At 70.2% G+C, this 54,809-nt stretch carries 57 protein-coding genes (1 of these 57 cut by a window edge); 36 read left to right on the forward strand and 21 right to left on the reverse strand.

The genetic code is table 11. The annotated features are described in order from the left end of the window. A protein-coding gene (locus ACIGXX_RS23350) for an alpha/beta hydrolase family protein (protein ID WP_399978333.1) crosses the window boundary here: on the forward strand, nucleotides 1–311 show its 3' portion. Its footprint begins 487 nt before the window's first position; only the last 311 of its 798 coding nucleotides appear in the window; the start codon falls outside the window, past its left edge; its stop codon occupies nucleotides 309–311. A gap of 51 nt (nucleotides 312–362) precedes the next feature. Here the strand turns inward: ACIGXX_RS23350 and ACIGXX_RS23355 are convergent, their stop codons facing one another. Continuing rightward, entirely contained in the window at nucleotides 363–1,022 is a 660-nt protein-coding gene (locus ACIGXX_RS23355; protein WP_399978336.1) for a DUF1707 domain-containing protein, read from the reverse strand. Between the two features lie 747 nt (nucleotides 1,023–1,769). Here ACIGXX_RS23355 and ACIGXX_RS23360 point away from each other — a divergent pair. The 4 genes from ACIGXX_RS23360 (at nucleotide 1,770) to ACIGXX_RS23375 (ending at nucleotide 5,325) form a co-directional block, all read left to right on the forward strand. Next, nucleotides 1,770–2,471 (forward strand): VOC family protein, encoded by a 702-nt coding sequence (locus ACIGXX_RS23360; RefSeq protein WP_399978966.1) that lies wholly within the window; start codon nucleotides 1,770–1,772, stop codon nucleotides 2,469–2,471. Between the two features lie 64 nt (nucleotides 2,472–2,535). Continuing rightward, entirely contained in the window at nucleotides 2,536–3,423 is an 888-nt protein-coding gene (locus tag ACIGXX_RS23365; RefSeq protein ID WP_351168035.1) for a SigB/SigF/SigG family RNA polymerase sigma factor, read from the forward strand. 186 nt (nucleotides 3,424–3,609) lie between these two features. Then, complete coding sequence (locus ACIGXX_RS23370; protein WP_351168037.1) at nucleotides 3,610–4,440, forward strand: alpha/beta hydrolase; 831 nt, start codon at nucleotides 3,610–3,612, stop codon at nucleotides 4,438–4,440. A 9-nt stretch (nucleotides 4,441–4,449) separates the two neighbouring features. After that, nucleotides 4,450–5,325, forward strand: a complete 876-nt coding sequence (locus ACIGXX_RS23375) for a helix-turn-helix domain-containing protein (protein WP_366463242.1) — start codon at nucleotides 4,450–4,452, stop codon at nucleotides 5,323–5,325. A gap of 208 nt (nucleotides 5,326–5,533) precedes the next feature. Here ACIGXX_RS23375 and ACIGXX_RS23380 read toward each other — a convergent pair whose 3' ends face one another. Continuing rightward, nucleotides 5,534–5,992: a hypothetical protein gene (locus tag ACIGXX_RS23380; RefSeq protein ID WP_351168041.1), complete on the reverse strand. Its 459-nt coding sequence runs from the start codon at nucleotides 5,990–5,992 to the stop codon at nucleotides 5,534–5,536. Between the two features lie 266 nt (nucleotides 5,993–6,258). Here ACIGXX_RS23380 and ACIGXX_RS23385 point away from each other — a divergent pair, with 266 nt between their 5' ends. Beyond that, nucleotides 6,259–6,765: a hypothetical protein gene (locus ACIGXX_RS23385; protein ID WP_361471126.1), complete on the forward strand. Its 507-nt coding sequence runs from the start codon at nucleotides 6,259–6,261 to the stop codon at nucleotides 6,763–6,765. Between the two features lie 87 nt (nucleotides 6,766–6,852). Here ACIGXX_RS23385 and ACIGXX_RS23390 read toward each other — a convergent pair whose 3' ends face one another. Next, nucleotides 6,853–7,842 carry a hypothetical protein gene (locus ACIGXX_RS23390; RefSeq protein ID WP_361471128.1) on the reverse strand — a complete coding sequence of 330 codons (990 nt, stop codon included), beginning with the start codon at nucleotides 7,840–7,842 and terminating at the stop codon, nucleotides 6,853–6,855. Nucleotides 7,843–8,188: 346 nt separating this feature from the next. Further along, on the reverse strand, nucleotides 8,189–9,013 hold the full coding sequence (locus ACIGXX_RS23395; RefSeq protein ID WP_383822174.1) for an inositol monophosphatase family protein: 825 nt from the start codon (nucleotides 9,011–9,013) through the stop codon (nucleotides 8,189–8,191). A 422-nt stretch (nucleotides 9,014–9,435) separates the two neighbouring features. Here ACIGXX_RS23395 and ACIGXX_RS23400 point away from each other — a divergent pair, with 422 nt between their 5' ends. From ACIGXX_RS23400 to ACIGXX_RS23420, 5 genes are all read left to right on the forward strand, one after another. Further along, entirely contained in the window at nucleotides 9,436–10,389 is a 954-nt protein-coding gene (locus ACIGXX_RS23400) for a hypothetical protein (protein WP_399978344.1), read from the forward strand. A 2-nt stretch (nucleotides 10,390–10,391) separates the two neighbouring features. Further along, nucleotides 10,392–11,501 (forward strand): hypothetical protein, encoded by a 1,110-nt coding sequence (locus ACIGXX_RS23405; protein WP_399978347.1) that lies wholly within the window; start codon nucleotides 10,392–10,394, stop codon nucleotides 11,499–11,501. A 187-nt stretch (nucleotides 11,502–11,688) separates the two neighbouring features. After that, complete coding sequence (locus tag ACIGXX_RS23410) at nucleotides 11,689–12,102, forward strand: DUF4190 domain-containing protein (RefSeq protein WP_361471136.1); 414 nt, start codon at nucleotides 11,689–11,691, stop codon at nucleotides 12,100–12,102. Nucleotides 12,103–12,212: 110 nt separating this feature from the next. Further along, nucleotides 12,213–12,836 carry a TetR/AcrR family transcriptional regulator gene (locus ACIGXX_RS23415; protein WP_399978350.1) on the forward strand — a complete coding sequence of 208 codons (624 nt, stop codon included), beginning with the start codon at nucleotides 12,213–12,215 and terminating at the stop codon, nucleotides 12,834–12,836. Beyond that, nucleotides 12,833–13,738, forward strand: a complete 906-nt coding sequence (locus tag ACIGXX_RS23420; protein WP_399978353.1) for an alpha/beta fold hydrolase — start codon at nucleotides 12,833–12,835, stop codon at nucleotides 13,736–13,738. Before ACIGXX_RS23415 ends, ACIGXX_RS23420 begins: the two co-directional genes overlap by 4 nt. A gap of 45 nt (nucleotides 13,739–13,783) precedes the next feature. On the opposite strand, the gene ACIGXX_RS23425 is transcribed toward ACIGXX_RS23420, so the two are convergent. From ACIGXX_RS23425 to ACIGXX_RS23435, 3 genes are all read right to left on the reverse strand, one after another. Then, nucleotides 13,784–14,377 carry an SRPBCC family protein gene (locus ACIGXX_RS23425; protein WP_399978356.1) on the reverse strand — a complete coding sequence of 198 codons (594 nt, stop codon included), beginning with the start codon at nucleotides 14,375–14,377 and terminating at the stop codon, nucleotides 13,784–13,786. 13 nt (nucleotides 14,378–14,390) lie between these two features. Beyond that, on the reverse strand, nucleotides 14,391–14,744 hold the full coding sequence (locus tag ACIGXX_RS23430; RefSeq protein WP_366463236.1) for a metalloregulator ArsR/SmtB family transcription factor: 354 nt from the start codon (nucleotides 14,742–14,744) through the stop codon (nucleotides 14,391–14,393). Between the two features lie 338 nt (nucleotides 14,745–15,082). Next, nucleotides 15,083–15,556 carry a lamin tail domain-containing protein gene (locus ACIGXX_RS23435; RefSeq protein ID WP_351168065.1) on the reverse strand — a complete coding sequence of 158 codons (474 nt, stop codon included), beginning with the start codon at nucleotides 15,554–15,556 and terminating at the stop codon, nucleotides 15,083–15,085. Nucleotides 15,557–16,044: 488 nt separating this feature from the next. On the opposite strand from ACIGXX_RS23435, the gene ACIGXX_RS23440 reads away from it, so the two are divergent. Continuing rightward, the gene (locus ACIGXX_RS23440) at nucleotides 16,045–17,328 is read left to right on the forward strand and encodes an MFS transporter (protein ID WP_399978361.1); all 1,284 of its coding nucleotides are present in this window, start codon (nucleotides 16,045–16,047) and stop codon (nucleotides 17,326–17,328) included. A 33-nt stretch (nucleotides 17,329–17,361) separates the two neighbouring features. Here the strand turns inward: ACIGXX_RS23440 and ACIGXX_RS23445 are convergent, their stop codons facing one another. Beyond that, nucleotides 17,362–18,138: an alpha/beta hydrolase gene (locus ACIGXX_RS23445; RefSeq protein WP_351168069.1), complete on the reverse strand. Its 777-nt coding sequence runs from the start codon at nucleotides 18,136–18,138 to the stop codon at nucleotides 17,362–17,364. 212 nt (nucleotides 18,139–18,350) lie between these two features. Beyond that, nucleotides 18,351–19,451 (reverse strand): sulfite oxidase, encoded by a 1,101-nt coding sequence (locus ACIGXX_RS23450; protein ID WP_399978365.1) that lies wholly within the window; start codon nucleotides 19,449–19,451, stop codon nucleotides 18,351–18,353. A 1,032-nt stretch (nucleotides 19,452–20,483) separates the two neighbouring features. On the opposite strand from ACIGXX_RS23450, the gene ACIGXX_RS23455 reads away from it, so the two are divergent. Continuing rightward, nucleotides 20,484–21,383, forward strand: coding sequence for an ANTAR domain-containing protein (locus ACIGXX_RS23455; RefSeq protein ID WP_351168073.1), 900 nt, complete (start codon nucleotides 20,484–20,486; stop codon nucleotides 21,381–21,383). Between the two features lie 44 nt (nucleotides 21,384–21,427). Here ACIGXX_RS23455 and ACIGXX_RS23460 read toward each other — a convergent pair whose 3' ends face one another. Continuing rightward, a complete protein-coding gene (locus ACIGXX_RS23460) occupies nucleotides 21,428–22,120 on the reverse strand; it encodes an NADPH-dependent F420 reductase (RefSeq protein WP_399978368.1) in 693 nt (230 codons plus the stop codon). Between the two features lie 205 nt (nucleotides 22,121–22,325). Between ACIGXX_RS23460 and ACIGXX_RS23465 the strand changes: the two genes are divergently transcribed. The 4 genes from ACIGXX_RS23465 (at nucleotide 22,326) to ACIGXX_RS23480 (ending at nucleotide 24,861) form a co-directional block, all read left to right on the forward strand. Further along, the gene (locus tag ACIGXX_RS23465; protein ID WP_399978371.1) at nucleotides 22,326–23,156 is read left to right on the forward strand and encodes an alpha/beta fold hydrolase; all 831 of its coding nucleotides are present in this window, start codon (nucleotides 22,326–22,328) and stop codon (nucleotides 23,154–23,156) included. 105 nt (nucleotides 23,157–23,261) lie between these two features. Beyond that, a complete protein-coding gene (locus ACIGXX_RS23470; protein WP_351168079.1) occupies nucleotides 23,262–23,801 on the forward strand; it encodes an SRPBCC family protein in 540 nt (179 codons plus the stop codon). Further along, the gene (locus ACIGXX_RS23475) at nucleotides 23,798–24,220 is read left to right on the forward strand and encodes a YrdB family protein (RefSeq protein ID WP_399978375.1); all 423 of its coding nucleotides are present in this window, start codon (nucleotides 23,798–23,800) and stop codon (nucleotides 24,218–24,220) included. Before ACIGXX_RS23470 ends, ACIGXX_RS23475 begins: the two co-directional genes overlap by 4 nt. Before the next feature lie 152 nt (nucleotides 24,221–24,372). After that, nucleotides 24,373–24,861, forward strand: a complete 489-nt coding sequence (locus ACIGXX_RS23480) for a hypothetical protein (RefSeq protein WP_351168083.1) — start codon at nucleotides 24,373–24,375, stop codon at nucleotides 24,859–24,861. A 31-nt stretch (nucleotides 24,862–24,892) separates the two neighbouring features. On the opposite strand, the gene ACIGXX_RS23485 is transcribed toward ACIGXX_RS23480, so the two are convergent. From ACIGXX_RS23485 to ACIGXX_RS23495, 3 genes are all read right to left on the reverse strand, one after another. Further along, entirely contained in the window at nucleotides 24,893–25,324 is a 432-nt protein-coding gene (locus ACIGXX_RS23485) for a hypothetical protein (protein ID WP_399978379.1), read from the reverse strand. A 70-nt stretch (nucleotides 25,325–25,394) separates the two neighbouring features. Beyond that, nucleotides 25,395–25,760, reverse strand: coding sequence for a hypothetical protein (locus ACIGXX_RS23490; RefSeq protein WP_399978382.1), 366 nt, complete (start codon nucleotides 25,758–25,760; stop codon nucleotides 25,395–25,397). 172 nt (nucleotides 25,761–25,932) lie between these two features. Then, on the reverse strand, nucleotides 25,933–27,483 hold the full coding sequence (locus ACIGXX_RS23495) for an FAD-dependent monooxygenase (protein WP_399978385.1): 1,551 nt from the start codon (nucleotides 27,481–27,483) through the stop codon (nucleotides 25,933–25,935). Between the two features lie 140 nt (nucleotides 27,484–27,623). On the opposite strand from ACIGXX_RS23495, the gene ACIGXX_RS23500 reads away from it, so the two are divergent. From ACIGXX_RS23500 to ACIGXX_RS23525, 6 genes are all read left to right on the forward strand, one after another. Beyond that, nucleotides 27,624–28,334 (forward strand): TetR/AcrR family transcriptional regulator C-terminal domain-containing protein, encoded by a 711-nt coding sequence (locus ACIGXX_RS23500; RefSeq protein WP_351168091.1) that lies wholly within the window; start codon nucleotides 27,624–27,626, stop codon nucleotides 28,332–28,334. A gap of 202 nt (nucleotides 28,335–28,536) precedes the next feature. Further along, a complete protein-coding gene (locus tag ACIGXX_RS23505) occupies nucleotides 28,537–29,169 on the forward strand; it encodes a TetR/AcrR family transcriptional regulator (RefSeq protein ID WP_351168093.1) in 633 nt (210 codons plus the stop codon). Between the two features lie 376 nt (nucleotides 29,170–29,545). Next, on the forward strand, nucleotides 29,546–30,505 hold the full coding sequence (locus ACIGXX_RS23510; RefSeq protein ID WP_399978390.1) for a fumarylacetoacetate hydrolase family protein: 960 nt from the start codon (nucleotides 29,546–29,548) through the stop codon (nucleotides 30,503–30,505). A 130-nt stretch (nucleotides 30,506–30,635) separates the two neighbouring features. Next, nucleotides 30,636–31,349, forward strand: coding sequence for an AMP-binding protein (locus tag ACIGXX_RS23515; RefSeq protein WP_399978393.1), 714 nt, complete (start codon nucleotides 30,636–30,638; stop codon nucleotides 31,347–31,349). Nucleotides 31,350–31,379: 30 nt separating this feature from the next. Further along, nucleotides 31,380–32,522, forward strand: a complete 1,143-nt coding sequence (locus ACIGXX_RS23520; protein WP_399978396.1) for a 2,3-dihydroxybiphenyl 1,2-dioxygenase — start codon at nucleotides 31,380–31,382, stop codon at nucleotides 32,520–32,522. Beyond that, a complete protein-coding gene (locus ACIGXX_RS23525; protein ID WP_399978399.1) occupies nucleotides 32,519–34,186 on the forward strand; it encodes a bifunctional 3-(3-hydroxy-phenyl)propionate/3-hydroxycinnamic acid hydroxylase in 1,668 nt (555 codons plus the stop codon). The genes ACIGXX_RS23520 and ACIGXX_RS23525 overlap by 4 nt, the downstream gene beginning before the upstream one ends. A gap of 69 nt (nucleotides 34,187–34,255) precedes the next feature. On the opposite strand, the gene ACIGXX_RS23530 is transcribed toward ACIGXX_RS23525, so the two are convergent. Next, nucleotides 34,256–35,005 (reverse strand): dienelactone hydrolase family protein, encoded by a 750-nt coding sequence (locus ACIGXX_RS23530; RefSeq protein ID WP_361471322.1) that lies wholly within the window; start codon nucleotides 35,003–35,005, stop codon nucleotides 34,256–34,258. A gap of 481 nt (nucleotides 35,006–35,486) precedes the next feature. Here ACIGXX_RS23530 and ACIGXX_RS23535 point away from each other — a divergent pair, with 481 nt between their 5' ends. The 7 genes from ACIGXX_RS23535 to ACIGXX_RS23565 all read left to right on the forward strand — a co-directional run bounded on the left by ACIGXX_RS23535 (nucleotide 35,487) and on the right by ACIGXX_RS23565 (nucleotide 42,819). Continuing rightward, nucleotides 35,487–35,912, forward strand: coding sequence for a DUF6299 family protein (locus ACIGXX_RS23535; RefSeq protein ID WP_361471320.1), 426 nt, complete (start codon nucleotides 35,487–35,489; stop codon nucleotides 35,910–35,912). A gap of 420 nt (nucleotides 35,913–36,332) precedes the next feature. Next, nucleotides 36,333–37,373 (forward strand): pentapeptide repeat-containing protein, encoded by a 1,041-nt coding sequence (locus ACIGXX_RS23540; RefSeq protein ID WP_399978404.1) that lies wholly within the window; start codon nucleotides 36,333–36,335, stop codon nucleotides 37,371–37,373. 256 nt (nucleotides 37,374–37,629) lie between these two features. After that, complete coding sequence (locus ACIGXX_RS23545) at nucleotides 37,630–38,472, forward strand: mycofactocin-coupled SDR family oxidoreductase (RefSeq protein WP_383822129.1); 843 nt, start codon at nucleotides 37,630–37,632, stop codon at nucleotides 38,470–38,472. A 41-nt stretch (nucleotides 38,473–38,513) separates the two neighbouring features. Beyond that, entirely contained in the window at nucleotides 38,514–40,181 is a 1,668-nt protein-coding gene (locus ACIGXX_RS23550; RefSeq protein WP_399978409.1) for an amidohydrolase, read from the forward strand. Between the two features lie 57 nt (nucleotides 40,182–40,238). Continuing rightward, nucleotides 40,239–40,565 (forward strand): hypothetical protein, encoded by a 327-nt coding sequence (locus tag ACIGXX_RS23555; RefSeq protein ID WP_399978412.1) that lies wholly within the window; start codon nucleotides 40,239–40,241, stop codon nucleotides 40,563–40,565. A 108-nt stretch (nucleotides 40,566–40,673) separates the two neighbouring features. Continuing rightward, nucleotides 40,674–41,786 (forward strand): HAMP domain-containing sensor histidine kinase, encoded by a 1,113-nt coding sequence (locus tag ACIGXX_RS23560; RefSeq protein ID WP_351168114.1) that lies wholly within the window; start codon nucleotides 40,674–40,676, stop codon nucleotides 41,784–41,786. Nucleotides 41,787–42,015: 229 nt separating this feature from the next. Beyond that, the gene (locus ACIGXX_RS23565) at nucleotides 42,016–42,819 is read left to right on the forward strand and encodes an SDR family oxidoreductase (RefSeq protein WP_383822118.1); all 804 of its coding nucleotides are present in this window, start codon (nucleotides 42,016–42,018) and stop codon (nucleotides 42,817–42,819) included. A gap of 60 nt (nucleotides 42,820–42,879) precedes the next feature. Here the strand turns inward: ACIGXX_RS23565 and ACIGXX_RS23570 are convergent, their stop codons facing one another. Then, a complete protein-coding gene (locus ACIGXX_RS23570; RefSeq protein ID WP_399978416.1) occupies nucleotides 42,880–43,764 on the reverse strand; it encodes an NAD(P)-dependent oxidoreductase in 885 nt (294 codons plus the stop codon). A 49-nt stretch (nucleotides 43,765–43,813) separates the two neighbouring features. Here ACIGXX_RS23570 and ACIGXX_RS23575 point away from each other — a divergent pair, with 49 nt between their 5' ends. Continuing rightward, nucleotides 43,814–44,236, forward strand: a complete 423-nt coding sequence (locus ACIGXX_RS23575) for a MerR family transcriptional regulator (RefSeq protein WP_351168120.1) — start codon at nucleotides 43,814–43,816, stop codon at nucleotides 44,234–44,236. Between the two features lie 66 nt (nucleotides 44,237–44,302). On the opposite strand, the gene ACIGXX_RS23580 is transcribed toward ACIGXX_RS23575, so the two are convergent. Then, entirely contained in the window at nucleotides 44,303–45,580 is a 1,278-nt protein-coding gene (locus ACIGXX_RS23580) for an FAD-dependent monooxygenase (RefSeq protein WP_399978420.1), read from the reverse strand. Beyond that, the gene (locus tag ACIGXX_RS23585) at nucleotides 45,577–46,974 is read right to left on the reverse strand and encodes an MFS transporter (protein WP_399978424.1); all 1,398 of its coding nucleotides are present in this window, start codon (nucleotides 46,972–46,974) and stop codon (nucleotides 45,577–45,579) included. Before ACIGXX_RS23585 ends, ACIGXX_RS23580 begins: the two co-directional genes overlap by 4 nt. A gap of 190 nt (nucleotides 46,975–47,164) precedes the next feature. Between ACIGXX_RS23585 and ACIGXX_RS23590 the strand changes: the two genes are divergently transcribed. Next, nucleotides 47,165–47,797, forward strand: coding sequence for a TetR/AcrR family transcriptional regulator (locus tag ACIGXX_RS23590; RefSeq protein WP_399978427.1), 633 nt, complete (start codon nucleotides 47,165–47,167; stop codon nucleotides 47,795–47,797). Nucleotides 47,798–48,092: 295 nt separating this feature from the next. Here ACIGXX_RS23590 and ACIGXX_RS23595 read toward each other — a convergent pair whose 3' ends face one another. Together ACIGXX_RS23595 and ACIGXX_RS23600 are read right to left on the reverse strand one after the other, a co-directional pair. Continuing rightward, entirely contained in the window at nucleotides 48,093–48,257 is a 165-nt protein-coding gene (locus tag ACIGXX_RS23595; protein WP_351168128.1) for a hypothetical protein, read from the reverse strand. A 220-nt stretch (nucleotides 48,258–48,477) separates the two neighbouring features. After that, on the reverse strand, nucleotides 48,478–49,443 hold the full coding sequence (locus ACIGXX_RS23600) for an alpha/beta hydrolase family protein (protein ID WP_399978432.1): 966 nt from the start codon (nucleotides 49,441–49,443) through the stop codon (nucleotides 48,478–48,480). Nucleotides 49,444–49,642: 199 nt separating this feature from the next. Between ACIGXX_RS23600 and ACIGXX_RS23605 the strand changes: the two genes are divergently transcribed. Then, nucleotides 49,643–50,239 carry a TetR/AcrR family transcriptional regulator gene (locus ACIGXX_RS23605; protein WP_351168132.1) on the forward strand — a complete coding sequence of 199 codons (597 nt, stop codon included), beginning with the start codon at nucleotides 49,643–49,645 and terminating at the stop codon, nucleotides 50,237–50,239. Nucleotides 50,240–50,335: 96 nt separating this feature from the next. Here ACIGXX_RS23605 and ACIGXX_RS23610 read toward each other — a convergent pair whose 3' ends face one another. Continuing rightward, nucleotides 50,336–50,938 carry a TetR/AcrR family transcriptional regulator gene (locus ACIGXX_RS23610; RefSeq protein ID WP_399978435.1) on the reverse strand — a complete coding sequence of 201 codons (603 nt, stop codon included), beginning with the start codon at nucleotides 50,936–50,938 and terminating at the stop codon, nucleotides 50,336–50,338. A gap of 198 nt (nucleotides 50,939–51,136) precedes the next feature. On the opposite strand from ACIGXX_RS23610, the gene ACIGXX_RS23615 reads away from it, so the two are divergent. The 3 genes from ACIGXX_RS23615 to ACIGXX_RS23625 are packed head-to-tail and all read left to right on the forward strand — an operon-like array spanning nucleotide 51,137 to nucleotide 54,367. Further along, nucleotides 51,137–52,462 carry an MFS transporter gene (locus ACIGXX_RS23615; RefSeq protein ID WP_366463084.1) on the forward strand — a complete coding sequence of 442 codons (1,326 nt, stop codon included), beginning with the start codon at nucleotides 51,137–51,139 and terminating at the stop codon, nucleotides 52,460–52,462. Next, nucleotides 52,455–53,420 carry a D-2-hydroxyacid dehydrogenase family protein gene (locus ACIGXX_RS23620; protein ID WP_399978439.1) on the forward strand — a complete coding sequence of 322 codons (966 nt, stop codon included), beginning with the start codon at nucleotides 52,455–52,457 and terminating at the stop codon, nucleotides 53,418–53,420. Before ACIGXX_RS23615 ends, ACIGXX_RS23620 begins: the two co-directional genes overlap by 8 nt. A gap of 50 nt (nucleotides 53,421–53,470) precedes the next feature. After that, nucleotides 53,471–54,367 carry an MBL fold metallo-hydrolase gene (locus ACIGXX_RS23625; protein WP_351168140.1) on the forward strand — a complete coding sequence of 299 codons (897 nt, stop codon included), beginning with the start codon at nucleotides 53,471–53,473 and terminating at the stop codon, nucleotides 54,365–54,367. A gap of 3 nt (nucleotides 54,368–54,370) precedes the next feature. On the opposite strand, the gene ACIGXX_RS23630 is transcribed toward ACIGXX_RS23625, so the two are convergent. Then, on the reverse strand, nucleotides 54,371–54,739 hold the full coding sequence (locus ACIGXX_RS23630; RefSeq protein WP_399978442.1) for a VOC family protein: 369 nt from the start codon (nucleotides 54,737–54,739) through the stop codon (nucleotides 54,371–54,373). Nucleotides 54,740–54,809 lie beyond the last annotated feature (70 nt).

Consider the following 54,809-nt stretch of genomic DNA (forward strand, 5'->3'; position numbering starts at 1 on the left):
ACTATCCGTATGACGCCACGTCAGAGAGGGCCGTCGACCGTCTGGACTTCGTGGCCATGGCGGGTGCCATCGCCCGTCGCGCGCCGCTCCTGGTCGTCAGCGGCGCGCTCGATCACCCGGGGCTGCGTGCCGACGCATCGGACCTCGTCGCCGCCCTCGGGGAGCGCTGCGAACTGCTGTCGATCCCCGGATTGGCGCATCCGCTCGCCGACGAGCCCGGCATCGAGCCCGCGCCACAACTACCGCTGGCCCGCACGGTGGACGACGGCCTCGTCCGATGGTTCCGGCGCCACCTCATCGACGCGCGCTAGCGGACCGCGCCGCCGGCAGCTCGCCTCCATGGATCGCCTCCATGGAGTCCATCATCTGTCGTCGGCAGCGCCCCTGGGTTTGCGCAGCAGCCACTGTCCGACCGTCCGCCGTGGGGGCCGCACCACGACGCGGCCATGGCTCTTCTTGCCGGCCAGCTCCACGCGCAGCCTGATCGGAACACCAGGGTCCGGCACCTGACGGTTCTTGACCTTGCAGTGCTCCACGGCCAAGGCATCGGCATCGACCACCACGCCCGGCTTGGTGATGACCGTCAGGGTCTTGCCTTGCATGTCCACGTCGATCCGCAGCGTGTCCTGCGTGATCAGTGCCTGCGTGAAGTCGAGCGTCACGTCGCACCACGTCACTGCGAGCTCCAGCCTCCTCGGCACCACCCACTGGCCCACCCGTTCGACGGCGCTGAACCGCTGCTCGATCCGGAGTACGTCCTTGACCTCGGTCACGGACAGGCCCGCCCCCGCCATGGCCGACACGGGCGGCAGGTCCGCGGTGAGCGTCGTGAGTTCGTTGACGGTCCGCGCCGACAGGGCGGCCTCCAGGCGCTCGTCCAACTCGTCCGAGGTCAGCCGTCCGTCCCCGGCCGCGACACGCAGCACGTCCACCACCCGGTCCCGATCCGCATGCGAGGCCCGCAGCTCAGGCGACGAGCCGGGACCGGAACGCTTCCCGGAGGGCGAGATCTCTGGCGACATGCTTCCGTCCTGGTTCCGTCGAAGGTCTTCGCGTGATGCGGCCGGCGGCACGACGAGAGGACTGACGCTATATCGCGGTACGAGGCTCGGCTAGGCCCGGTTCAGCTGTGACCTGTCTACCGACGAACGGCTGTCGATGTTCTTGGGGAGGCACACGGCCCCGTACAGCACGCGGCGCATGCGCCTGATGGTCCGCATCAGGTGATTCTCCTTCGATCCGTCTGCCATCCCTGGGCGAGCTCCTCTCGCGTGCCCCGCGGTGGCGTTCTTATGCCGGGGCCGAGGGCCTTTTCGGACGGTTCCTGGCCCACAGCCCACGCGGCGGCGGGGAACGGGCCTTTGGCACCGGCAGGGACAGGGCCTTGGTCCCCGGGATGGGTGAGGAAGGTCCCGGTATGCCACCTCCTGTGTGCGGAACCACTGCCGGGACCGCCAGAACCGGGTGCCAGACCGGATGCCAGAACCAGATGGGGAGAGGGCGCAGTGCCAAGGGACATCGGCGTGAGCAACGAGCGTGCGCAGCAGCAGCGAGAGGGACCGGCTCCGCGGACAAGGGGTCAGGCTCGGGAGGCGGGGCGCGCGGGAACCGGCATCAGGCCCTTCCGCCGGGCCGGAGGGCTGCGGCTGGTCCCGCCCGCCGGGCGAAGGCCAGCCCCACCGGCGCCACTGGCCCCACTAACTCTACGGGCAAACGGCCTGCCGCCGGGCTCTTCCGGCGGGCCGCGCGGCGCACCGTGCTGGCTGAGCCTGGCCTCACGGGACGCCCTGGCCGCCACGGAGTTCTACGCCCGGGTTCTTGGCTGGTGCCATGTCAGGATGCTCGACTCGCCGGTCCGGCCACGGTTCCTGGCGCTGCGGGCCGGAGCGCCGGTGGGCACCCTCAGCCAGGCCACGTGCGACCTGGGCGTCGGCACGGGGTGGATTCCGTACTTCGCCGTCGATGACGTGGACGCCACGGTGGGCCGGCTGCGTGAGCGCGGCGCCACCGTGGCCGTCGGGCCGCTGGCCGGCCCCGCCGGGCGGCTCGCCGTGGCGGCGGGCCCTCAGGAAGCGGTGTTCGGCCTGCTCCAACAAACCCCCGACCAGCGCTGGACGGTGGGCGAAGGCCCCATCGCCCGGCTCGAGTTGCACACCCCGGACATCTTCGCCGCGGCCCTCTTCTACGGGGCCGTACTGGGCTGGGCGGGCGGCTCCGGCGCAAGCTGCGAGGTGGAGTACGCCCACGGGCGGATCGAGGTGCGCGACGGGCTGCGCACCGTCGCCGCGATCAAGGACGCCACGCCCCCGGGTTGGCACCCGTGCTTCCGCGTGGCCGACGTCGCCATGGCTGCCGTGGCGGCCGCCGGCTGGGGCGGACGTGTCATCTCACCACCGGAGGGGCCCCCTTGCCGGCGCGAGGCCGTGCTGGAAGACCGTGAAGGCAACCCCTTCACGGTCATCGCGAGCTGAGTTGTCGCGAACAGAAGTCGTCGCGAACAGAGTCATGCAGGACGAGAGTGTGGGGAGTCAGACGATGTTTGGGCAGGCAGTGGATGTGGGCGACGCCGCCGAGCCGACCGGGCAGGTGCGGGGCGAGGGCGTCGGACTGCCGCTGACGGAAGAAGCCGACGAGGCCGCGCCAAAGGACGCCCGGGAGTTGTCGAAGCTCTTCTTCGACCAGCTCCAGACACTTGAGGAGGGTTCCCCCGCCCACCTCTACACGCGCAACACCCTGATCGAGATGAACCTCTCCTTGGTGCACTACGTCGCCGGCCGCTACCGCAACCGCGGCAACGGCCAGCTGGAGGACATCGTCCAGGTCGGCACCGTGGGGCTGATCAAGGCAATCGACCGGTTCGACGTCGACCGCGGCTTCGAGTTCATCTCCTTCGCCGTCCCCTACATCCTCGGGGAGATCAAGCGGTACTTCCGTGACACCAGCTGGGCCGTCCACGTACCGCGCAGACTTCAGGAACTGCGTATCGAACTGGTCAAGTCCCAGGAGCGGTTGTCGTCCACGCTCGGCCGTGAACCGACGGTCAATGAGCTCGCGGCCGATCTCAGCGTGACCGAGGAGCAGGCCCTGGAGGCGATCATGGCCGCCAACGGCTACGCCGCCGGATCACTGGACAGCCCACGCGCCGGGGGCGATGACAGCGAGGCATCCGCCGACGGCCGCTCCCTCGCCGACGTCATGGGCGAGGCGGACCCCGCCATCGATGTGTTCGAGGACCTGCACGCCCTGGCCCCGCTCCTGGCCGACCTCGACGAACGCGAACGCCGCATCATCGAGATGCGCTTCGGCCAGGAAATGACCCAGGCCGAGATCGGCGCCGCACTGGGCATCTCACAGATGCACGTCTCACGCCTCCTGTCCGCGACCCTCGCCTCCCTCCGCCTGGGCCTGCTCACCCACGACTAGCAGCGACGGCCTGCCCGAGCGTGCGCCGGCACAGCGTGCAGAGGTGGACGAGGCGGTCACCGATGGACGCTCCCACCGGGCGCATCCGGCTCGCATACGGCTGCGGAACAGTGCTCAGGAGCCGAACTCCCGCAGAGGCGACATTTGTACAAGACCGATGGCCCGCGAGCCCTACATCATCCCTGCATGAGTGAGGACGGAGTTCAGCTCTCGCATGGCATGCATGTGGTTCACGACGGCTCGCAGCAGGCGCCGCCCCTGCTGCTCATTCACGGATCGGGGGCCTCGGGCGCCTCCTGGATCCCGATGATCCCTGCGCTCGCCGACCGTCATCGCGTCATCCGGATCGACCTACCCGGATGCGGCCAGTCCCCTGCCCCGGCGTCGTACGACGTGCCCGAGCAGGCCGGTCGGGTGGCGGCGCTGCTCGACGATCTCGGCCTTCGCCGGGTCGCCGTGGTCGGACACTCCAGCGGCGGCTACCTGGGCACCGCGCTCGCCGAACAGCGTCCCGACCTGGTCGGGTCACTCTCGCTGATCAGCACAGGACCGAGCCTCGACGCGTTGCTTCCGCAGCCGTTGCTCCTTCGGCTCCTGTTGGGCCCGCCGCTGGGCCGGCTCATCTGGTCGATGCGCTCGGATGCGTGGATCCGCAGTGGGATCAGGGCAGTCACCGCTCGGCCGGTGGACGTGCCGGACGACTTGGTCGCCGGGGTTCGGAGCATCACGTACGCCGCGTTCCAGGCGGTGCTCCGGCAGTACACCGCATACGTCGCCGAGCGGAGCGTGCCCGAGCGTCTCGCGGCCCTCGATGTGCCGGTGCTCGCGGTCTTCGGTGCTGCGGACCCTCGCTGGGAGCCGTCGTCGGTGCATCAGTACGACGCGGTGCCCGACGCGCGGGTCGAGGTGCTGCCGGGTGTGGGGCACATGCCCCTGCTCGAAGCGCCCGATACGACCAGCAAGCTGTTGCTGAGCTTCACGGCCACGGGCGCTGACACCCCGTCGCCCGAGGCCTAGGCTGGCCGAATGCCGTCGACCGACACGACACCACTCGACTGGGCGCTGTTCGACATCGCCGTCCCGCGCCCGTCGGATCGACTGCCCGGGGTCAGCATGGCCGGGTTCCGCTATCGGGTCCCCACGCCCACGGACATCTCCATGGTCGCGCACCCCTCCGTCACTCTGTTCTTCGATCTGAGCGAGGGAACAGGACTCGTCTACGACGCGCAGGGCCGGCCGGGGCGCGGCAGTGTCGTCGTCGGGCTCCTGCCCGGCCAGGTTCGGGCGGGCGTCCGCACGGGCGAGTGTCTCCAGATCCGCCTTGAGCCGGTCGTGGCGGCCGCGGTGCTCGGCGCGTCGGCCGAGCTCAGCGGGACGGTGGTGTCCCTGGAAGACGTCTGGGGCCGCGAGGCCGGGCGCGCCGAGGGCAGGCTGCGTGCCGCCGGGACGTGGGACGAACGGTTCGCGATCGCGGTGGACCTCCTCGGCCGACGGCTGAGCGCTCGCCCACCGGTTGCTCCGGAGGTCGCCCACAGCTGGCGGCGGACGCTCACCAGCCGGGGGCGCATGCGGGTCGAGGACTTGGCGGATGAGGTCGGCTGGAGTCGCAAGCGCCTGTCGGCCCGCTTCCGCTCCCAGCTGGGCATCACGCCCAAACGCGCCGCCCGCCTGGTGCGGTTCGACCACGCCGCGCACCTTCTCGCCGCGGGGCGCCCCGCGGCGAGCGTCGCCACCGAGAGCGGCTACGTCGACCAGTCCCACCTGCATCACGAGGTCAAGGAGTTCACCGGTCTCACGCCTGCGGCCGTGGCCGCGGCGCCGTGGCTCGAAGTCGACGACGTCGCGTGGCCCGGCTCCTCGCCCGGAGCACTGGTGGCCCCTGCGTCAGCTGCGTCAGCCTGAGCAGCCGCGGTTCTGTGCTTCCTCCCGCTCGTGCTTGGCGCAGCGTGCGCGCCTTGGGGCAGCGTGTCGCGCCCCGGGAGGCCTCCGCGAACTCGGTGGGCCCGGCGCGTGCGTGCCGGATCGCTGGAAGGCCGGCATGACCTCCTTGACGAGCAGCTCCAGGGACGCGCACTGGCCGCGCAGCCTCTCGACGACTTCGTCCCACGGCTCAATCGATACGGGTCATGGTCGACTTGTAGCCTCCGCCGCCCGGGTAGACCCACTCGCTGTCCATGGTGTCGCCGGCCGCGTTGAAAGTGCCGCGCATATAGGCGGGGGATCCCTTCGCGCCGCCCCAGATGGTCAGGGTGGTGCCGTCGATCTCGTAGACGTAGTCGAGCGTGTTCCCCTGGTTGTCGTAGAACCGGGACCACACGTCCTCACTGGGCCCCGCATCCCCCGCGAACGGGTTGAAGAGGTGCCCGATGACTTCCAAGCCGCGGATGTCCAGGCCGTCTTGGTGCAGGTCGACGTGCTGGAGAAGGAAGAACTTCCCGGCCGCCCACTCATAGGTCACCGTGCCTTCGACACCGCCGCTGACCCGCCAGGTGCCGACCAGGCAGTCCAGCGCCCGCACCTTCGCACTCGGCTCGGAGGGTGTGGGCGGCGGTGTGTGGTTCTCGGTCATCGTGGTCCCCTGGGTGTGGAAGTGATGTTGTCCGTGTAGACCGCCTGGAGCGCAGGAACTCATCGCTGCCGCTGAAGGAGAGGCGCCCGCCGGTTCGGAGCGCTGTCCACCCCTCAAGAGGCGGAGTGACACAGGCGCTTGCTCCTACAGCTGCTGTCCAGTCGGCCTCTCTCCCCGCCGCCAAGGAACGCGGCTGGATTGTCGTGTCAGGGCCGCTGTCCGGGCTGCGTAGAGGTGATGCCAGGCAGCTCTGACACGATGACGCAATGTTCGATTTCGGTATCGCGGGCTACCAGCCGCAGTGGCTGAGCCGCAGCGATGACGTCGTGCGGGAGCACGCGGATCGGGTGCGGGGTCTTGTCGGCCGGACTCTGACGAGGGTCTGGGCGGTCTGGGACCGTCAGGACGACGCATGGTTCTGTGACTGCCCGGTCCTGCTCGACTTCGAGGGCGAGCAGGTCGAGATCAACCATCACAAGTTCGACGATCTCTCCCTCACGTGGAACACGATCGACCCCGGTGTCCCGCCCCGGTGGCCCGACTTCGACCTGCAGTGGCGTGCCGAGCCTCTTCCACAACTGCACGCTCTGCGGGGTCTCCCCCTCACCAGGGTCGATCTGCTCGATTGGGGAGGCCGAGGTCAGGCTTGGGTGAACGCCGACATCAGCTTCGTCTTCGCGACGGGGCGAGTGACCGTCTTCAATGCGATGGATGAGAACGGGCTCAGCTTCACCCCGCCTGATCCGCGTCAGCGGTGCCGTCCGCTGCACTGAATCCGCTGCGCTGAAGGGTCCCTGCCCTGTAGGCCAGGCGGGCCGGGCGAGCGGTGGGGCGGCAGGAGAGCGTGAGGGTCGGGGCGATCAGTAGAAGCGGCGGACGAAGACGTCCGACTTGCCGTTGGTGTCGCCGGGCACGATGTCGTCGGCCGTGGAATGGAAGACCACGTCGCGCCCCCCGGCGCTGACCGCGTCGGTCCCGGCCGAGGCGGGCTGGTTCGAGACGATCTCGTCGGTGCCCGTCTCCAGGTCGCGCAGCGTGAGCGACGGTCCGCTCGTGTCGTGCGGGGCGTACAGCAGATAGCGTCCGGTGGGATCGATGGCCACGCCCCGCACGTTCGGCACCAACTGGTCGGTGCCCGCGGCCTCGTCGTGGACGTAGGTGTCGGAGCCCGAGAGGTACACGACCTTGCTGCCGTCCTTGCTGAACTGGACGAGTGTGGCCGCCTTGGACGGGCCCTCGATCGGGCCGGAGGAGGTGCCGTCGGTCCGGTCCCACACGAAGATGTCCTCCGCCTGGCCGTCCTGGTAGGCGACGAAGCGGCCGTCGCCGCTGATGGACGGACGGGCCGAGGCGGTGTGTTCGTACTCGGCGATGGTCTCCGTGGTGTTGGCGCGCCAGTCCCGTACCTCGATGCGCTGCCGGGACGGCGGTCGATTGGAGGTGGCGACCTGGGCGATGTAGCGGGCGTCCGCGCTCAGCGACGGCTGGCTGCAGCTGAGGCCCGGGCAGTAGATGCCGATCGTGCCTTCCGACTTCACCTGGGACAGGAATGTCTTCGTGTCTCGTTGTATCAGCCCCCAATGGGCGATGTATTGCCCGTCACCGCTGATCACCGGGCGCTGGATCGGAGGGGCGCTGGTGCTCATCCGCATGGTCTGGCTCGTCCGCTGATCGCGGACGAACACTTTTTCATACGTCATCGGGTAGCCGTCTGTGAGGTTCTTCGCCCACGACGAGAAGGCGATACGCCGGCCGTCGGTCGTGATCGTGGCGCCGACGGAGTCGCCGTCGCCCTGGGTGCCGTCGGGCGCGACACTGATCCGCTCGACCCCGGCACCGCTGTCGCTCACGGCCCCCGCCGCAGGCATCGGCTCGGCCGAAGCGACTCCAGGCAGCGCCGTCGTGACCGCGCAGACCACAACCGTGGCGCTTAAGGCGGCCCGCACACGTCTGATGGCGCTCCGGTTCGTGCTTCCCCTCATTTTTCCCCCCAGATACAGGACATGGCCCTTCTCCCCGGTTCCCCACCGGAGGGCCACAAGCATGCAACCGCGACGGCGCTGTGGGGTCAATGCGTCGCATGACTATCGAGAGGCACGGTTCCGGTCAAGTGAAAGCGGTCGGCTTCGCAACGTACGGGGCCACAGGGCCCGCTGAGACGCAGGGTGCGAAGACCCAGCAAGGATGTGGCGGTCTCTAGCCTCGACCGCGGATCATCGACAGCAACAGCCCGTGCGTCTCGGCGTCCGCGGCCGCGACGAGTCCCCGGCCTGCCTGCCCGATCGGAGCGCCGTCGACTCCGGTGACGACGCAGCCGGCGGCCTGGCACAGAGCGATGCCGGCGGCGAAGTGCACGCTCTCGGTCAGGTCACCGCCGTCGGTGACGTATGCGGCGCGCTTGCCGGCCGCGACCCAGGCCAACGCCAGTGTCGTGGACACGACCCGCGGTCGGAAGCGTTCGATGAATCCGGGGTGGGCGAGCAGGTCCACCGCCCGGAAGCCCGGTGCGCTCGGGAAGGGCGGATCGAGGTTCACGTCCACCAGCTGGGTGGCTGCCGTCGGTGCCAGTGGCGTGTCGCTCCCGTCGCGTCGCACCCAAGCGGTCCCGCCGTCGGTGAAGAAGACCTCGCCGCTGAACGGATCGGCCACCGCGGCCGGTCCGTTGCGCAGGGCTACGTTGACGGCGACCAGCATGTTCCCGACGGCATAGTTGAGCGTGCCGCACAGGGGGTCCACCAACCACTGGCGCACCGCGTCGGCCCCACCCTGCTGCCCGCCCTCCTCGCCGTGCACCGCGTCGCCGGGGCGGGCGGATCGCAGGACGCCGAGGATCGCCTTCTCAGCCGCCACATCGGCATCGGTGGCGAAGTCCCCGGCGCCCTTGTCGATGCGGGTCAGCCGCTTTCCGTACCTGGCGCGCACGGCCTCCGCACCGGCCCGCACCGCGGCCATCGCAACCTCGGCATCGTCAGGAATCGCCTCTGCATTGATCACGGCGTGCAGAGTATCGGGGCCGCGCATCCCGCCGTAAGCCGTAAGCAGAGCCAGACCTCCGCCGCCGGTCACCGCGGCCGGTCACCGCCGCCGGTCACTGCGGTTGTCCGACGAGGCATGCGTTCGTGGCTCCAGAAGTCCCATGAAACGGTGAGGAGTTCACGTGAAACGTGTTCGGCCGAATGCCGTCTGTTCACGGGTGGGTCGACGCCCATAGCCTGTGCGACCTTCGCGCTCTGGGAGGTCTTGTGAACGGTCTCCGTGCGGCCCTTGTCTGCCTTGTGCTCGCGTGTGCCGCGGTGGCGTCACCGGCCGGGGCCGTTACGCCGACCTCAGCTGCGGCCTCAGCTGCGGCTTCGGCCACGGCTTCGGCCACGGCTTCGGCTTCGGCCGCTTCGTCGGCCGCTTCATCGGCCGCGGCGGTGAAACCGAGTTGGTCGTCACTGCCGGTGCCGCCAGCGACGGCCCCGCCGGTCACGGTGTCCGATCTCGCCGCCCGCGGGCCGGGCGCGGCATGGGCGACGGGGTACGAGCACGCCGCCGATGGGCTGCGGCCGATGCTGTACCGGTGGGACGGAACCGCCTGGAGCCGGGACACCACCTTCCCCGGCGCCGGTGAGCTGGGCTGGCTCGGCAAGGTGCAGTTCGTCGGCGAGGAGGTGTGGATCTTCCACAATCGCGCGGGGGCGGGCGAGATCCTGCGCCGGTCGGCGGGAGGGTGGAGCGCCCTCCCGCTGCCGCAGGCCCTGTGGACCTACCAGGACTTCACGGCGGTACCGGGTGCCGCCTGGGTGGTCGGTGAGGACGACACCGGGCTGAAGGTGTTGCACTACGACGGTTCCGGCTGGACCGCACAGTCCACCCCCGACGGGGTGCGGTACCTGATGGGGATCACCGCGCGCACGGCCACCGACGCCTGGGCCTGGGGGGACACCGACACCGGCACCACCATCCTGCGCTGGGACGGCACGGGGTGGCGGGACGCGAAGGTGGCGCTGCCGGCGAACAGCAACGTGCACACGCTCCTGCTCGAACCGTCCGGCCGGGTCACGATCGGCGGCAGCCAGTACACCGACGGCGTGGCCCGCACCTACCTGATGACCTTCAACGGGCGTACCTGGCGGACCACTTACCCGTCACTGGGCGACACCCACACCGAGGCCATGGTGCGCGGCCCGGACGGCGCGCTGTGGCTGCCGGTGCGCAGCGACCGCGCGTTCCAGTCGAAGTACGCGCGGGTGGACGGCCCCCGCACCACCTTCTCCTACGGACCGGAGCGCACGAACGCGATCGACGTCAAACCGCGTGCACTGGCGCGGGCCGGGTCCTCACTGCTGTCCTTCGGGACCGTCGAGATCTACGGCTCGAGACCCAATCTGATGAGCGAACGGCTGGGAGGCTGACCATGGCACGCAGACTTCTCGTCGCGGCCCTGGCTTTCGCGATGGCTTTCCTGGCCGTCATGGCCTCGGCCGCGGCGGAATCCCCGTCCTGGCAGCACGTTCCGGTTCCGGCCCAGGTACGCCCCCAGGCCGGGCTCAACGAAGCCGTGGCGTTCGGGCCCGACCGGGCGTGGGCGGTGGGCACCGATGCCGTCGGTCGCGAGGCGCCGGGCTTTCCGCTGATGCTGCGGTGGAACGGAACCGCGTGGCAGCGCCAGAGTCTGCCCGGGGCCGAGTGGCAGGGAGAGCTGCTGTCCATCGCCGCGACCTCCCCGACCGCGATCTGGGCGGTGGGCCGCGACTCGGCGGGCGGCGCCCGCCTGCTGCGCCGCGACGGCGACGCCTGGCGCGAGAGCCGGCCGCCGCGCGGTGTCGTGCTCACCAAAGCCGTCGCCGGCAGCGGTGAGACCTGGCTGATCGGTTCGCGGGACGGTGCGCAGGTGCTGCTGCGCTGGGACGGACGCGGCTGGCGGGACGTGCCGGTGCCGCCGGGATGGGTGTACGGGCTGCACATTCTGGCGGCGGACGATGTCTGGGCCGCGGGCGACACCACCTCGGGTGCGGCCGTGTCGCACTGGGACGGGAAGGCGTGGCAGCAGACGATCGTGCAGGGGTTCCCGCGGTCGGCCGTGAGCAGCGTGCTGGCCGTCTCGCCGACGGAGGTGTGGGCGGGTGGCACGGAGGGGTTCGTCGGCGGCCCGCCCGGCCGGCCGATTCCGCCCCTGCTGGTCCGCTTCGACGGACACCAGTGGAATCGAGTGAGCGTGCCCACCAACTTCGGCTCGATCAGCTCGCTGACGCCCACTACGTCCGGTGCGCTGGGCTGGGTCGCGGTGGCCCGCTCGCAGAAGTGGGGCCCGCCGGGCAGCTACCCGCCGCTTGTCCCCGGGCCGGATTTCCTCGCCTGGAACGGCCAGTCGTTCACCGAGTACAGCGAACCGACGGTGGCCGGGGAGGGCGAATCCTGGGTGCTGCGCCTTGCCCCGGTGCCGGGCACGGCAACGGTGTGGTCGATCGGCCGGGCCGACGGCCCTCAGGGCACCTTCGCTCCGCGCATCCTGCGCTTCGGCTGACAAGACGGACGGGGTTTCACCGGGCGAGGTGGGCTCGAAGGAGTGCGCGGCGACAGCGGCGCACAGAGCCCGGCGCTCGGTGGCCGGGCGCTGCGGTTGGCACCAAGAAGGCATTCGTCGCCGGCATCGGGGCACTCGGCCCCGTACGTCAACTCGCAGGCATGGAAGCAGAGATGAGAGTGATGACATGTCCTTCTCCAACCAGGCCCAGACGTCGAACGGCTACGCGCAGACCCACCCGGGCACGGGGGGACAGCGCAGCAACGGGCTGGCGATCGCCGCGCTCGTTCTCGGCATCGCAGCGATCCTTCTCTTCTGGACCGTCATCGGCGGAGCCTTGTTGGGGCTGCTGGCAGTGATTCTCGGCATCATCGGCGCGCGCAAGGCACGCGGGGGCCGGGCGCCGCACGGCATGATGTCGATCATCGGCGCGATACTCGGCGCGCTGGGGCTCATCGCATCCGGCGTGATCATCGCGATCGGCGCGTCGATCCTCAACTCCGACGAGTTCGACAACTTCGACGACTGCGTCAAGCAGGCCAAGACGCAGAGTGAACGCGACGCGTGCGCGCGGGACTTCGACAAGGACATCAACAACTGAGGCCTCAGCAGGTGGCCGAGACGACGTGGCGGCGCCCCAACGCTTGACACCTCCAGAGACAGCTCTAAATTTAGAGAGCTCTCTAAGTTCTGGCGATGGGGTGTGCGCGTATGCAGACGGGCAACGGAGGGCTGCGTGAGCAGCACAAGGCCGAGCGGCGGGGCCGGATCCTCGACGCGACGCGCGCACTCCTGCGCGAAGACCCGGAATCGGTGATCAGCACCGAGCGGATCGCCGAGCGGGCGGAGGTCGCCCCGGCCACCGTGTACAACCTGATCGGACCACGCGACAAGATCTGGGAGGCCCTCGCCGGCGGGTTCATGGCCGAACTCGAGCGCCGCCTGGCGGCGCTGGAAGCCAGTGGGCCGCGGGAAGTTGTCAGGGTGACCGTCCAGTTGTTCGTGGACGATCCGGTCGTGTCACGTCGCATGGTGCGGGAGTGGGAGCAGAGCGGCCTCGTGCTGGACCGCAATCCGCTCGCCCAACTCCGCCGGGCGATGGCGGACGCGCGAACGCAGGGCATGCTGCGCGCCGACGTCGACACCGACGGGCTGGCCGGCATGGTCGGCACCTCGTGCGTGGGCGCGCTGCACCAGTGGGTCGCCGCTCTGATCGATGACGCCCGCTTCCTCGCGCGCGCCCTGTTCGCGCTGGACGTCGCACTCGCCGCGGCGGCCGCGGATCCTTGCCGCGATCAGCTGCTGGCGCCGCTGCGAACCCGAGGCGCGGCATGACGGCCCGCGCAGGCGCGCTGCCGCAGCGCCGAGACTTCGTCGGTCATGACGGGATCCCGCTCACGGCGGATGTGTGGGGTGAGGCGTCCGCTCCCCCGCTCGTCCTGTTGCACGGCGGCGGCCAGACGCGACATGCCTGGGGCCGGACCGGCCCTCGACTGGCCACGCTGGGGTGGCGGGTCATCGCACCGGACCTGCGCGGGCACGGCACCAGCGGATGGTCCGCCGACGGTGACTACGACCTCGATCTGTTCGCCCAGGACGTCCGGGCGCTCGTCGCCGAACTCGGCAACGAACCGGTGCTCGTCGGCGCCTCGCTCGGCGGCCTGAGTTCACTGCTCGCGGCCGGGGAAGCACCCCGGGCGGCGATGCGCGCTCTGGTACTTGTCGATGTCGCCCATCGACCGGATCCGCGCGGGGTTCGCCGGATCGTCGCGTTCATGCGCGGCCGGCCGGACGGTTTCACCAGCGTCGGGGAAGCTGCCGCGGCGGTGGCCGCCTACCTGCCGCATCGCCCCCGCCCGGACGCCCTTGCAGGGATACGGAACAACCTGCGCCGCAGCGGCGACCACTGGGTCTGGCACTGGGACCCGCGGATGCTGGACAGCTTCGAGGGCCGGATGGACCCGCCCGGCATGGCGGAGCGCCTCCTGGACGCCGCGCGTCACGCCGATGTGCCGATCCTGCTCGTCCGCGGTGGCATCAGCGATGTGGTGCGCGAAGACATCGCCGAGCAGTTCTGTGACCGGGTTCCCAAGGCGCGGCGCGTCGACGTGGCCGACGCCGGGCACATGGTGGCCGGCGATCGCAACGACCACTTCATCGATGCGATCGTCCCGTTCCTGGAAGGAATCGAGGGGATGGAAGAGATGGATGGGATGGAAGGGATCGAGCGATCCTGAGCCGCAGCCGGAATCGGGCGCACGCGGGGCGCCTTCGGCGTCACTTCATGATGCGTCGTCGCCCTTGTAGAAGGCCGCGGTGTTCACGGCCTGCTGGTGCGCTCGATCTGTGTCGGCTCCTGACGCGACATGCGCCGTACGCCAGGACTCCGCCGCCTGGTCGATGAACACCCGGCCGTCGTCCGATGCGTTGAACGCGGCGATCTCGTCGTGGACAGCCGCTGAGTCCTGGTCGAGGTGCTGGGACAGCGCCAGGAACGCGCTGTCCCAGCCGATGCCGACAGCGCTGGGGCCGTAGGTGCCCCAGTGGTCGTTGTCGGGGACGACGTGGCGGAGCGTCAGGCGAGTGCCGGTTTCCTCGGGCGTCAGAGTGACCTCGAGAGTGCTCTTGTCATCGCCCATCTCCCAGGTGACACGCAAGGCGTGCGGTTCATCGCAGCGCTGGATCGTGCCGGCGGTGCCGCTGTCCGTCAGCTCGTAGCGGCCGCCCTGCTCCAGCCGGCCCTTGACCGGTTCGAACCAGCGCGCCAGCCGTTCGGGGCTGGTGATGGCCTCCCACAGGTCCGCCGCGCTGGTCGCGAAGACCCTCTCCAGCTGGACGCCGTGGTCGCTGCCGCCCGAATGCACGGCGCGGATCACGTTGTTGATCTAGTCAGCGAAGTTCATGTTGTTCCTTCGGGTTGTCCGCGACGTGCTTGCCGCGTGCCACTTCCGTTTCGAGCGCGGACAGCGCCTGTGACCAGAGTCCGCGGAACTGCCGCAGCCATGCGTCGATCTCGCGGAGCCCTGTCGGATCGACCGCGTACAGCCGTCGCGCGCCCTCGGCGCGACAGTGCACGAGGCCGGCGGCCCGCAGCACCCGCAGGTGGCGGGAGGCCGCCGGCTGGCTGATGCCGAACTCCTGCGTCACGCGTGCGGATATGCGCCCCGCGGGCTGTTCTCCGGCGGCGAGCAGCTCCAGGACACGGCGGCGCACCGGGTCGGCAAGCGCCTCAATGGGTATCACGAGCAAGTTATATAACCCAGCGGTTAAGTAAGGCCAGTGGGACGCCTCTGGACGGCGGCAGGGGCGGTGTGCGAGCGGCACCGGTCACACCCGGGCCGGCCGACGCGCGATGGCCTTGCCGGGTCCTCTTGCGGCAGCTTCGCGGCCGTCAGCTGTGCGATGGCGTTGCGCACGATCGACTCGTCGCCCTTCACCAGGGAGGGCCCGCCCGGCGCGTACGTCACGTCGGTCGAGCAGACAGGAACGGCGTGCCGCAGCCGGTGGGCTGCGGCACGCCGTGGCATGTCCAACGGGCCGCAGCCCCGCGCCGGTACGGGCGCGGGGCTGCGGCGGTGAGGTCAGCGGTGGTGGTGTCCGCGGCCCCAGGACTCGCGGTCCAGGACGTGGCCGCGCGCGTCGCGGAGCGTGGCGGTGTCGCGGTTGTTGTCCCACATGTAGTCGCGGCGGTCCTGGTACACGTGGTGGCGCATGTCGCGCCCGTAACCCGTGTGGACCTTGACGCTGGAGCGGCCGTCAAGGCGCAGGCGATCGAAGCGGTAGCGGTTGCCCTGCTTGTCGGTCAGGGTGTAGCCCCGCAGGTTCACGGCGTGGCGGGAGAGGTTCTTCACTTCCACCCACTCGGCGTTGCGGCTGCGGTTGGAGCCGTCGTCGTGGCCGGGACTGTTGTACTGCACCTTGCCGATGACGACGGACGACCGGTGCCGTCCCCCGTCTCCGTCGGCAGCGGCGGCCGGCAGGGCGCCGGCCCCCAGGACGACGCCGGACGCCAGGAGCGCGGCGGCGATGCGGCGGATGTCACGTGCAGCGGACATGAGTGCCCCCTCAGGAACATGCCCAGAACCCCAGAACGCAGGACACTGAACGATGCGGGTTTCCCGGCGTGTTGCCGAGAGACCACACTGTGGACCGCCGCGGCGCCGTGCGGGGGCGGACAGAAGGGCGTTACGGGATGCGGACATTTCCGCAACCCTCGCCTGTATCCGGCACGTACTGGAATAGGAGCATTTTCAGAAGTTGCTGCATATGCCAACAGCCCTGTGCCCATCTGACAACAAGCGGTTGCCACCCCCGACCCCTCCCCCTCACCCGCGCCCGCCCCCCGGGCCGGCGTCCGGTAACAGCCCTCCGCCCCCGGGAATCGCACGCGAGCATCACACCTGCTCTGACATGCGATTTCCCAGCCGGGAAGCCCGGTTCTGCTCGGAGCTTTTCCGATGGCCCTGCGTCAGGCGCGCCCGTCGTGGCCGGTCGGCAGCCACGCCCCACTGACGGTGTGTGCGACCGCTGTTAGCCTGCGCCCATGATCAAGGGGAGATCGCCTGACCGAAGCCGAATAGCGCGCATAGCGGGCACCAACAGGTCAGAGCGTGTACTGATCCTGGCCAGCTTCGTGAACCGCGTCGGCAACGGGCTCTTCAACACGGCGGCGGCGCTCTACTTCACGTTGGTCGTGGATCTCCCGGCAGTACAGGTGGGCGCCGCCCTCACGATCGCCGGCTTGATCGGCCTCCTCGCAGGGATACCCGGCGGGCACTTGGCCGATCGACGCGGGCCGCGCACGATCATGATGCTCGCGCTGGCGGTTCAAGCCGTGGCGATGTCCGCTCTCGTGCTGGTCGACAGCTGGGCCGCCCTCACCGTCATCGCCACCGTGGACCAGCTCGCCGCAGCCGCAGGCGGCGCGGCCTGGGGAGCCCTCGTGGTCCGGGTCGGCACCGACCGCCCCGCGGCGTTCAGGGCCAAGCTCCGCACCTACGTCAATCTGGGCGTCGTCCTGGGGACCGTGGGCGCCGGATTCGCGGTGACAGCCAATACCCGTACCGCCTACTTCGTGCTGATCCTCGGCAACGCGGCCAGCTTCGCCCTGTGCGCCCTCCTGCTGTTCCTGCTCCCCAACTACCGGGCCGTGGAGCCGCCTTCGCGGCAGGAGCGCCGCTGGATCGCTCTCACCGACCGCCCGTTCGTGACCTTCACCGCCCTCTTCGGTGCGATGGGGCTGCAATACCCGGCGGTGTCCCTGCTGCTGCCGATCTGGATCTCAGAGCACACAGACGCACCGCGCTGGACCGTGGCGGCGGTATCCGCGATCAATGCCGGAGTCTGCGTCCTGCTGCAGAGCAGGATCGGATCCCGCATCGAAACCCCTGTCGACGGCGGCAAGGCGTTCCGCACGGCAGGACTTCTCTTCCTCCTCAGCTGCCCGATGATGGCCCTGAGCGCGCACACTCCCGTGTGGGCGGCCGCGGGCCTCGTGGTCGCAGCGATCTTCGTCCACAGCCTCGGGGAGATCTGGGAGTCCTCGGCCGGCTTCGCCCTCGGCTTCGGCCTGGCCCCCGACCATGCCCAAGGCCAGTACCAAGGGCTTCTAGGGCTCGGCTTCAGCGCGGGCCAGGCGCTCGCCCCCGCCATCCTCACCACCGTCGTACTCGGCCTCGGCACGGCCGGCTGGCTGCTCCTCGGCGTGTTCTTCGCCGCTGTGGGCGCCGCCGGCCCCGCACTTGAACGCTGGGGCACGCGAACCAGGCCTCGGCAGGAAACCGCGGCTGCGGAACCCAGCGCGGAGTCGGACCAGGCGCACGCATGACCGCGGCAGGCACGATGGCAGAGCCGGCCAGGGTCAGCAGACCGGCCGAGCAGGAGGAACAGAGTCCTCCAGGAAGCCGGTCAGCAGGTCGGTGACGGCCGAGGGACGCTCCAGACTGGGCAGATGACCTGCCCAGGGCAGTTCGACGTGATCGGCGTTCGCGAGCAGATCCGGCAGCCGGGCAGCGATCTGCCGGAAGTCGGCCAGGTCATGGGCGCCCGACACGGCAAGGCAGGGCGCCTGAATTGCCGCCAGATCCATTGCGGCCTCGATGGGCTCGAACTCCTCAGCGGCAGCCATCTGGAGCTCGAAGGCGCGCCGCTGCATCTGGCGTACCGCATCGCGGGCGGTCTCGTCGGCGTCCGGGCCCAGCCACGTTTCGACCATCAGTTCCGTCGCGCCGGCGACATCGTCCGCTTCGAGCAGTGCGTCCTCGCGCTCGCCGAGTGCGTTCAGCTCGTCAGAAGGCTCATGTCCGGGAAGGGCGGAGCAGATCAACGCAAGCGCGTTCACCCGGTCCGGCCACCGCGCGGCGATCTCCAGCGCGACCTGTCCGCCGTACGAGGACCCCACCAGTGCCGCCTGCGCGATGCCAAGCCCGTTCAGCAGGGCCAGCACATCCTCGGCATCACTGTGCGGCCGGTCCGGCGCGGGAGTCCCGCCGAAGCCCCGAAAATCACAGCGCACCAGCCGGTAACCGGCGTCGATCAAGGCCGGCCACTGGGCATCCCACATCCGCCGGTCGCACACCCCGGAATGCAGGAGCACCAGGGCAGGGCCATCGCCGGCCACGTCATGAGAGAGCGTCATCCAAGAGATCCTATACAGCGCCTACTTGCCCTCCCCCAGGCTCGTTCGTTCGCGGCCGATGGCCGGCCGGCCGGTCGCCTTTTGGCGGCGGGCTGCGTGTACTGCTTGCGGCTGCACCTGCGGTTGGGCCTGCGGTTGGGCCTGCCGTCGGGCCGAAGCACCCGGATCAGGAGCGCTGCCCCATCGAATCTGGAGACGCTCCGTTTCGCCGCTCAACAGCACAGGACCGGGACGCGCTGCACGAGGTTGTTTCCGAAGCCTCCTCGGTTCCAGGACTGTTCGAGGGGCTGGGTGTGGCCGTCGGCATCGGAGGCTCGGACGGTGAGGATGTGGCGGCCCGCAGCCGCGGTCCAGGTGGTGTGCCAGGCCTGCCATCCCCAGCGGTGCGGGCCGCGGGGAGCGACTTCCGCGTCGGTCCAGCTGCGGCCGTCGTCGGCGCTGACCTCGACCCGGGCGACCGGCCCGTACCCCGACCAGGCGCGCCCCTCCAGCTCCACGGGTCCGGGGCACACGATCCGCACCCGTGACATGAAGTCCGGGAAGCCGGGCGGGATCAGCAGGGCGCGCGGGGCGATCCGGGTGACGGGCTCGCCGGGCTCGTCGGGGGACTGCCGGATGCGGTACGCCACGGTCTGCTGGAAGCCGGTGAACGGAGCGTCGACCAGTTCGACGTCACGGAGCCATTTGACGTGCGCCATGCCGTACCAGCCGGGGACCACAAGGCGCAGCGGGTAGCCGTGCTGGGGCGGCAACGGGCCGCCGTTCATCGCGTACGCGAGCAGTACGTCCCCACCCACGGGGAGCGGCAGGCTGCGCCGGTAGTCCTGCTCGACGCCGCGCTCGACCCCGTGGTCCGCGCCCGTGAACACGGCCTCGATCGCGCTGTCCTCGACCCCCGCCTCGGCGAGCACCGTCCGCAGCGGTACGCCCGTCCAGTCGGCGGTGCCCACCGCCTCCACCAGCCAGGGCTGACTGACGGGGCGCGGGCTCAGCCGGGCACGCCCGTTGCCCGCGCACTCCATCGTGACCCGGTGAGTGACGGCCGGAAGCGCCTGCAGGTCGGCGAGCCCCAGTTCCACGGGGGTGCGAACCCGTCCGCCGACGGAGAGCCGCCAGGTGTCCGCGTCGGCCGCGGGGATGTCGTAGTGGACCAGCACATAGTGGAGGCCGAGCGGCGTGACGTCGTAGCGCAGGGCCTCCAGCGGCAGGCCGTGATTGCGTGCCGCGAGCACCAGCTCTTCCTCGCTGATGGCCTCGTCGGCGGCAGCGACGCGTGGCGGTGTGCTGACATCACCGAGGGATGTCTGCTCCATACCTCCATGCTCCCTCGCGCGGCTCACCCCCGCGCGGGCGTGACGCCCCTCGCCCCTGTGTCAGTCATGTCCGTCACGGCGGGCGGCCTCGCGGCTGAAGCAGCTGAGGCAATGAAGCCGCGAGGTGTTCGTGGCGCTGACGTGACACGGGCGGCGACGAGGAATGTGCCGGCGTGCGGACACGCCGCGCCCTGAGTGGGAGGCTGGAAGCGTCCGGCTGCCGCCGCGCGGGTGTGGTGACAGCCGGGGCGCGAGGGGCCGGGCTCCCCCTCGATCGGTTCCTCGCGCGAGGTGCCCTCCCAGCGGCGCGAGGCTGCGGGAGTTGCCTCGTCGGCGCGCTCGGAGGGCGGAGGCTGGAGCCGCATTGTCGGTGATGCGGCTCCAGCTGGCCTCGGCGGTCCGTCACGGCTCAAGGGCTGGGAGCCTGGGGGGGCGCAAGCCCAACTTCACCCCGTCCGAGAGTAGAAGGAAAGCCGGGATGATCGGTAGCGTCCGCCGGTCACGCGGCTTGGATCGTCCCCGCGTGGAGAGCGGCCGCGGTGGCATGCAGCGCGGGCCGGGGCCTGGCCTCAGCTGCGCGAGCGGGATCTTGCTCCAGTCGGGTCCGGCTCTCCCCGAGCCCCCTCCCCAGCCCTCCCCTCGCAGCCCCCTCATCGTCTCCATCCCGCTGCTGGCGCCACCCCGCGTCACACCGACCACCAGCCGGGAGCAAGGCTCAAGCCTCCGTTCCGGATGGGCGACAACATGCCCCAGTCGGCAGTCAGTTGGGCCTGCGCCGGAGCCCTCCACTCCCGAGGCCTTGACGGAGCGGACGGGACCCGGTGGCGCGGAATCGTCGTTCGCCGCACCGCCCCACCCGCCTCTGCCGGCACCTGAGGTTCGGGGCGGTCGTTACATCGCCAACACATCGGGTTAAGGTCACCATGATGTGTGGGCAGCGGGCCACTCCAGCGGACAGAGCTGGGCCTGGCCGACGTCGGCGTCGCGGCCGCTGCTCACCGATCGACGAGGAAGCCGGAGCAGGGTGCCGCCATGGGAGACAACGTGACGAACATTCCGTCTGCGCCGCCCCCACCTGACGATCAGCCCTCCGCTCAGCAGCTTCCCTCCCTCAGGGCGGAGACGGAGCAGCTGAGAGCCACCACCGAGCAGCTGCGCGAGCAGGTGTCCGAGCTGGAGGTCCAAACGCGAGCGCGCCCCCGGATCGCTCTCGCCGAGGGCGTTCTGGTCGAACGCTACCGTCTGGCGAACGCGGAGGCGGCATTCACGCTACTGCGCCAGGCCTCCCAGCGGGCCAACATCAAGCTGCACCAGCTGGCCGCCGCTGTGTCCCGAACACCCGGGCCCGCGCCGGGTGCCAAGACGTGGTTCAGCAGGCGGTCCCAGCATCCGATACCCGACCTGAGCGCGCTCGAGGGCGGCACGCTCAACGCGACCAACCAGGGCGAGGTACTCGGCGCCGGGCTGCATCGCGTCCTGACCATCACCGGTACGGACATGGGCAACGTACAGCTGGTCGAGGACGGCGTCCTGCGCATGGCGAAGCACGCCGGTCTGCCCCGGCAGTTCACCGACTACTTCGCGTTCGTCGAGGGGAACACCTCCTGTGCTCGCGCCGCGGCCGCCAGCCACCAGGTCACCGTCAAGGAGGTGGCCTCGTCGGCCGGCTTCGACGAGGAGGCGCGCCGTGTGATCCTCACGGCCGGCAGCCGGGCCTGCCACAGCGTCCCGCTCATGGACGACCAGGACACCGTGCACGGGGTCATCTCCTCCCACCACGCCCGCCCCCTGATCGGCTTCACCCAGGCGCAGCTGCAGGACCTGCACACCATCGGTCGCACCCTGGGCATCTGGATCAAGTGGCATCAGCACACCGTCCTCCTCGACGCGCTGGAAGACCTCCACCAACTGGCTCTCGCCTCCCGCCAGTAGCGGCCGGGAGCACGTCGACGCCACGGAGCCGGGTACGTCGCGGATCACGCCCCGCGCGTTCGTGGACTACCGCCGTCCGATTCCTGGGGGCCAGGCCCGGCGGCGTACGCCAGCGGAGGGGCGATCGCTTGCGCGTCCGCTCCTTCGCCGACCCACAGCGCGATGAACAGCGCAGCGGTCGCTTCCAGGAGCCCTGCGCGTTCGAGACCGCCACCGGCGACGGGTTCGCAGCCCACATCGCGGACCAGCTCGCGTACGCGCACGAGGGCTCCTTCGTCGTCCCCGCAGACCGGCACGGCCAGGGGCCTTCCGTCGAAGACGGGCGGCCGCATGCGCCATACGTCCTCGTGGCAGAGGTTGAAGGCCTTGACCACGTGAGCTCCCGGTGCCGCCGCGGCCAGTTGCCGCGCGGCCGAGGGGCCGCCTTCCGTGAGCAGCCGGAAGCCTGCCCCGACCGGATTCGAGCAGTCGATCAGCACCTTGCCGTCCAGGGCCGCGTGCAGGTCCCGTACGACCTCCGCGCCCACCCCGAAGGGAAGCGCGGCCAGCACCACGTCCTGACCGGCCTCGGCCGCCGAGCGCAGAGAGGCAGGCTCCGTGCCGCCTCCGATGCGCGTGGCAAGCCGCTCGGCCTTTCGCGCGTCCCGCCCCCCGATGGTCACCTCGTGCCCGGCCCGTACCCAGTGGGTGGCGAGCGCGTCGGCCATGTTGCCCGTGCCCAGTACGCCGATTCTCATCCCGTGCTCCCTCTTCGTTCCTGCTTCGATCGTTCACACCGACGCTAGAGGTCCCAATGGGCACCATTTGGTACGTGGCAACTGACGCCTTCCTCGTCCCTACCTGCCAGGTAATGGCCACGCGGCACGGGAGGGTGGCAACGTGCTCGTCACAGGGGCAGCCGATCACGGCCCGCCCCGCACACAGCTCGAAGGAGCGGCCACCATGGGGAACTTCACCACCGAGGACGGCACTCGCCTGTACTTCAAGGACTGGGGGTCGGGAGTGCCCGTGGTGTTCACTCACAGCTGGTCGCTCAGCAGTGAGATGTGGAACTACCAGATGACGCACCTGGCAGACCAGGGTCTGCGCTGCATCGCGTACGACCGGCGCGGGCACGGCCGCTCCGAACAGCCCTGGGACGGCTACGACTTCGACACGCTCTCGGACGACCTGGCAGCCCTGATGGACCACTTGGACCTGACGGAGGTCACCCTGGTCGGCCACTCCACCGGCACCGGCGAGATCGCCCGCTATCTGACCCGGCACGGTTCGGAGAGAGTGGCCAAGGTCGTCCTGGTCTCGACCCTGACTCCGCTGCTGCGACAGAGCGAGGAATATCCGGAGGGCGTGCCCGGCAGCGTCTTCGACGACATGCGCACCCAGATCGGCCGGGATCTGCCCGGCTGGGTCGATGCGATCGCGGGACCGTTCTTCGGCGAGGGCACGCCCGGAGTCGCGCTCTCGCAGTCGCTGGTGGACTGGTCGGTGTGGGACACCCGCGCGGTCTCCGTGCGGGCCATGCTGGCCCTGAGCCGCACCATGTCCGAGACGGACTTCCGTGAGGAGCTGGCCCACGTCACCGTCCCCACCTTGCTCATCCACGGCGGCGCCGACGCCTTCAACCCCGTCGAGCTGTGCGGACGGGGCACGGCGAAGCTGATTCCCGGCAGCGTGCTCAAGGTGTACGACGACGGCCCGCACGGCCTGCACCTGACCCACATGGGCCAACTCAGCGCCGACCTCCTGGAGTTCATCACCCAGCCGGCGGAGTAGGGGACTCCGGCCCCGGCGCCCGGTGCTGCGGGATCAAGTCCGTCTCGGACCGCATGATGTGGGCCAACTGGCCTTATGGTTTTGCCTCGCGCGGCGAAGTGCCGGATGCGCGGTGTTCCCTGGAACCTGGAAGGGCTGGACATGCTGCACCGGTTGCTCTATCGAGGCCCGTCACTGGAAGTCCTGCACGAGGAGTACGCGAAGAAGGGGCGACTGGACGAGGGGGCGCCGATCTCCGGGTCGTACGAGGTCCGCATCCAGGCCCCTGTCGCGCGGGTGTGGAGCCTGCTGAGCGAGCCCGCCAACTGGGGAAGCATCGACCCCGCCATCCACGGTGTCACCGTCGAGGGCGGTTCGGGCGGGGCCGAGGTGGATGCCCGGTTCACATGGGTGAGCGGCAGGAACCGGATCAAGTCCCGCTTCGCGGTGGTCGATCCCGGCCGCGAGATCGTGTGGACCGGACTCGCGGCGGGCGCAAAGGCCGTCCACCGGCATGTGCTGGAAGCGGCCGATGACGGCACGACCTTGGTCCGTACGGAAGAGTCGATGGGCGGCCCGTTCCTCGTCCTGTTCTTCTCCGACGCGAAACTGCACACGGTCCTGGAGAAGTGGCTCACGGGACTCAAGAAGGCGGCCGAAGCGTGAGAATCGCCAAGCCGGGGCCGGTATCGGCCCGCAAGTGGACGCCCGTCACCATCGCCAACGCCGCGTTGGCTCTCGCTCTGGAGGGCGGGGTCCTGGCGGCACTGTTCTTCTGGGGCCTGGGCATCGGTACGGGTACCTTCACCGGCGTCGTCATCGGCGTCGGGAGTGCGACTCTGGCGGGGGTGGTGTGGGGGCTGTTCCTCGCCGCGGGCGGGCCGAGGTTCCCGCTGCCGGTCGGGCCGGAGATCACCGTCAAGCTGGCGGTCTTCACCGTGGCCGCGCTGGCCCTGTTCGACTCCGGGCACGGCACGCTGGGCTGGATCTTCGCGGGCCTCTCGCTTCTGAGTGTCGCGGTGGAGTACACCGCGGTGGGCCCGCCCCCTGAGCTCGCTCCGATGTCTCCCGGTGCCTCCGACTGAAGCTGAGGATGCGGTTCTGCCGCGGCGACCGGTCTTCAGCCGACGGCATGTGAGGAGGCTGGACATGGAGGCCTCTCCCGCAGCTGTTGAGAGACCCGCAGGCTTCCCGGGCCGCCGACACAGGGGCGAACTGCTGTTGAGAGACTCCAGTCATGGGATCTTGGGGAACCTTGGGGCCGGCGCTGTTGTCTCTCGCAGGTGTGGCGCTCGGCGCGGGTGGGTCGCTGATCGGCCAGTACCTCGTGTCTCGGGCGAGCACCCGGCAGCTCGAGGTGCAGGAGTCAGCCGCGCACCGCGCCGAACTCAAGGACGCGGTTCTGAAGTTCCTGAGCGTGGCCTCGCGGGTGGAGAAGGCGGCGCTCACGCGCTCGGACGGTGGCGGCGCGCCGGCCGGTGACGAGCTCGCGCAGCTTGTCGATGAACTCTGGCTCGCACAGGCGGAGATCGACCTGGCTGCCAGAAACGAGCCCCTGCGGGGCGCTACTTATCGTTATGCGTTCCGCCTTGCGGAGATGGCCCGGGGCGAGGTGACCGACGTGGCCGCGCTGCGAGGGCCGCAGGCGCAGTTCATGGACGCCGCGTACGACGACATGTGGCCCGGCCGGCGACGGGCAGCTGGGAGTCCCGCGGTGCCTCGGTGAGAAGAGGCAGCCCGCTCGACAAGGGCCGAGGCTACAGCCGGTCGGTGCGGGATGATCCAGGCAGCGCAGATGCTCGGGTAACTGCTTCCTCGGCCTTCGGCGGCCAGTGCTGGAGCAACGCCTTCACTCCGTGCGCGGCTCCAGCGATCCGGGCGCCCTGGGAGGGGTCGCTACTGCGCTGCCGGTACACCACGTCCAGCTTCAGGACCGCGGCAGCCAACACCTCCAACTGCACCAGCCGGACGAGGATTTGGGCACGGGCGTCCTCGCTCCGGCTCGCGGCGATCACCAGGGCCCGCCACTGGAGGTCCTTCAGCTTTTCCTCCAGATCCGACCCATCGACGAAGTCGCCGTCGCTGATCGCGCGGCAACGCCGGATCGCTGTGCACCCCTGGAGTATCCGAAGCGCCAGCTCGCCCTCCGGGCCGTCCAGGTCCCGCCGCGTCACGTAACTGTGGTGCATGCGGCGCAGCACCTCCTTCTTGGAGGTGAGCCGCGCACCACCGCCTTCCCCCGGCTTGGCACGGTGTCGTTCAGCAGCGGCGCGCCCTCGAAGGGCTCTCCGCGTCCGAACTTGACCCGGTGCAGATGCGTCCACGCTCATAGCGCAGGCGCGGTTCGATCATCACCGGATCGTCGTCCGGGCGCCGGTCGTAGCCCGGCAGATACAGCTCCACCAACTCTTCGAGCGCCGCCCCCGACTCGGCGACCGCGCTCCGCACCGACGGATCGGCGTCCTGCACCTCGGGCTCGCTCCGGCGCGTCGGGGAAACGGTGACGACTTCTCTGTCCAGGCACGTCAGCACGTCGTTCGTCAGTAACCGGGCCGCCGCCGACAGCTCCCGCGCCCGTACGGCATCCGGATGCTCGGCCGCCGCCTCCAACAGCCCTGCGGCCATCCGCCGCAGCCCCGGGTCAGCTCCTCGACCCGCGCGTCAACATCCCGCTCACCCATGCGTTCGCCCTGCTTTCGCTGCGGTCAGTGTGCCAGGGGCGGACACCGCGCCGCCGCGCCGCCCTCGGCTCACCCCGTTGCCACCCCGTACGACTCACCCGTCGAGGCACCTACGTTCAGGCGCTCGGCACCTGGACCGGCCTGGCCAACACCTGGTCCAGGACCTCGGTGAGGAACCGCACCGAATCCGTCGCCGACACCGTGACGCGCATCGCGACGATCCCGTCCGGACGGACGAGCAGCGCCCCTTCGTCGGGGAGCCACGGGACCGCGACACGATGCGCGGGGAGTTCGAGGTCCGCCGCGGCGGTCAGCCAACGGTCGCCGGCGACGCCCGCCAGCAGGGTCCACCGGGACGCCACCAGATCAAGCGTGGAAACCCCGTCGATCCACGCGTGGGGCACTCGTGAACCCGGCGACCCGTCGAGCACCAGGTCTACGGTGGACGGGAGGTCCGGCCGCGGCTCGACGACGGCGGCCGAGTCGTACCTCTGGCCGAGGTGCACGACCGGCGCCGCCCACACCCCCGCCGCCGCCCTGGCGGCATCGGCCTCGGGTCCGCGTCCCCAGTGCAGCGCCGGGTCGGCAAACCTGCGCATCGCCTGGTCCAGTGTCGCCGCAGCGACCGGTTCCCGTTCCTGCGCGTAGGTGTCGAGCAGCCCGGCACCGGCCTCGCCGCGGTGCACGGCGGCCAGCTTCCACGCCAGGTTGTGCGCGTCGGCGACCCCGGTGTTGAGGCCGAACGCGCCCAGGGGCGAGACGGTGTGCGCGGCGTCGCCCACGAGGAACACGCGGCCGACGGCGAAGCTTTCGGCCGCTGCGCTGCGGGGGCGCCACGAGAGCACGCTGCGCACCTCGACGTCGAGGTGGGGGTCGCCGACCGCCAACCGGACGACGGCGGCGCAGCGTTCGTGCGTGAAGTCCTCGGGTCGTTCACCGGCGTCGACGTCACAGGGGACGTGAAAGACCCAGTTGGTCTCGCCGTCCACGGTGGCCAACAGGCCCGTTGCCTGGGGCGCGGTGATGGTGCAGGTGGCGAAGGACATGCCTCGCAGGTGCGGTCGGAGGTCGGCGCGAAACAGGATGTTGATCATCGACTTGCCCAGGTCGCCCGGACCGGAAGTGCCCACGCCGAGTGCGGTCCGCACGGTGCTGTGCGTGCCGTCGGCGGCGACGACGCGGGTACACCGCAGCGAGTAGCGGCCGTCGGGCCCCTCCAGTTCGGCGTCGACCCCGTCGGCGTCCTGCGCGATGCCGGTCAGGCGGGTCGACCAGCGCAGGTCCGCTCCGCGGCGTGCCAGGTCCGCCGCCACGACGGCGTCGAGCCGGTCCTGGGCGCAGACGCCGCGCAGTCTGAACGGCGTCACATCCAGTTCGTCGGCGGGCGGGGCCGGCATGGGCACGGTCACGACGTCGCCCGCGCCCATCTCGACGACGGTCCGCGCCACCGCCTTGCCCGCGGCGCCCCGGAGATCGACCGCGGCGGCGTCGACGGCGGTGTCGAGCCCGAGTTCGCGCAGGACCTCGACGGTGCGCGGTCCGATGCCGGTGGCACGTGGGTGCACCGACGGTCCGGACCGGCGTTCGACGAGCACCGCGGGGACGCCGTGGTGGGTGAGCAGCGCCGCGGTGAGCAGGCCGACGCTGCCGCCTCCGACCACGAGCACAGGAGCAGGAACAGGCGCGGGGACCGGCGCAGGCACCGGCACAGGCGCAGGAACGGGCACTTCTGGGTACGCCGTATTCGTCATGGATACACCGTAGCCAGAAGGTAGGATGCGGGTCAACGAGGAAAGGAACCGCCCCGATGACCGAACCCGCTCCCTCGTCGGTGTGGACCCGGCCGCGCCCCAAGCCGCGTCGACGCGCGCCGGGGGTGGATCAGTACGTGGCCGCTGCCCTGGCCGTCGCGGACGCGGAGGGTTTGGCGGCGGTGTCGATGCGGCGGGTCGCGGGCGATCTCGGCTCGGGGACCGCCTCGCTGTACCGCTACATCACCAACCGCGACGAGCTGGTGGACCTGATGGTCGACGCCGCACAGGGCGAGGATCCACTCCCCGAGACCACTGAGGACTGGCGTGCCGATCTGGGGGCGGTCGCGCACGCGTTGCGCGCGACGCTGCTGCGGCATCCTTGGCTGGCAGGTGAACTGGCGGGGAGGCCCGCGCTCGGCCCCAACTCGTTGCGGCGCTCCGAGTCCGCGCTGCGCGCCGCCGTCGCGCTCACGCCCGACATCACCCTGGCCTCGCAGGCACTCAGCGCCGTGCACGCCTACGTGCTGGGATCGGTCGCCGCCCAGCAGGCCCTGCGACGCGCGGAGCAGCGCACCGGGCTCAGCGAGGAGGAGTGGCAGCGCAGCGTCGGCCCCTACATCAGCGAGGTGCTCGCGGCGGGCGAACACCCGATGCTCGCCCGCCGCGTCCTGGAAGCCGAGGAACTCGACCCCGACGTCGATTTCGCGTTCGGCCTGGACTGCGTACTCGACGGGCTCGCGGCCCGACTGGGTGGCGGTCGCTGAGGTAGCTGAGGGGTCGGTACGCGCGACCCACGCGTCAGAGTCGAGCGACGGCTCCAGCCAGGCGACCGGCTCGACCGCAGGCCGGGCCCCGTCTCCCGCCCGCTCCGACCTCGCCTTTCCCGCAGAGAGGGAGACCCTCCCGGCCCCTGAGGTGGTGATTCTTGATGGTTTCATCAGTTCTGTCATGGACTAGAATCGCCCCATGCAGCCCTCGACCGCCCAGCCAGCCAACCGTTTCGAGCGCCGCCGGGCCAAGACCCGGCAGGCACTCGTCGGTGCCGCGCGCCGCATCCTGGCCGAGCAGGGCTCGACGGACGTCAGCATCCAGGTGATCGCCGAGCGGGCCGACGTCGGTTTCGGTACGTTCTACAACCACTTCGACACCAAGGACGCCCTGTTCGACGCGGCCGTCGCCGACGCCTTGGAGGAGTACGGGCAGCTGCTGGACGTCGCGACCGCCGCCATCGACGACCCGGCGGAGACCTTCGCGACCAGCGTCCGCCTCACCATGCTCCTGGCGTCCAGCCATCCGGAGATCACCGGGATCCTGCGTTTCCGTGGGTTGCAGCACGTACACAGCGGGACGGGCCTGGGCCCGCGGGCCCTGCGCGACCTGGAGGTGGGCAAGGCGTCCGGTCGGTTCGCCATCGCCGACGCCCATGTCGCCCTCAGCGCGATCGGCGGGGCGGTACTTGGGCTGGTCCAGCTGGGGGCCACCAGTGACGTCACCGCTGCGGCCGGGGAGCAGGCGGCCGAGATGGTGCTGCGCATGCTGGGCCTGCCCGCCGAGGAGGCCCACGAACTGGCGACGAAGCCGCTTCCCTCACTGGGCTGAGCCCCGCGAACCCAGTAGCCGCAGCGTGACCGCCGGAGAGCGGGTGGAGGCCGCCTCCACCCGCTCTCCGCTTCCCGGCTTTTGACCGCCGGCACTCGTCTGACCTTCACCCCGCACCCGCCCCCCTTGACGGAGCGGCGACGGCATCACCCACCCCGGAGCGGGCCCGGGATCGGCGCGGCTCGCCCGCCACCTGCGAGAAACACACGATTGACAGATCAGACCATCAAGGATGATGATTTCATCAGTTTGTGGCGTGGCCTTCCGTTGCCACCGACCGTTGCCACCGAAGGCTCCGCCCCGTTTCCACGCGCACGCGCCTCTCCCGTGCACGCCAGGCAGTACGCATCCGGTCACCTCTGAGCAGGAGATCCCCATGAGCACAGCCGTTGTCCGCACCAGCGCGGGCTGGTGGGTCCAGCGCGCCGACGACCGCATCCGGCCGATCGTCACGGAGGCCGTCACCACCGCCGAGTTGCTCGCCGACCGCACAGCGGTCGAGGAGGCCCACCAGGCCGCCGACGGCTGGGAGGAACTCGGCGCGCGTGAGCTGCTGTCGCCGGTGACGACGCCGTGCCGGGTGGTGGCCCAAATGGTCAACTACCGTTCCCACGCCATGGATTCGGGCTTCGACCCCGACCAGGTACCCACGGCGTTCTTCCGCAAGGCATCCGGGTCGGTGGTGGGCCCGGCTGCCGAGATCGTCCGCCCCCGGCACGTCGGGCTGCTCGACTACGAGGTGGAACTCGGCCTCGTCTTCGGCGACACCCTGCCGCTGGGCGCCGACGTCACCCCGGGATCACTCGGCCAGTACGTCGCAGGCCTGGTCGTGGCCAACGACGTCAGCGCCCGCGATGTGCAACTGCCCAAGACGCAGTTCTACGAGAGCAAGTCCTACCCGACCTTCACCCCGCTCGGCCCGCGCCTCCTGCTCGTGGATGAGCAGGACCTCGCGTCCCTGGAGCGGCTGCGCCTGGTCTGCACGGTCAACGGGGAGACCCGCCAGAACAGCACCACCGCGGAAATGATCACCAAGCCGGACCGTGCGCTCACCGCTCTCGCCCGCTTCCAGGCCATGGCGGCCGGCGACGTGCTGCTCACCGGCACACCGGGCGGGACCGCGCTGCGCTCGCCCGGCAAGGCGCTGGAGCTGATCGGTTCCCTGCTGCCGCCGGCCAAGAAGTGGCAGGCCTTCTTCGCCCGGCAGGCGAAGAACCCCGCCTACCTCAAACCCGGCGACGTGGTCACGGCTTCCATCAGTACGCCCGACGGATCTCTCGATCTCGGCACCCAGCGCACCCCGGTCCGCGCCGCCCCCGTCCAGGAGCGGACATGACCGTGCGCCCGGTCCTCCCGTGGCCCGACTACTCCTCGCCCGCAGCCCTCACGGAGATCGTGAGGGTGCCGCTGGCCGCCCGGAATCTGCCCGCCGCCACCCTCGCCGTGCTGGAGCGAGCCGCTGAGTTGTGGCCCGACCGGCCTGCCATGACCTTCCTGCCCCGGGCCGAGGACTACGCACAGGGGCAGAGCCGCACCTACGCGGACCTGCACGCCGTTGCGGCCGCCTCTTCCGCTTCCACGGCGTGGGACGCAGCACGGCTGTCAGCCTGTTCTCGCCCAACACCGCACTGCTGCCCTCCGCGCTGCTGGCCGCGCAGAGCGCCGGAATCGCGGCGCCGGTCAACCCCCACCTGCCCGCCGCACAGATCTTTCGGCTGCTGCAACTCGCCCAAGCCCGCGTCATCGTCGCCGCCGGCACCGGTGCGAGCGCGGTGGGCCGTCCCGACCCCCACGCCGGAGAGGTCCCCATCGTCTACGTCTCCCTGGCCCCCGGCGCCCCCGAGCCCCAGACCCGCTCCCCGGCCCTGATCGCACACGCCCGCTCCCTCCTCCACGAGAAGGCGGCCGTGCCCAAGGACGTGATCGTCGTCGACAGCCTGCCGGTCACGGCAGTGGGCAAACCGACCAAGGTCCCCCTGCGGATGAACGCCCTCAAGCAGGCGGTGCTCGACGAACTCGCCGCCGTCGGTCTGCCCTCGCACTCCGACGCGGTCGCCTGTCACATCGACGGAGCCGGCCTGCGGGTCACCGTCCCCCGCCCCGCAGAGGCCCAGGACACCGCACGCCTCACCGCGGCCCTCGGCCGCTACACCTTCGACTGGGCTTTCACCCAGGTCTGAACGGTCTGAACGCCCCTCTTGGAGCCACCCATGACGTCGCCCGACACCCCTGCCCCCGCCACACCGGACCCCCACCAAGGCCTGCACAGTGAGTACGGTGCCCAGCCCGACGAGCACCCCGGACGCGCCGCCCAGCCCGTGATCAAGGTACGGGACCTGGCCTGGCTGGAGTTCGTCAAGCCCGACCTGGAACGGGCGGAAACCTTCGCCCGCGACTTCGGGTTCACCGTCGCCGCCCGTACCCCCGAGGCCCTCTTCCTGCGCGGAACGATGCCGGGCCCGCACTGTCTGGTCATCCGCAAAGGACCGTCCTCACGCTTCCTGGGCCCGGCCTTCCTCGCCGCCGAACGCGGCGATCTCGACCGGCTCGCGGCCGCCACCGGCCACCACGTGAACACGCTCGACGAATTCGGCGGCGGCCACACCCTGGACCTCCTGGACCCCTCCGGCGTTCCCGTCCGCATCGTCCATGGCGTCACCGAACACCGCACCCTGCCCCCACAGGCCCCTCTCGCCCTGAACACCGGAGGGCGCGCCGCACGCGTCAACACCCCCCAGCGCCCGCCGGTCACACCGGCACAGGTGGAGCGCCTCGGCCACCTCGTGCTGGCCACCCGCTTCTTCACCCGCACGCTGAACTGGTACCTCCACCACCTGGGCCTGCTCGTCAGCGACTTCCTCTACCTCGACGGCCAGCGCGACCGCGGCCCCACCATGGCCTTCATCCGCTGCGACCGCGGCAGCGAACCGGCCGATCACCACACCTTGGCCATGCACCTGGGCCCCGACCCCGGCTATGTCCACTCCGCCTACCAGGTCGCCGACCTCGACGCACTCGTCGCAGGCGGCACCTACCTGGCCCAGCGCGGCTACCGCCGCTCCTGGGGCATCGGCCGCCACATCCAGGGCAGCCAGATCTTCGACTACTGGCGCGACCCCGACCGCTTCCTGGTCGAGCACTTCACCGACGGCGACCTCTTCGACCACACCCTCAGCCCCGGCTGGGCCGCGATGTCCGCCTCCGGGCTCGCCCAGTGGGGGCCACCCGCCACCCGCGACTTCCTCGGCACCCCCTCCCCCGCGCTCTTGCGTGCCACCCTGTCCGCGCTGCGCGAGGACAACGAAATCGACTCGGCCCGCCTGGCCGGCCTCATGAAGGCCATGTCCTCATGAGCCCAGCTGCCGAGCGGAAATCGGCCGCCCCCTCCGCCGCGCACCAGGACGTCGCTCCAGATCGCCGGCCGGTGGCCGTCATCGGAGCCGGCCCCGTAGGGCTGACCGCCGCCCTGCTCCTGGCGCAGAACGACGTGCCCTGCGAGGTGTTCGAACGCCACCCCGCCCCCTACCCGCTGCCCCGCGCCGTCCACATGGACGACGAAGTCATGCGGATCCTGCAAGCCGTGCACGTGGCGGACGAATTCGCCGCCCGCTCCCGACCCACCCTGGGCATGCAGCTCGTCGACTCCCGCCACCGCCTCCTGGCCCGGTTCCCGCGCGAGGAAGCGCTGGGCACCCACGGCTTCCCCCAGGCCAACATGTTCGACCAGCCCGAACTGGAGGCCATCCTGCGCAACCGGCTCGCCCAGGAGCCCCGGGCACACCTCCACGGCTCCACCGAAGTCCTCGGCCTCACCCTCCCGCACCCCGGCACCCACACACCCGCCCGCCTACGGGTCAAAGACCTCCACAGCGGCACCGAACGCACGCTCAGCGCATCGGCGGTCTTGGGGTGTGACGGTGCCGCGAGTCTCACCCGCCAGGCGATCGGCTCACGCCACCAGGTCCTCGGCCGGCCCCAGGACTGGCTGGTGGTCGATGTGCGCTGCCCCGTGCCTCTCCCCGCCTGGGACGGCGTCCACCAGGTGTGCGACCCCGCACGACCCGCCACCTACATGCGCATCGCCGACGACCGCTACCGCTGGGAGTTCCGCCTCGACGACGAGGCCGCGGCAGCCGTGAACGACCGCTCCCGCGTCCTGCGCCTGCTCGCACCCTGGACCGGCGACGTTCCCGACCAGCAGCTCGACGTCGTCCGGATGGCCCGCTACACCTTCCGCGCCCAGGTCGCCGACCACTGGCGGCAGGACCGTGTCTTCCTCCTCGGCGACGCCGCCCACCTCACTCCCCCCTTCATCGGACAGGGCCTCGGTGCGGGACTGCGTGATGCCCACAATCTGGCGTGGAAGCTCGCCCGCGTCCTTCACGGACAGAGCTCCGAGGAACTGCTCGACACCTACGAGAGCGAGCGCCGCCCCCACGCCACCCACCTCGTACGCACCGCCGTGCGCATCGGCCACGCCATGACCAGCGCCCACCGCGCGGCCAACGCCACCCGCCGCGCGGCCATCGCCGTCGGCCGGCACACCGGCCTGCTGTCCCGGGCCGCCCTGAGCACGGTGAGCCCGCCTCTGCACGGCGGTCCGCTCGCCCGCCGCACTCGCCTGCCCGGCCGGGGTGCGCGCCCCGGCCACCAGTGCCCGCAGCCGCCCGTCCTTGGCCCGGACGGGCGGCCCGCGCGCCTCGACGATCTCCTCGGCAGCGGGTTCGCCCTGCTCACCAGCCAACCCGCCACCGCCGCCGAACAGCGCCTGGCCCAGGCGCTGCCCGCTCGCCTCATCAGCGTCCTGGCCCCCGGCGGCGACGGCTCCGGGACGGGAGACCCGGTGACCGACACCACGGGCACCCTCCGCGCCTGGCTGCACGGCGGCAGTGCCCTCCTGCGCCCCGACCGCGTCGTCCTGGCCGCCGCCCGCGGATCCCGGGACACCCTCGCGGACTCCGCCCTCTCCTGGGCCCGGGTGCTGGCCCCTCCCGCTACATGGTCCGGCCTGCGGTAGCGAGCCAGTTCGCCGACATCCGCGTGCCTCGCTCGGCGTGCGCGCGAGGTTCGGCTTCCGAGCCGGTCCTCAGCTGGTGGCCAGGGTGCGGCCGAGGAGGGCGAGCAGGCGGTCCCAGTGGTGCTGCAGTGCGGAGGCGTCGAAGGCGTCGGTGTCGGACATGGTGAAGCCGTGGACGGTGCCGGGGTAGGTCTCGATGCTGTGGACGACACCCGCGGCATCGAAGGCTTTGGTGAGCTCGCTGATGGCCTCGGGCGTCAGATCGCCTTCGGCGAGCCCGAGGTGGACCTGGGCGGTGAGCTCGGAGACCAGGCGGTGCGGGCTGTCGGGTGCCTCGGTGACCAGGAAGCCGGGGTGGAACCCGGCGACGGCGGCCACCTGGTCGGAGTGGGCCGCTGCGGTGCGCATCGCCAGTGCGGCGCCCAGGCAGTAGCCGATCACGCCGACCGGCCCCGCGCTGACCTCGGGCTGGGCGGTGAGGAATTGGAGGTAGGCGTCGGCGTCCCGCAGGACGCGTTCGGTGGTGTGCGCCTCGACCAGCGGCATGAGTTGGGCGAAGATCGCGGGCCGGGCCTCTTCGCCGATGTGCTCGGGAAGTTCGATCACCGGCGCCGGGGCGTGCCGGTAGTAGAAGTTGGGGACGAGTACGTAGTACCCGTGCCCGGCCAGTTCACGGGCCTTCTCCTCCAGCTCGGGCCGCACACCGAAGGCGTCCGGGTACAGCAGCACCCCCGGGTGCCGATCGCCCTGGTCGGGGAAGGCGGCGAAAGCGTCGGCCTGGCCGTCCGTGGTGGGTATCTGCAGCGACTTGGTGGGCAAGATCTTCCTTCCTTGGGCTGATGCCAGTGCACAGCCTCGATCGGAGCTGAGGCCGACCAGGGATCGACGCGGCTGCTGCCGGCTCCTCAACTCGCTCTCGTTTCACCCAGACCTGTCCGCCCGGGATCATTCGGCATTGAGGATATCGATCTGGCAGACAGCTCTGCGCGAACCGCACTGGCGGAACGGTGACCACAGGGTGAACTGCCCCCCAACAGCCCTCGGCCCCCTCCGACAGCGGCGACCAGTGGCGACCAGGGGGCACCTGCCCGCGGCCCGCGCCCGGGCGGAGCACACCAGCGGGCCGAAGCCTGCCCCACCGGCCAGCGACAACAGTGGCGAGCACCCCCTGCAACAAGCCTGCTCAGTACGAAGGTTGCTCGGCGCCGTTCGATCGACCCCTCCGCCGTGTCACTCCCGCCCGGCCCACGAGGCCCGCTATAGATGGAACCCCCCGTTCCTCCTGCTTCAGGAAGGCCCCATGTCATCGCGCCCCGCCGTCACGGCCATCGCCGCCTCGCTGTTCCTGTTCACCACACCGGCTGCCGATGCGATCGCCGATCCGCACGAATCGGTCACCGTCGACCCCACCGGGCGGATCGCCCCGGACGGCACCGTCACCCTCTCCGGCACGTACCGGTGCACCGGCAGCACCGGCCCCGTGTTCGTGTCCTCCTCACTGGTCCAGCACAATCGCACGGTCCGGCACGGCATCGGTGGCACCCGCGCGGTCTGCGACGGCATGGAGCACGCCTGGACCAACACAGGTCGCCCCACGCCTTCCGTCCTCCAACCCGGCGCCGCCCACGTCGAGGCCACCGTGATGGAACTGACCTCCCAGAGCAGCCTCCCGCTGCCGCGCTTCCACGCCACACACCAGCAGGACATCACCCTCACCGAGAAGTGACGCCACGCCACCTTGGGCAATCGCGTCAAAGCAGACGGGTGCGGCTCTTGAGGGACGGGGAGTCTTGAGGGACGGGGAGAGGTGACAGCCGGCCAACGACGGACGGTGCGACGGCAGCTTGGGGCACTGCAGCCGCACCCCCCACCGCAGATGTATTTTCCGATTTAACTGCGGACGGAAAGATACATACGGTCGGATATGCCTATGCCGTCCGCCCCTTCCCGCTCCTCACGGTTCCGCCGCACAGCCCGCTTCACCGTGCGAGCGGGCAGAAGACGACGGACCACCCGGGGCAAACAGAACCGGGAAGGTCTGGACTGGGCCCGGCGAACCGAACTGATCTCCGTCCTAGTGGCTTCGGCTGTCGCGGCCGGCGGGCTTTGGTATTCCAACGTCCAGACACAGCAGACGAACGAACAGATGAGACAGGCCAACGCTCAGGCACGCGAAGAGAGAGCGCTGACCAGGGAAGGGCAGATCACCGAGCGCTATACCGCCGCCGTGGGCAACCTCGGCGCGGAGTCGATGGATGTGCGCTTGGGCGGTATCTACGCACTGCAGCGGATCATGCAGGACTCGTCCCGTGACCTGCCCACCATCGGCAACGTCCTGGCTGCATACGCACGTGGCCACGCCACCCAAGCACCGCCGGCCGGAGAGGACGTCCCTGCCGACGTCGTGGCAGCCCTGAGGGTCCTGTCCGATCGTGACACCACTCAGGACGAGGCCTTCGTATGGGACCTCACATCCATCTGGCTTCCCGAAGTCGACCTGTCCCCACCTCGCCCCCAGGCGTTCTGGCTCCCCGAGGCAGACATCTACCCGTCGGACACGATGGGCATCAGACTGCGGGGCGCGATCCTGACGAAGGCGCACTTGAGCGGAGCCTCTTTGCCATGGGCGGACCTGAGACGCGTGTCCCTGTACGACGCGGACCTGCGGCACACACATCTCAGCCATGCAGATCTCCGCGTTGCTGATCTTGGCGGTGCCGACCTGCGTAAAGCCGTACTGATCAAGGCTGATTTGCGCGAGGTGAATCTGGTCGACGCGGACCTGCGCGGCGCGAACATGCGGGCGGTAAGTCTCAGCGGTGCCGAGGCAGGAGACACCGACCTGCGTAAAGCAGATCTGCGCTGCGTGGACGTACAGGTCAGCAGTACCGGCACGCCTTGCGCGGATTTACGAGACGCAGTCCTCTTTGACGCGGATCTGCGCGGAGCGGACCTGCGCGGAGCAGACCTCCGCGGCGCGGACCTGGGCGGGGCAGATCTGCGCGGCGCGGATCTGCGGTGTATGGAATCCCAGCCCAACAACTCATTCACGAAAACGTATTGCGGCAAGTTGCGCGGCGCGGATGTGACGGACACGGACCTGCGCGGCACAGACCTGACTCACGCTGGCCTCGCCCCGAGCGAGATCGACGCCGCCCGCATCGACGGCACGACGAAGCTCCCCTGAAGCCGGACCCTGCCGGCGGTCTTGGATGGTCGAGGTCAGCTGTTGCAGCACTACGCTTCCGGCGCGGGACGAGGGCTCCCTTCCCCACGCCGCCCACCGTGCGGTACATCGGAAGCATGCTCCGCCGAAGCCGTGATCCGCCTCGCCCGCATCGACCTCATGGCCTGCCGCCTCACCTGCACAGCGTCCCGCCAACGGACCAACACTCAGCCATGCACTCCGCGACAGAACCTGGGGCACAGCAGGGAGTCACGTAATGCCAGATGAGGAAAATCCGAGGGGCAAGGGGCGCCTTGACGGCAAGGTGGCCTTCGTCACCGGCGCGGCCGGAGGCCTCGGCCGCAGCCACGTGCGACGGATGGCGGAGGAGGGCGCCGACCTGGTCCTGGTGGACATGTGCCGGCCCGTCGACACCGTGCCCTACCCGCAGTCGACGCCAGAGGAACTGGGCGACGCGGTCGAGGAGGTGCGGGCCCTGGGCCGCCGCGTCGTGGCGCGGCAGACAGACGTGCGCGATCGAGACGCCCTCCAAGAGGCGTACGACGCCGGGCTCGCCGAGTTCGGGGAGATCCACATCGTGGTGGCCAACGCGGGAATCGCACCGCTGCTGGTGGAGGACAGGGTGCAGGCGTGGCACGACGCCATCGCGGTCAATCTCACCGGCACCTTCCACACCATCGAGGTGGCCATCCCCTCGATGACCGCCGCCGAGCAGGGCGGCTCGATCGTGATCGTCAGCTCCACCGCCGGACTGGTCGGGATCGGCGGGGTCAGCAACGGCGGCCTTGGCTACGCCGCCTCCAAGCACGGTGCGGTGGGGCTGATGCGTACGTACGCCAACAACCTCGCCCCACACAGCATCAGGGTGAACTCGGTGCACCCCACCGGTGTGGCCACCCGCATGGTGGTCGACCCCGCCATCGTCGAGTTCGTCGCCCAGGACCCGATGCTTTCCGAGACGGCGCCCAATGCCCTTCCGGTGGACACGGTCGAACCGGTCGACGTGTCCAATGCCATCGTGTGGCTGGCCTCGGACGAAGCCCGCTATGTCACCGGTGTCGCGCTCCCCGTCGACGCCGGGTTCATCAACCGCCGCTGAGCCGCTGAGCCGATGAGCCGCCGAGCGAGAGGTGGAGCACCATGACCGATCAGTACGCGGATACGATTTTGGTGGGCGGGCACGTCAAGACGTCCTCGGGCTGGGCTCAGGGCATCGCCCTTCGCGCCGGTGTCATCGAGAGGGTCGGCGGCCGCGAGGACGTGCTGCACCGGCGCGGGCCCGGAACGCGGGTGGTGGACCTGGCCGGCGACACCGTTCTGCCGGGCCTGCACGACCTGCACGTGCACCCGATCTACGCCGGGATCCGCGATCGCCGCTGCAAGGTCCCCCAGGGCTCGAGCCTGGCCGCCACCCTGCGCATCGTGGCCGAGCACGTCGCTCGCGCCGCCCCCGGCACCTGGGTGCTCGGCGGGCAGTGGGACACGTCCGCGCTCGGCACCGTCCCGGACCGGACCATGCTCGATGCGGTCGCCCCCGAGAATCCAGTGCTCCTGGAGGACACCAGCGGGCACAGCTCCTGGGCCAACAGCGCCGCACTCCGGGTCGCCGGAATCGGCCCCGGCACAGCGGACCCGGCGGGCGGCATCTTCGAGCGGGACGCCGCGGGCCGTCCGAGCGGCATACAACGCGAGACCGCCGCCGATCTGCTCGCCGCCTCGGCTCCCAAACCGGCCGACGACGACGTCGAGGCGGCTCTGGAGTGGGCCCTCGACGAAATGCTCTCGTACGGCATCACGTCGTTCACCGAGGCCGCGGTCGGGTTCACGGCCGGGCCGCGGGCCGAGCTGCGGGCCTACACCCGTCTCGCCGGGCGCGGAGCCGTCCGGCAGCGAGTGCGCCTGTGTCTGGTGTGGTCCCCCCAAGACCCCACGTGTGAGGACGTGATCGCCGCACGCACCCTCTACGCGAGCGATCGCGTCACGCCGGACTGCGTGAAGATCTTCCTCGACGGGGTGCCGACCGACAGCCACACGGCGGCAATGATCGAACCGTACAAGGACACGGTGGAGGGTCGGGACGACCAGGCCGGTCGGCACGGCATGCTGGCGATCGCGCCGGCCGTCCTCCATCGGGCGGTGACCCGATTCGACCGGATGGGCATCACGGTCAAGTTCCACGCAGCCGGCGATGCGGCGGTCAGGGCCGCGCTGGGCGCCATCGAGGCCGCCCGCACGGCCAATGGACACAGCCCTCACATGCACAACGTCGGACACTGCACGTTCGTGGCCAAGACCGACATCGAGCGCGCTTCGCGGATCGGCGCGACGTTCGAGGTCTCCCCCTATTTGTGGCAGCCCTCCCCCATCTGCTCCGACATCGCGGCGGCCGTCGGCCCGGAAGCGGTCGAACGCGTGTGGCCGGTGCGCGAGATGCTCGCAGCGCGTGCCCTGGTGGTGGCGGGGTCGGACTGGTGCGTCGTGCCGTCGGTGAACCCGTGGTCCGCCATCGAAACGCTCGTCACGCGGCAGGAGCCAGGAGGCAGCGCCGACAGCTTCGGCGAGTCCCAAGCGATCACGCTGGAAGAAGCCTTCGACCTGTTCACGGTCAACTCCGCGCGCCAGGAGGGCATGGCGCACCGCGTCGGGCGCATCGAACCGGGCATGCTCGCCGATCTCATCGTCGTCGACCAGAACCCCTTCGACGTGCCGATCACCCGGGTCCACGCCACCGAGGTCAAGATGACGTTCATCGAGGGCGAGCCGGTCTTCGACGCGAAGGCCCGCCGCTCCCAGGCTCCCCCTCGGTGAGGCAGCCAGGGCAGGGGCAAGCCCCATGGCGGCATCCCCATGCAGGAGGATGCCGCCATGGGCAGATCGAGTGACGTGCAGGCGGCCGTGACCCAGCTCTGGCGGGAGCATCTGGCCGTGGAGTTCCCCGCCGCACTGCGTGGTGCGGAGCTCGCGGGCATCGACCTTGTACTGCTCGATGCGGGCATCGCCGGATGCGCGTCGACCTGGCGGAACGCGGGTGGCTCCCTGGATGCTACGCGGCAACGGATACTGCGTGACTGCCTCCGGGACCTTGAACGGGTTCTGCCGCTCCTGGTCGAGCCGGACGAGGTCCGCTACTGCCAAAGGCTCCGCCGCTTGGCTGTCCTCACGTCCGGACACGGGCCGCAGCCGACCGCTTGATACGCCGACGATATGCGCGGATGCATAGCCTGGACGGCATGCCCCAGATCATCGCCACCGTGCCGGGCGTCGGCTCCCGCATCGACTCCGGATGTGAGGCAGAGGAGCGTGGATAGGCAGCAGCCCGGCGTCAGCGTCCGCGTCAAACTCACCCTCAGCTATGCCGGGTTTCTCATGCTGGCCGGCGCGCTGCTGATGGCGGCGGTGTGGGTGTTCCTCCTGCGGTACGTCCCCGACCGGGCCATGCTCTACAACCCCGACGACGGCCCCGAGGGAATCTTTCCCATCAGGTCCCAGCTCCTGCGCGTCTTCGCTCCGAGGGCGGCCGCGGTCATGGCGATCCTGCTGGTCTTCGGCCTCGTGGGAGGGTGGCTCCTCGCCGGCCGCATGCTCGCCCCGCTGACCCGCATCACACATGCCACCCGCATGGCCACCGGCGGATCACTCTCCCACCGCATCCGGCTGACCGACAGGAACGACGAGTTCCGCGAACTCGCGGACGCCTTCGACGCGATGCTCGCCCGGCTCGAATCGCACGTCGCCGAACAGCAGAGGTTCGCGGCCAACGCCTCGCACGAGCTGCGCACCCCGCTGGCGATCTCGAAGGCACTTCTCGACGCGGCCCGCTCCGATCCCAGCCGCGTCAGCGGCGAACTTGTCGACCGCCTCCACACCGTCAACACCCGGGCGATCGACCTCACCGAGGCGCTGCTCCTGCTCAGCCACGCCGACCAGCGGTCGTTCACCCGAGAACACGTCGACCTGTCCCTCATGGCGGAAGAGGCCACCGAGACACTCCTGCCCCTCGCGGAAGAGCACGGTGTCACGCTGGAGACCAGCGGCGACATCGCCCCCACGACCGGGTCGCAGGCGCTTCTGCTCCAGCTGGCCACGAACCTCGTACACAACGCGATCGTCCACAACCTGCCCGAACGGGGCACCGTGCGGGTCAGTACCAGCGTCCGCCCCAAGACGGTCGCGCTCACCGTGGAAAATACCGGCGAGCAGCTCACCCCACAGCGGACCTCGGCCTTCACCGAACCCTTCCAGCGCGGCACCGAGCGCATCCACACCGGCCAAGCGGGCGTCGGCCTCGGCCTGACCATCGTCAAGGCCATCACCCACGCACACGACGGGACCCTCACCCTCACCCCACGCCCCACCGGCGGACTCCGCATCACCGTGGAACTGCCCGTGACGGCCAGCCCCGCGCAGCGATAGGTGAAGAGCCTCCCCTGGTGTCTTGACCAACGTTCTCCGGCACTTTCCCGCCACGCACCGTGTCACGGCACTCGTCCCGGCAGGCGTTTCCTCGACACCCTGGGCACCACGCCCGGCGCCTGTCGCCGGGCGTTCCAGGCCGGGCCGCCCGCTCGGCATCAACCGTCCGTGACGTGACGTGCAGGAAAGCGATTGACGCTCCGGTGCCGTTCATGAACCATTCCGGACCGTGACGACGAACACCGATCTTGACCAGCCCGTCCCGGGACAGGGTCCTTCGACCGACCGACCGCTCGCCCTGATCACCGGCGTGGGCCGCACCGTCGGTATCGGCGCCGGCATCGCCCGTCGGCTGGCCGCATCGGGCTGGGACATCGCCTTCACCTACTGGTCCCCCTACGACGACCGTATGAGCTGGGGCAGCGAGCCCGGCGCGACCGAAGCGATCCGCCGAGCTCTGGCCGAACACGGGGCGTCCACCACCGCGATCGAGGCGGATCTCGCCGATCCGGACACCCCGGCACGCGTCTTCGACGAGGTGGAACAGCGGATGGGCCGTGTCACCGCGCTGGTGATGAGCCACTGCGAATCCGTCGACTCCGGGCTGCTTGACACCACCGTCGAGAGTTTCGACCGGCACTTCGCCGTCAATACGCGCGCCACCTGGCTGCTCATCCGCGAGTTCGGACGCCGCTTCACCTCAGCACGGGGAACCGGCCGGATCATCAGCCTCACCAGTGATCACACGGTCGGCAACCTGCCCTACGGAGCGAGCAAGGGAGCCCTGGACCGCATCACCCTCGCCGCCGCCCACGAACTCGCCCACCTCGGCGTGACCGCCAACGCGATCAATCCCGGGCCGGTCGACACCGGCTGGATGCCCGAGGAAGTCCGCGAGCACTGCGTCCGCAGCACCCCGCTCGGCCGGCTGGGCACCCCACAGGACACCGCGCACCTCGTGGACTTCCTGTGCTCCAGGCAAGGCGAGTGGATCAACGGCCAGTTGCTGATGAGCAACGGCGGGCTCGCCTAGGCCTGCGGTGCCTCGGACCGTCCGCCTCGGCGTCCCCTCCCGCCGCGGTCGCGGTACCGGTCAGTCGTCGTGGGGTTTGCCGAACTCCTCGATCAGTACGGGGTACTGCTCCCCTCCGTGCCCGGCGGCGATCGAGCGGTCGGCCATCTTCTTGAGCAGCTTGGGCAGTTCGGCGTTGACGCCCAGCGCCTCGCTCTCCTCGATCAGGTGCGTCATCGCCCGCGCGTCGGTCTCCAGGGCCGACACCTCGGCCGGGAAGGAGCCGCTGTCGATCTGCTCGGCATATCCGGGCAGCCATTCGGCCACCCCGGCAGCGATCTGCCGCGCGAACGGCGCGTACGTCGCTGCGTCCACACCGGCCGTCCTGAGCAGGGCAGTTCCCTGGAGCCAGGCGTTGAGGACGCTCCACATCATGGCCAGTCCTGCCACGTCGTACAGGGAGGCCAGACCATGGTCCGCGCCGAGGTAGGTGACGGTGCCGAGCGCGTCGAGGGCGGGCTGGTGTGCCTCGAAGTCCTGCTGCGGCCCGCTGTGCAGAATCACCGCCTCCGCGGTTCCGATCCCCGACGGGATGGCCATGATGGCGCCGTCCAGGTAGCGGGCGCCGTGCTGCTCGGCCCATCGGGCGGCTTCGCGGGCCTGCGTCGAGTCGCCCGAGGTCAGGTTGATCAGCATCGTGCCGTCCAGGGCAACGTCGTCCGCGCCGAGCAGCTCGTACATGGCCGGGTAGTCGGTGACACAAAGGATGGTCAGGGAGCCTGCCTTGAGCGCGTCACCGATCGTCGGTGCCAGTTGTGCGCCCTCGGCCACCAATTGGTCGGCCTTGGAGGCCGTGCGGTTCCACACGGTGGTGGGATGGCCGGCCTTCAAGAATGCGCCGGCGAGTGCCTGGCCCATCCGTCCGAGGCCGATGACGGTAATGGGTGCATCGGTTTTGTTGTTCATGGCAGCATCGTCAACGTTCATACCGGTGTGAAGGTCAAGCGAGGTTTCGATGCGTATTGGGGAACTGAGTCGCCGAACGGGCGTCAACGCCCATCAGTTGCGCTACTACGAGGCCCAGGGCCTGCTGGAGGCCGACCGCCGCGCGAACGGGTATCGCGAGTACGACGAGACCGCCATGCTGCGGGTGAAGCAGATCCGGCATCTGCTGGGCGCCGGGTTGTCCTCCGAGGACATCGCCTACCTGCTGCCCTGTGCGGTCGGGGAGGCCCCGGAGCTGCCCGGGTGTGCCGAGCTGCTGTCCGCGATGCGGTCACGGCTACAACGGCTGAACGATCAGATGGAGAAGCTCGCTCAGTCCCGCGACGCTCTGACCGTCTACATCCATGCGGCCGAGCAGGCGGGCAGCGAGAGCTATCCCCCCTTCGACCAGATCGGCCAGGAGCCCGTTCCGGCCGGGGCGGACCGGGCGTAGGAGGAGGGGAGACTGCCCGCCGGTGGGCACCGGCCCAGGCGGCAGCCGCCCCCTCGGCGCGTCGCGTCACTTCTGGTTCTGGGGGCACGCGTACTGCACGTCGGGACCCCCATGGTCCACAGGACCACCGCTGTCCATGAATGCGGGCAGAGTGAGGGCCGAATGGGCCGGGCGGCCCTCCGCGGAGGGCATGGCGCTGAGATTGCGCAGCATGGTGTTGCGCTGTTCCAGAGCTCGGGCGGTGGTGGGGAAGAGCGTGGCATCTCCCTTGCCGACCTGGTCCTGGTTCACCGTCACGAACTCACGGGTGGAGTGTTCGTAGGCGGCGAAGCCCGAAGCGTGGTCCCGTTCGGCCAGGCAAGCGGCGAGCATGTACGCGCCGACGAGCGCGAGGCTGGAGCCCTGCCCGGTGAGGAACGAGGGCGCGTACGCGGCGTCGCCCACCAGCGCGACCCTGCCGCTGGACCAGCGGGGCATGCGGATCTGGCTGACCGCGTCGAAGAACAGGTCCTCCGCGTCGCGCAGACAGGCCAGCATCCCCGGGACCTCCCATCCCGCGTCGGCGAAAACCGTGGCGACCAGCTCCCGTTGGGCTTCGGGGTTCCGGAACGCGTCGTACGGCGGTTCCGGGTGGGCGAAGTTCAGGAAGGCGTGCACGTCGTCGTTGTCCCCCACCGCATAGAGGGCGGCGGCCCGGCCCGGGGTGTTCCACATCATCAGCTCGTGGGAGAGGCCGAAGGTGTTGCGCATGGTGAATCCGGCGAAGCAGTAGCCGAGGTAGCGGTGGAACCGCTCTTCGGGGCCGAACAGGAACTCGCGGGTACGGGAGTGCAGACCGTCCGCACCGAAAACCATGTCGAACGTACGCGTGCTGCCCCCGCGGAAGGTGACGTCGACCCCGTGGCCCGTCTGGTCGAGGGTGTCGATGGAATCGTCGAACAGGAACTCCACGTCGTCACGGACCGCCGCGTAGAGAGCGTCGGTCAGATCCCCGCGCCGCACCTCCAGGTCCTGTCCCGCGACACCGCCGGTGACAGCGTGCGGGTTGACCGAGGCGACCTCCTTGCCGTCCGCGTCGAGGAAGGTCAGCCGGCGCAGGTCGATGTGCGCCTCCCGCAGTCGCGGCAGGATGCCCATCCTGCGGACGACCTCAAGTGCGGTGCCGCGTACGTCGATGGGGTAGCCGCCGCCACGGAGCGCGCCCGCCTTCTCGACCACCGTGACCGCGAATCCGTGGCGGTTCAGCCAGAACGCGAGGGCGGGCCCCGCGATGCTGGCCCCGGAGATGAGGACCTCGCGCCTCGGCGCGGTACGGCTGTCCGTCGACTGATCGGTGCGGGTCATTCCTTGACTCCTTTGCTCAGGGTGCGGGCGACGAGCAGGGACAGCGCCGTGACGGCGCCGGCTATGACGAAGCCGGTGGTGAAGGCCGATGGGGCCGGGACATCCGACCCGTCAGGGGTGCCGGCGGTGAGGACCGCGCCGCCGAGCTGCGCACCGACGGCGAAGCCGATCACGCGCGTCACCAGGACCAGGCTGGTGGCGATGCCGGTGTCGCTCCGGTCGACGGAGGTGGCGATGCCGGTGACCATCGCCGTGACGCACAGGCCGTTGGCGAGCGAGATCATCACCTTGCCGACGACCAGGTGCCAGATCTCGGCGTGCACGGCTGCCAGGGCGATCAGGGCGACGGCCATGATGGCGAGCCCGGTCATGACCACGGCACGCGAGCCGAGACGCCGCGCCCCGATCCCGCTCAGCGGCCCGGCCAGCGACGCGGCCACGGCGCCGGGCAGCAGGATGAAGCCGATCTCGGTGGCTCCGGCCCCGAACCCGTACTCACGGGAGGGCACCGCCAACAGCTGCGGGACGAGATAGATGGCCACCGACGTACCGACGCAGATCACGAACGTCAGCACGCACGCCTTCCATATCGTGGGCCGTGCCAGCATGCGCGGATCGATCATCGGCGAGGCCGCTCGGCGCTCAACGGCGATCCATCCGGTCACGAAGGCGGCCAGCACCACGACGAGGGCGCAGAGCACCAGTGGCTGCGAGACGACATCGGGTGCGACGGCGAGCACGAGCATGAGCGTGACCAGCGTCCCGCTCAGGAGAGCCAGGCCGGGCCAGTCCACTCGGGCGCCGTCCGACCGGCCCGGCTCGTCCGACGGCATCAGCCGGTTCACCAGCAGGGTGGCCGCGATGACCGCGATCGTCGGCAGCGCGAACATCCAGTGCCGGGACAGTCCTTCGGCCACGGGCCCGGCCGACAGTGTGCCCGCCATGCTGCCCCCGACGAACAGCCCGCTGACCACTCCGATGGCCACCTTCGACTCCCCCGCCGGGAGGTGTTCGCGCACCAGGATGAACGACAGGGGCAGCGCGCCCACCATCGCTCCCTGCAGTACCTGGCCGAGCAGCAGAACGGGCATGTTCGGCGCCAGGGCGGACACCAGACCTCCGGCGCAGACCACCGCCATCAGCCGGATCAGGACCCGTTTTCCTCCGTAGCGGTCGCCGAACTTTCCCGCGACCGGTGTGACCAGTGCGCCGGTGATGAGGAGCACGACGCTGAGTAACGCCCCTTCGGCGTGGCTCATATCGAGCTCGCGTTCCAGGAGCGGGAGCGTCGGTGCCACCACCGACTCCAGGGCGCCGGTGGCGACGGCCAGCAGGCCGAGGGCCCAGACAGCGGCCTTCGCGATGCGGACCGGCGGAGCCAGAGTTGCGGTCATGGACGTCCTTCCGTCGTTGCCGGGCGGCGAGTTGTGGACGGACCCGAGGTCGTACGGCGGGGTGAACTCCGTTCAGTGGTAACGGAGATGGCGCAGGCAGGCCCCCCGGGCAGAGCGGGTGCAGGAGTTCGGCACCTACCGAGCCAGTATTACACTACACCGTGCAGTGTAGGAGAGTTAGGATGAGCCCATGCCGACCACGAAGACACTGCGCGAGGGGTCCACGCCGAAGCGGGCCGCCATCCTCTCGGCCGCCCGGGAACTGTTCCTCGCCGACGGGTTCGACCGGTCCAGCGTCGACGCGGTCGCCGCCCGGGCCGAGGTGTCCAAGCGGACGGTCTACGACTACTTCGGCGACAAGAAGACGCTGCTGCAAGCAGTCGTCGACGCCGTCGGCCAGTCACTGATCACCACGATCCGGCGCACCCTCGACGACACCCTCACCGACGTCACCGAGGACGCCGACCTCGAGGACGCCCTGGTCGCGTTCTCGATGCGCATCGCGACCGACATGCTCGGCTCGGCGGAGTACGCGACGCTGCAGCGTCTGGTCCGGGCGGAATCCGGCCACCTGCCGCACCGGGGCTACAACTCCATGGCCGACACCCCCGACGAGGCGATCGCCGAGCGCTTCGCCGCCTTCGCCGCGGCCGGACTGCTCCACGTCCCCGACCCCCGGCTCGCGGCCGACCAGTTCATCGCACTGACCTTCGGCGTCGCACTGGACAGGCTCGGTTCCGCGAACGCCGCGGAGGACTCGCGCGTCCGTCCCCTCGTCATCGAGGGAGTGCGAACCTTCCTCCGGGCCTACCGGGCCACGTAGGGCGCAGGAGTGGACGCGTCGCGCCAGAGGAGACACCCCGGCGGCCGGGCGGGCCGAACGCTGCAGCTGCCGATCGTGCGCCTTCGGCCGTGCTCCACTTGGCGGTCATCCTCGCCTGACTCGCCTGAGCACGCCAGCGGCATGACTGCGGAAGCTACAGACCCAAGCCCGCTGCTTCCACGGGCTTTTCACGGGCCTGCCGAAACTAGGCGGAGTGCGGATCGTCGGCGAACATGTCCGCCGCGTCCCCTGGGTGCCGCCAAAGGCCGCTGACGATTCACGCGACCTGCCGGCCTCACTCGGCAGGGGTCCAGGGCCCGTCCGGCGTGGTGCTCGTACCGCCGCACGCCCAGCAGTCGAATTCCTCCGGGAGCCTGTACGTGGCCCCCCAGAATCCGGTCTGCTCGCCGTACAGCACGTTGTCCTCGCCGCACCACCCGCACTCGAACAAGAAGTTCACGACCATCCCCCCTGCACGCGCCTTCGGGCGCTCGGTGCACGATCAGACTGCCGCCAGGGCCGCGCGGCGACAACAGGCCGTTGAGACAAGCGCGAGCAGGAGTCCCTGCTCACCGAGCAGGGACTCCGTTTGCCTCAACGCCCCAAGCCGCTCGGGCACCCACGCGCCGACTTGCCCGTCGTGCGCTGCCGAGCCCCCGCCAAGTCACCTCCGCCCGTGCCTACTTGGATTCCACTCGCCCGAACGCGTCAGGGCCGGTGGTCAGTGCGTGCTGCGCCTGTTGCCACGCGTCGTCGTCCGGGTGGAACTGCGTGCGGAGGTAGGCCGCGGTGAGGCGTGCGAGCGCGGTGACTCGCTCGGGGTTCTCGTCCGTGGTCTCGGCGGCGTCGTACCCGCTGATCCCGCCGAGACCGTGCTCCGCGTCGACCAGGGTGAGCAGCGTCTTGGGGCCGGGAGCGAGGTGGTACGGGTCGGCGTGCCAGTCCGGGCCCATCTCCGTGAAGTGCCGGGAGTCGTCCTTGTCCCCGGCGACGACCAGCGTGGGCGTGGCCATCGCGGAGAAGTCGATGGTCCGGAAGACCGGCACCCGCTCGGCCATGACCCCGGTCAGGATGTCGCCTCCCCTGCCGGGGGCGGCCAGCAGCACGCCCTGCTTGATCCGGGGCTCGAAGAAGTCGGCCTCCTGTCCGTCGTCGGGGTCGGTGACCCGGGCGCCCAGCAGGAGGCCGACCGTGAAGCCGCCGAGCGAGTGTCCGGCCGCGGCGATGCTGTCGTGGTCGATGCGCCCGGCGAGTTGCGGCACGGCATTCTCGATCACGTCGAGCCGGTCGATGATGTGGGTCATGTCCTCCGCACGTGAGCGCCAGAACATGGGCGCTCCGGGGGTGTCCGCATGCAGGTGGCTGAGCGTCTTGGAGCTGAGGTGGGTGGGCTGGATGACGACGAAGCCGTGCTCGGCCCAGAGGTTGGCGAGCGGGGCGTAGCCGTTGAGCGAGGAGAGGTGGTTCGAGTTGCCGTGTCCGTGGGAGAGGAGGATGACCGGCAGGTCGGTTCCGGTCGCGGGTGCGGTGACACGGATCTGAAGGTCAACGGGGCGTCCAGGCACGGACAGCACCACTGGGCTGAACGAGAGCACGGGGGCGGGTGGGCCAAGGGTGTCGGTCGTCGTGGATGTCGATGCGCTCACGGTGCGTCTTTCCCTTCGGTTGTCCCTGCGCAGGCCTCTGCCGCCGATCGCATGGGGCGGGGCGCGTGAGGCAGGGAGGAAGGTCCGGCTTCGGCTAGACTGAAGCGGAACGTTGCTCCACTTACGATACGGAACACTGTTCCGCTTGACAAGCGGAACAGTGTTCCGGCTTGTCGGCGACTACAGGAAGGAGTGCGTGGTGCCCACCGAGGACCGGTCCGGAGAGGTGTCGGCCCCCAGCAAGCGGGCCGACGCGGTGCGCAACCAGCAGAAGCTGCTTGCCGCCGCGGCCGAGGTGTTCGTTACCTCCGGCGTCGATGCGCCGATCCGCGAGATCGCGGCCAAGGCGGGCGTCGGGATGGGGACGATCTACCGCCACTTCCCCACGCGGGCGGATCTCGTCGTCGCCGTCTTCCGCCACCAGGTCGAGGCGTGCGCCGAAGCCGGTCCGAGCCTGCTGGCCGCCGCGGACTCACCGCTCGCGGCACTGCGTCAGTGGATCGACGTCTTCGTCGATTTCCTGGTCACCAAGCACGGCCTGGCCAACACGGTGCAACCGGACAGCAGCGGCTTCGCCGCGCTCCACACCTACTTCCTCGACCGCTTGCTGCCCGTCGCCGAGCAGCTGCTCGACGCCGCTGTCGACGCAGGCGAGATCAGGCCCGGTACGCGGCCCTATGAACTGATGCGCGGGATCGGCAACCTCTGCATCGGACCCGACAGCGACCCCCGCTACGACCCCCGCCGACTGGTCGCACTTCTCCTACAGGGACTCCAGCAACCGCAGACACCTTGATGTCGACGGCCGGACGGGCCCCCGAGCGGACAACGGACGAGCCGACACCGCCAAGCCGTAAAGCCGCCACGCCGACGACGTTCCGTGCCACGAGCCCTATGCGCGGCGCCAGTTGAGCAGCAGTACGTCGACCGCGGCGTGCAGAGTCGCCGCTGCCACCCCGTCGCGCAGCTGCGTGGAGAGGCCGAGGAGGAAGCCGTGGACCATGGTGGTCACCCCCTCGACGTCGACGTCGGCATCGAGTTCACCCGCGGTGATGCCCCGCTCCACGCAGGCCCTGATGCGCACTCGGTCCGCCGCACGCCGCGCCGCGACGGTCGCGCGCACTCCGGCATGCTCCTCCCCCGGTGCCCGCATCGTGCCGGACAGGGCGATGAGACAGCCGGTGGGGTGGGACGCGTCGGCCTGCATGTCGATCGAGCGGTGCAGCAGGCCGGCCACGGCCTCGCGCGGGCTGATCGTTTCGTCCTCGATGACGTCGACGGCGCCGCCCGGCCCCTCCATGTAGTGCTCGACCACCTGCTTGAACAGCGCCTCCTTCGAGCCGAAGGCGCCGTACAGACTCGCGGATGACAGACCGGTGGCGGCTCGCAGCTGCGCCAGCGAGGTCGCTTCGTAACCCTGCTCCCAGAACAGCAGCATCGCAGCCTCTAGTACGGCCTCCATGTCGAAGGCGCGGGGACGGCCGGCTGGCGGCATAGGGACCTCCTGCGTCACAAGACGAGCGTTCGGGCATGGGGAGCACTCCCCCGCCTCCCATATTGGACCAACTGCTCCACAAAGCGCCAAGTGCCGAAGTGCTCGCACGCCGTCGACCCACAGTGACCCTGATCACTTATGGATCAATCGATCCGAAATAGCTTGACCTGCATGCCAAGCCAGGAAGAGTATTTCGGCATGAACGATCCAGAATCCAGCAAGGGCGACACGGGCGCCCGTTCCCCGCTGAGCCGCGCGATGACGCTGCTGCTGGCGGTCACCTGCGGCGCGGCCGTCGCGAACATCTATTACGCGCAGCCCTTGCTGCCCGTCGTCTCCAAAGCGCTCGGCGTCTCCGAGGGGGCGGGAGGTCTGATCGTCACCTCCTCGCAGATCGGGTACGCGCTCTCGCTGGCACTGCTGGTGCCCCTGGGTGACGTACTGGAGCGGCGCCGGCTGGTGAGCGGGCTGCTCGCCCTGAGCGCCGTCGCTCTCCTCGGTGCGGCGGCCTCCCCCTCGCTGGGTGCGCTGTACGCCTCGGTCGCGCTGGTCGGGGTGACCTCCGCCGTGGCGCAGATCGTGGTGCCCATGGCCGCCTCTCTGGCCGCCGACCACGAGCGCGGCGCGGTGGTGGGCACGGTCATGAGCGGTCTACTCATCGGCATCATGCTCGCGCGGACGGTTGCCGGGCTGCTGGCCGAATTCGGGGACTGGCGCCTGGTGTTCGTCTTCGCGGCGGGCGTCATGGTGGTGCTCGCGATCACCCTGCGCCTGGTTCTGCCTCTCGTACCGCCCACCGCGAGAACGCCCTATCCCCGGCTGCTGCACTCGGTGGTGACTCTGGTGCGCACCGAGTCGCTGCTGCGCAGGCGCATGGCTCTGGCCGCGGTCGGCATGGGCGCCTTCACGGTCCTGTGGACCGCATCGTCCTTCCTGCTGGCCGGCCCCGCCTACGGCTACGGTCCGGCGATCATCGGCCTGTTCGGGCTGGTCGGGGTCGTCGGGGCCGCCGCCGCGTCGGTGGCGGGCCGGCTGGCGGACCGCGGCCGCGGCCGCCAGGTGACGACCGGCGGGCTCATCGTGCTGACGGGCAGCTGGGGCGTGCTCGTCTTCGCCGGCCTGGGAGGCCCGCTCGGTCTGAGCGCGCTGATGGTCGGCATCGTGGCGCTCAACCTGGCACAGCAGGCACTGCTGATCAGCCACCAGAGCGTCCTGTACCGCCGCATCCCGCACGCACGCAGCCGGGTCACCACAGCACTCATGGTCTCCGCCTTCGCCGGCAGTACCGTCACGTCCGCACTGACGGCCGCGCTGTATCCGCTCGTGGGCTGGGCAGGGGTCTCCGCGCTGGGAGCGGTGATCGCGCTGATCGGCCTCGCGATCTGGTCCCTGGAACTGCTCCGCCCAAGCCCCGCGGAACCGCTCGCCGACCCGTCGGCGGACGAAGACCTCCACGCGGCCCGTGCCTCTGGCGCCCGCGCGGACCGCACCCACACCCACGCCGAGGAGACCGCTCATGCCTGAGATCCGCCGAGTGGCGATCCTGGACGACTACCAGCACACAGCGCACCGGTACGCCGCCTGGGATTCCCTGCCCGAAAGCGCCCACCTCACGTACTTCTTCGAGCACTTGGGCGGCCCCGAGGAAGTGATCGCCGCGCTGGAGCCGTTCGATGTGGTCGTAGCCATGCGCGAGCGCACCCCCTTCCCTGCCGAGGTGCTCGACAGGCTGCCGAACCTGCGCCTGCTGGTGACCACGGGCCCCGCCAACGCGGCCATCGACACGGCCGCTGCCGCGCGGCTCGGCATCGTGGTGTCCGGCACCCGCGCCGCGGGACTGACCTCGACGGCCGAACTGACATGGGGTCTCCTGCACGCCCTGACCCGCTCGCTCCCCGCCGAGGACCGCAACCTGCGCGACGGCGCTTGGCAGCGGACCGTGGGGCGTGACCTGCACGGCGCCCGCCTGGGCGTTGTCGGCCTTGGCGGCGTGGGCAGTCGCGTGGCCCAGGTCGGGGTCGCCTTCGGCATGGACGTCGTCGCCTGGAGCGCCCACCTCGATGCCGGGCACGCGAAAGCACTGGGCGTCACCCCCGTCAGCAAACGGGAACTGCTGACGACTTCGGACGTGGTGACGCTGCACGTGCGGCTCTCCCCACGCACCGTCGGCCTCATCGGTACCGACGAACTCGCCCTCATGCGGCCGGACGCGCTGCTGATCAACACCTCCCGGACGCCCGTCGTCGACCAGGAGGCACTGCTGGCCGCGCTGCACGCCGGAACGTTGGGCGGCGCAGCCCTGGACGTCCATGTCACCGAGCCACTGCCCACCGATTCACCATGGCGCAGCGCTCCGCGAACCGTCCTCACCCCGCACCTGGGCTACGTCACCGCCGACGCCTACGAGATCTTCTACGGCGACGCGCTCGGCGACATCCTCGCCTACGCCGCCGACGAACCGGTCCGCGTCCTCACGCCATGAGCGCACCACGCCCCACCCGCCCCACACACGAACAAGGAACGGGACCCACCATGACCACCAGCGAGCAGATCACCACCGCCCACCCGCAGCACGATCCCGCCGACGACTCGGGGGGCCGCCTGCCGCAGCTGTGGACGCGGACCCTGGGCGACCTCACCATCACCTACGTCCCCGACGCCGGCGTCCACATGATCCCCACCCGGGTCTACCCGAAATCCGCCGACGAGGACTGGACGGGCCACGGCCCCCACATCACGGACGCGGGTCACCTGGCCATGGGATGCGGCGCGCTGCTCGTCGAGCGTCGTGGGAAGCGCCTGCTCCTGGACGCGGGCCACGGCCGCATCTCGGGCGAAGACCCCGAACACTTCCAACACGGCTTCGATCACGTAAAGGCCCTCCCCGATCACCTGCGACGCCTGGGCGTCGACCCGGCCACGCTGGAGACGGTCGCCTTCACCCACCTGCACGACGACCACACGGGATGGGCCCGGCCGGACGCCGTCGACGACCCGCGCAGTCTGTTCCCCAACGCACGCTGGATCGTCGGGGAGGGAGAACTGCAGGGCCTGGACCCCGCCTCCGGCCCCCGGCTCGCCGGACAGAGCGAACGCACCACGGCCGTCGCCGACGGAACGGAGATAGCCGAGGGAGTACACGCCTGGGCGCTGCCCGGACACACCACCGGGCACACGGCCTGGATCCTCGACACCGGTGACGGCCGCCGGATCGTGGCCTTCGGCGACGCCATGCACTCCCCCGTCCAGATCCAGCACCCCGACTGGGAGGTCGTCCTCGACCACGACCGCGCCCAGGCCGAGCAATCACGCCGCCGACTCGTGGAGTTCATGGCCCAGGACGACGTCTTCGGCTTCGGTGTGCACTTCGCCGACCAGCAACTCGGCACCGTCGACGACACCGGCCGCTGGCGCCCTTGGGAGGACTGAGGCCTAGGCGCCCGAGGTGGGCCGCACCCAGAGGCAGAACGGGTGGCCCGCCGGGTCGTGCAGGACGCGTACATCCTCCTGGGGCTGGAAGTCGGCCAGGGTCGCTCCCAGCCCCAGGGCGAACTCGGCGGCTGACGCCAGATCGTCCACCTCGATGTCCAGATGCATCATGATCTGCTGCCCGGAAGGAGCGGAAGGCCACTGGGGACGTGTGAAGAACGGCTCTGTCTGGAACGACAGGCCGGTGCCACCGCCCGGCGGCGCGATCTCCACCCAGTCCGGTTCTTTCTTCGCCACCGGCCATCCCAGCAGGGCCTGGTAGAAACGCGCGAGCGCTCGGGCGCCCGGCGCGTCGACAGTCGTCGCGGTCAACGTGAAACGCGGTTGGGTCTTCATGGAGGACTGTTGCCCAGTTGGCTTCTGACGGCACATGCCCTCGGGC

It is taken from the genome of Streptomyces sp. NPDC055243 (assembly GCF_044544025.1).
Lineage (GTDB): Bacteria > Actinomycetota > Actinomycetes > Streptomycetales > Streptomycetaceae > Streptomyces.

Bases quoted from the DNA above. Each gene is read 5' to 3' on its own strand.
- ACIGXX_RS23620 (WP_399978439.1), top strand. From the start codon at position 52,455: ATGCCTGAGATCCGCCGAGTGGCGATCCTGGACGACTACCAGCACACA.
- ACIGXX_RS23610 (WP_399978435.1), bottom strand. From the start codon at position 50,938: ATGCCGCCAGCCGGCCGTCCCCGCGCCTTCGACATGGAGGCCGTACTA.
- ACIGXX_RS23615 (WP_366463084.1), top strand. From the start codon at position 51,137: ATGAACGATCCAGAATCCAGCAAGGGCGACACGGGCGCCCGTTCCCCG.
- ACIGXX_RS23510 (WP_399978390.1), top strand. From the start codon at position 29,546: ATGAGCACAGCCGTTGTCCGCACCAGCGCGGGCTGGTGGGTCCAGCGC.
- ACIGXX_RS23440 (WP_399978361.1), top strand. From the start codon at position 16,045: ATGATCAAGGGGAGATCGCCTGACCGAAGCCGAATAGCGCGCATAGCG.
- ACIGXX_RS23380 (WP_351168041.1), bottom strand. From the start codon at position 5,992: ATGACCGAGAACCACACACCGCCGCCCACACCCTCCGAGCCGAGTGCG.
- ACIGXX_RS23415 (WP_399978350.1), top strand. From the start codon at position 12,213: ATGCAGACGGGCAACGGAGGGCTGCGTGAGCAGCACAAGGCCGAGCGG.
- ACIGXX_RS23570 (WP_399978416.1), bottom strand. From the start codon at position 43,764: ATGAACAACAAAACCGATGCACCCATTACCGTCATCGGCCTCGGACGG.
- ACIGXX_RS23405 (WP_399978347.1), top strand. From the start codon at position 10,392: ATGGCACGCAGACTTCTCGTCGCGGCCCTGGCTTTCGCGATGGCTTTC.
- ACIGXX_RS23525 (WP_399978399.1), top strand. From the start codon at position 32,519: ATGAGCCCAGCTGCCGAGCGGAAATCGGCCGCCCCCTCCGCCGCGCAC.
- ACIGXX_RS23575 (WP_351168120.1), top strand. From the start codon at position 43,814: ATGCGTATTGGGGAACTGAGTCGCCGAACGGGCGTCAACGCCCATCAG.
- ACIGXX_RS23580 (WP_399978420.1), bottom strand. From the start codon at position 45,580: ATGACCCGCACCGATCAGTCGACGGACAGCCGTACCGCGCCGAGGCGC.
- ACIGXX_RS23365 (WP_351168035.1), top strand. From the start codon at position 2,536: ATGTTTGGGCAGGCAGTGGATGTGGGCGACGCCGCCGAGCCGACCGGG.
- ACIGXX_RS23465 (WP_399978371.1), top strand. From the start codon at position 22,326: ATGGGGAACTTCACCACCGAGGACGGCACTCGCCTGTACTTCAAGGAC.
- ACIGXX_RS23535 (WP_361471320.1), top strand. From the start codon at position 35,487: ATGTCATCGCGCCCCGCCGTCACGGCCATCGCCGCCTCGCTGTTCCTG.
- ACIGXX_RS23505 (WP_351168093.1), top strand. From the start codon at position 28,537: ATGCAGCCCTCGACCGCCCAGCCAGCCAACCGTTTCGAGCGCCGCCGG.
- ACIGXX_RS23585 (WP_399978424.1), bottom strand. From the start codon at position 46,974: ATGACCGCAACTCTGGCTCCGCCGGTCCGCATCGCGAAGGCCGCTGTC.
- ACIGXX_RS23520 (WP_399978396.1), top strand. From the start codon at position 31,380: ATGACGTCGCCCGACACCCCTGCCCCCGCCACACCGGACCCCCACCAA.
- ACIGXX_RS23485 (WP_399978379.1), bottom strand. From the start codon at position 25,324: ATGCACCACAGTTACGTGACGCGGCGGGACCTGGACGGCCCGGAGGGC.
- ACIGXX_RS23480 (WP_351168083.1), top strand. From the start codon at position 24,373: ATGGGATCTTGGGGAACCTTGGGGCCGGCGCTGTTGTCTCTCGCAGGT.
- ACIGXX_RS23450 (WP_399978365.1), bottom strand. From the start codon at position 19,451: ATGGAGCAGACATCCCTCGGTGATGTCAGCACACCGCCACGCGTCGCT.
- ACIGXX_RS23395 (WP_383822174.1), bottom strand. From the start codon at position 9,013: ATGCGCGGCCCCGATACTCTGCACGCCGTGATCAATGCAGAGGCGATT.
- ACIGXX_RS23455 (WP_351168073.1), top strand. From the start codon at position 20,484: ATGGGAGACAACGTGACGAACATTCCGTCTGCGCCGCCCCCACCTGAC.
- ACIGXX_RS23470 (WP_351168079.1), top strand. From the start codon at position 23,262: ATGCGCGGTGTTCCCTGGAACCTGGAAGGGCTGGACATGCTGCACCGG.
- ACIGXX_RS23500 (WP_351168091.1), top strand. From the start codon at position 27,624: ATGACCGAACCCGCTCCCTCGTCGGTGTGGACCCGGCCGCGCCCCAAG.
- ACIGXX_RS23590 (WP_399978427.1), top strand. From the start codon at position 47,165: ATGCCGACCACGAAGACACTGCGCGAGGGGTCCACGCCGAAGCGGGCC.
- ACIGXX_RS23555 (WP_399978412.1), top strand. From the start codon at position 40,239: ATGGGCAGATCGAGTGACGTGCAGGCGGCCGTGACCCAGCTCTGGCGG.
- ACIGXX_RS23490 (WP_399978382.1), bottom strand. From the start codon at position 25,760: ATGGCCGCAGGGCTGTTGGAGGCGGCGGCCGAGCATCCGGATGCCGTA.
- ACIGXX_RS23550 (WP_399978409.1), top strand. From the start codon at position 38,514: ATGACCGATCAGTACGCGGATACGATTTTGGTGGGCGGGCACGTCAAG.
- ACIGXX_RS23460 (WP_399978368.1), bottom strand. From the start codon at position 22,120: ATGAGAATCGGCGTACTGGGCACGGGCAACATGGCCGACGCGCTCGCC.
- ACIGXX_RS23435 (WP_351168065.1), bottom strand. From the start codon at position 15,556: ATGTCCGCTGCACGTGACATCCGCCGCATCGCCGCCGCGCTCCTGGCG.
- ACIGXX_RS23445 (WP_351168069.1), bottom strand. From the start codon at position 18,138: ATGACGCTCTCTCATGACGTGGCCGGCGATGGCCCTGCCCTGGTGCTC.
- ACIGXX_RS23385 (WP_361471126.1), top strand. From the start codon at position 6,259: ATGTTCGATTTCGGTATCGCGGGCTACCAGCCGCAGTGGCTGAGCCGC.
- ACIGXX_RS23625 (WP_351168140.1), top strand. From the start codon at position 53,471: ATGACCACCAGCGAGCAGATCACCACCGCCCACCCGCAGCACGATCCC.
- ACIGXX_RS23545 (WP_383822129.1), top strand. From the start codon at position 37,630: ATGCCAGATGAGGAAAATCCGAGGGGCAAGGGGCGCCTTGACGGCAAG.
- ACIGXX_RS23540 (WP_399978404.1), top strand. From the start codon at position 36,333: ATGAGACAGGCCAACGCTCAGGCACGCGAAGAGAGAGCGCTGACCAGG.
- ACIGXX_RS23375 (WP_366463242.1), top strand. From the start codon at position 4,450: ATGCCGTCGACCGACACGACACCACTCGACTGGGCGCTGTTCGACATC.
- ACIGXX_RS23355 (WP_399978336.1), bottom strand. From the start codon at position 1,022: ATGTCGCCAGAGATCTCGCCCTCCGGGAAGCGTTCCGGTCCCGGCTCG.
- ACIGXX_RS23370 (WP_351168037.1), top strand. From the start codon at position 3,610: ATGAGTGAGGACGGAGTTCAGCTCTCGCATGGCATGCATGTGGTTCAC.
- ACIGXX_RS23420 (WP_399978353.1), top strand. From the start codon at position 12,833: ATGACGGCCCGCGCAGGCGCGCTGCCGCAGCGCCGAGACTTCGTCGGT.
- ACIGXX_RS23410 (WP_361471136.1), top strand. From the start codon at position 11,689: ATGTCCTTCTCCAACCAGGCCCAGACGTCGAACGGCTACGCGCAGACC.